The following is a 45,552-nucleotide window of genomic DNA, read 5'->3' as shown; positions in this document are numbered from 1 at the left end:
CGGTCCAAAGCCTGCGTGAGGGCACACCGAGCCTAAGCGAGGTGCCGAGTGGTGGGGCAAGAGCCTTTTGGTTACTTTTGGGCTCCTTTCAAAAGTGACCCGCTGTAAGAGCGGAACCAATACAAGCCATCACCCAAAAACGGATATGCCCCCAAAAAGAAGCATCACCCATTAGCCAGCTCTTCCAGATGATCCATCAACTCCTGCGGCTTAAGCACCAACACATCACTGTCCACCGCATCCAGCACCACCTCCGCCGTATTCCCGATCAACGCCCCGGAAATCCCGGTGCGCGCCACCGTACCAATGATGGTCACCGCCGCCTGCCACTTGTGCGCCGCGTGAGGAATCAACACATCCGCCGGCCCTTCCTCGATATGCAGATGAGTGTCGTCAATATCAAACTCCGCCTGGAACGCCTTGCACTGCTCACGATAGCGTGCCTCGATCGTCTCCTTGAGCTGAAATACCGGATCCGCCGCCGACAGCATCGGCGACGGATGCGCACTGATCACATGCAACTGCGCCTTCGCCAAACTCGCGATATCAAAACCATGATCAATGATCGAGTTATGCAGCGCCTGGTGCTCCGCATCAGAGTTCCCCACATCAATCGCCGCCAAAATCACCCCGCCAGCCCAAGGCCTGGACGTCTTCACCAGCAGCACCGGAGTCGGGCAGTAGCGCATCAACTTCCAGTCGGCAGGCGTCAACAGCGCCTTTTTCAGCGGGCTGTCAGCGAAATGCTGCTTGACCACCAACCCACAACCCTCCGCCTGCTGCACGTCGATGATGGTTTCATGCAGGCTGTCATTCCACGCCTGTTCAGTCGTGACGCTGTAGCCATCCTCCTGCAAACCGGCCTTCAGCAGGCTCAACATCGCAGAATGCTCGTGCTTCTTGTCACACACCAACAAATGCAAATGTGCCCCGGTGACGCCGGCAATCAGCTTGGCGCGCTTGAGGGCCAGGCTTTCCGAATGCTCGGGCTCGATGACCACCAGGATGCTACGGATGGCTTGCATGGTCGGGTTCTCCAAAAAAGGGTGGGCGTGGAACAACTATAGTTGCTGCCCGGCACACGTCATGTTGATGCACATCAAGCCCGGTAGCTGGCGGTCTGCGGCGCGGTCGGTATAATCGCCGGCCTTTTGTGAATCTTTGCCCGTGAGCCCGATGAACCTGCCAGAAATCCACGAATTCCTCGGTTGCCGCACCCCCGACGGCTGGGTCCAGGCCGCGTTGGCCGACCAGGAAACCCTGCTGATCGACCACAAGAACTGTGAATTCAAGGCCGCCAGCACCGCCTTGAGCCTGATCGCCAAGTACCATTCCCACGTCGACCTGATCAACCTGATGTCACGCCTGGCCCGGGAAGAACTGGTGCACCACGAGCAAGTCATGCGCCTGATGAAGAAGCGCAAGATCGAGCTGCGCCAACTGTCCGCCGGCCGCTACGCTTCGGGTTTGCGCAAGGTGGTGCGCAGCCATGAACCGGTCAAACTGGTGGATACCCTGGTGGTCGGCGCGTTTATCGAAGCCCGCAGTTGCGAGCGTTTCGAAGCACTGGTGCCGCATTTGGACGAAGAACTCGGCAAGTTCTATTTCGGCCTGCTGAAAAGCGAGGCCCGGCATTTCCAGGGTTACCTGAAACTGGCTTACCAGTACGGCGACGCCAAGGACATCGCCCAGGTCATCGACCGTGTACGCGCCGCCGAGCAGGAACTGATCGAGTCACCGGACGTCGAGTTCCGCTTTCACAGCGGCGTGCCAGCCTGACGCAACCGCTGCACCGAGCAACGCGGTGATCCCGGCGAGTATCAGGATCACCGCCTGCGTCCCCAGCGGCGCCGCCAGCAGTGCGATCAGCAAACCGGCCAGCGGCTGCGAGAGGTTGTTGAGCAAGGTCAGCACGCCCACCGTCTTGCCAAAGTCCCGGGCCGGGATTACCCGTTGTCGGACGCTGCGGATGTACACGTTGAACATCTTGTCGAAACCGGTCAGCAGCAGGAAACCCACGGCATAAGCCCACACATTCGGGCTGATGGCCGTGATCAACGCTCCCACGGCAATCATCGAATACGACAAACCGCCCAGCACCTTGAGCGGCAGGGAAGCGCGCGCCAGGAAAAACAGGATGGCGATGGTCACCAGCGCGCCGGCCGCCTGCAACCCGGCGTAGGTGTCCTTGCCGGCGGCGTATTGGCCAATGACCATCGCGGCGGAAGTGGCGAGGGTGACGCCGATGATCAGGTTCACACCCACCGCCAGGGCGATAATCCTTTTCAGCTCCGGCAGGTCGCGGATATGCCCGAAGGCAACGCGCAACGGTTGCAGCCAGATGTCGTTGTGCTGCTCGAAAGTTTCAAGATTGACCGTGGTGTGGCGTTGCCAGATGCGCATCGCCAGGTCCGCCAGCAGGAACAGCCCGGCAACCCCCAGCACGACCCAGTGCCAGGCCCAGACGCCCAACATCAGCGCCGCCACCAGCGGGCCCAGCACCAGCCCGGTCTGGTCGGCAATCTGCGAGTAGGACAAGGTCTTGGCGTAGGTGTAATGCTTGAAGATATGCGGCAGCAGCACCTCCCGGGCCATGATGCCCTGGGTGGTCAACACGCCGCACAGCGCCGAAAGCATGACAATCCAGTAAATCCCGTCGAACATTCCATACAGCAGCACCGCCGCCACACACGCCAGCGCCCGGTACACCTGGCTGATATGCAGGACGCGCACGGCGGGATATTTGTCGCACAACGCCCCGCACACCGGGAACGACAGGTACCGCGGCAAGGATTCGACAAAAAACGCCAGGCCCGCCCACGACACACTGTTGGTGGTCTGGAACACGATCAACGGCACGATGAACAACAGAATCTGGTCGGCCAGGCGTGACAGAAACAACGAAATGAAGAAAGCCAGGTAATCCTTGCGCATGGTGTGCTCGTGTCCGTGAGTCAAATCGTCGTCAGTAGCCGGAGCCGGATTTATCCGTGAGATTGTGGCGCTCGTCGCCCTTGAGCGGCGGGTTGAATACGCTGACCAGCACCAGGTCCTGCTCCTTTCCGCCTCTTAGATAATGGCAGTCGTGTTGGTCCAGCGCATAAATATCACCGGGGCGGATCGGGTAGACGTTACCGTCCATATCTTCGACTTCACCCTCACCGGCGATGCAGTAGCAAGCCTCCAGGTGATTACGGTATTGCAGCAGTGACTCGGTGCCGGCACGCACGACGGTGTGGCAGACGGTATAACCCATCCCGTCCTTTTCCGTCAGCAACCGATGGCTGGTGCCAGCGCCCCATTCGACAAAGTGCGCGGTGTTTTCTATGTCTGATTTGTGACGAACGAACATGGTTTTCTCCCGCTATGTAGGTAGAGGGCCATGATTCTCTTGTGTTTGTGGTGTTGTCATCAGCGACACTTCCGAAAAGCGTGTGGGGCGCATCTGGCGGACGGTACCGAGTTAAAGACTGCGGTGAAACTGTTAAAAACTCTTAAAAGCATGAAGCTTCGTCGGCCAGTGATGGCCAGCTGCTTTAGTCTGCCGGCTTGCCACCTATAATGCGCACACTTCAATCCGCGCGTGCACTGGAAATTTATGGATAACTTGGGTCTCGGCAAGGTCTTGCTCGTGGAGGACGATGAGAAGCTGGCAGGGCTGATCGCCCATTTCCTGTCCCAGCATGGCTTCGAGGTGCTGGCCGTGCACCGCGGCGACCTGGCGCTGGCGGCGTTCCTGGAGTTCAAGCCGAAGATCGTCGTGCTCGACCTGATGCTGCCCGGCCAGAGCGGCCTGCATGTGTGCCGTGAAATTCGCAACGTGTCCGACACGCCCATCGTGATCCTCACCGCCAAGGAAGACGACCTCGACCACATCCTCGGCCTGGAGTCCGGCGCCGATGATTATGTGATCAAGCCGATCAAGCCGCCTGTGCTGCTGGCTCGCCTGCGCGCCCTGCAACGTCGCCAGGCGCCGGAACCCACGGTGCGCGGCGCCCTTGAGTTCGGCCGCCTGGCCATCGACCGCAGTTGCCGGGTGGTGAGCCTGGGCGGGGAGAAGATCGACCTGACCACCATGGAATTCGAACTGCTGTGGTTGCTGGCCAGCGCCGCCGGGAAAATCCTCTCCCGCGATGACATTCTCAACCGCATGCGCGGTATTGCCTTTGACGGGCTCAACCGCAGCGTCGACGTGTACATCAGCAAACTGCGCGGCAAGCTCAATGACAACCCCCGGGAACCGGTGTGCATCAAGACCATCTGGGGCAAGGGCTACCTGTTCAATCCGTTCGCCTGGGAGGTCTAGATGTTAAGGCTGTTTCTGCGTCTGTATATCATCCTGGCCATTGGCTTGGCCGGGGCGATCTGGCTGGTGAACTATACCTTCGATGAGCTGTTGCCGGAGGCCAACGAAACCTACAACCGCGAAGCCCTGCGCGGCCCGGCGTATGGGGTGGTGGAACAATTGCGGCCGGTGACGGGGGAAGCGCGCGCCGCCCGCCTGGCCGAGTTGCAACCGCACTATGGGTTGCGCCTGGCGCTGGTGCAGCGGGACAGGCTGAAACTTACCGAGCGTGAACAGCAACTGCTGGCCAGTGGCGAGTTGGTGGTGCGTGGGGATTTCATGGAGTTCATCTCCAACATCGACGGCGGCCACCAACTGCTGGAAATCAAACTGCCGGAAGAGCCCAAGTGGCTGTACATGTGGGCCTATGGCTTCCTCGGGCTGTGCCTGGCGATTGTCCTGTACTTCTGGGTTCGGCCCCATTGGCGTGACCTGGAGCATATCCGCCTGGCCGCGCAACGTTTCGGTGACAACGATCTCGGCTCGCGCATCCTGCTGCCGCGCCGTTCTACCGTGCGCGAGCTGGCGGGGCACTTCAACCAGATGGCCGAGCGCATTGAAAGCCTGATCGCCAACCAGCGCGAGTTGACCAACGCCGTGTCTCACGAGCTGCGTACGCCGATTGCGCGGCTGTCGTTTGAGCTCGACCAGCTCAAGCAACAGGCCGATCCACGGGAGAGCCGCGCACTGATCGCCGACATGTATGCCGACCTCGGCGAGCTCGAAGAAATGGTCTCGGAACTGTTGACCTACGCCAGCCTGGAGCGCGGCGCCACGCAGATCACCCGGGAAAGCATCGAGGCCCACAGCTGGCTCGACAGTGTGATCGGCAGCGTCGCCCTGGAGGCCGAGGCGGCAGGCGTGCAGTTGCTGCTGCGCACCTGTGAAGTCGATTACATCCGTATCGAGCCGCGCTTTATGGCACGGGCGGTGATCAACCTGTTGCGCAATGCAATTCGCTATGCCGACCGGCGCGTGGAAGTGTCGCTGGTGAAGTTTGGCACCGGCTATGAAGTACGGGTCAATGACGACGGTCCCGGTGTGCCGGTGGAAGGGCGAGGGAAGATTTTCGAGCCGTTCCTGCGCCTGGACGCCAGCCGTGACCGCCGCACCGGTGGTTTCGGCCTCGGCCTGGCGCTGGTGCGGCGGGTGTGCCAATGGCATGGCGGGCAGGTTGAAGTGCTGGATTCGGAGTGGGGCGGGGCATCGTTCCGGATGACCTGGGCGTATGCCGAGTAATCATCCAGGAGCCATGGAGATCAAATGTGGGAGCGGGCTTGCTCGCGAAGGCGGTGAATCAGTCGTCGGATACATTGACTGAAACACCGTCTTCGCGAGCAAGCCCGCTCCCACATTTTGATTGGGTTACCAAAGTTAGAACGTGTACTCGACCATCCCCATCACCGACGTCTGCAAGCGTCTCTCCACAATCGGGCTTTGCCCGGCCTTGTCTGCCAGGTACTGCACATCCAACAGCGTCGAAAACTGTGTGTGTTCGCTGATCGGCAAGCTCCACACCAGATTCATCCCGTTGCTGATGTTGCCGCCGCTGGCCTTGTAGGCCTTGAAGCGACTCTGTGCGGCCTGGCCGGTGGTGACGCCGTACCAGGTCTGCAGGTAGTTGCTGTCGCCAAAATGGCTGCTGAGGCTGGCATCCAGCGAACCGTAGTCGCCGTCGTACAGGTTGGTGCCCAGGCTCAGTTCCAGGTGGGTGAACGCCTTGCCGGAATCCTTGTGATCATCTTCCTCAAGCGCATGCTCCAGGGTTGCGCCGAGAATCACCCCGCCCAGGTTATAGCTGCCACTGACACCCACTTGGGCGCGAGTCTTGATCTCGCCCATACCCTTGAGTTTCTTCGAGCCCGGGCGCCCGGTCTTGCTTTCGTCCTTGCGTGAGCCGCTGGCGCCGACGTAGGCGCTGAAGCTCGCACCGCCGCCGTCATAACCCCAGCCCAGGCCCTTGTCGGTGTCGACGAAAATCCCCCACGGGCTGACGATGGCCGCCCCCAGCACCGGCGCGGTGACTCGCTCGTCGCTGCCGCTGTAGCGGGGCAGGTTGGCCACGCCGGCCTTGAGGGTGTATTCCCAGTCGTCGGCCAGCAGGGTGTCGGCGCTGGCCAGCAGGCACAGCGACGTCAGGGACAGGCACAGGTGTTTTGAACGCATGATGGTCTTCATGTGAGGTCAGAGACTCAAGGGGTTGTGGGGAGAATCGGTACGTTTGAAGTGGTAGCCGGAGGCGCTCAGGCCGTTGACCTGGCGACTCACGGTATCGCCCAGGCCATAGCCGTTGCCGGCCAGCACCGCGTGGGCGTTGTCCACGGGCAGCAGGATGTAGTCGGTCAGCGGCTCGTCGTGCAGTTGGCCGCGGATCACCAGGAAGCCGTTCTCCAGGCGCACGCTGATGCCGCTCAGGGGCGCGTCGGGCTCATGGGTGTTGAGCACTTGATAGGTACCGATGGTGTCGGCCCAGGCATTGCTCAGCGGGGTCGGTTCGATGCGTTCGCCCACCGGGACGCGTTGGCCGTGGCTGCGGGCGGTGAGCATCTGGCGCCCTTGCACCGTTACCACATCCAGCTGCACACGGCCCAGTTCGCCGAGGTCCTTGAGCCAGAAGCCGAGGAATTTCTGTTGTGCCCGCAGCCAGCCCTGGCCGTCGCGCAGCAGTTCGAAACGGGTGTCGGCCAACTCGCCATACAGCTGGCCGTTTTCGTCCTTGATACGGAAGACACTCCAGGCCGTGGCGTAGAAACCCGCCAGGCGCCTGCGGTCGATCGCGGCGGGCACCTGGCGGATTTTCAGGCCGTGGGCGGGCGCCTGGCAGTTGTCGGCACACACCGGGTCGCCGGTCTGGGCCTGGAGCATCAGGCGCAGGGTGTCGGTGGTCAGGGACACCACCATCTCTTCGGCGTTGCTGTCGTTGGCCATCACGATCACGGCCAGTTGCTGGTCCGGCAGCATCGTCAGTTGCGCCGCGAAATCATCTCCGCCACCGCTGTGCTGGAAGGTGCGAATGCCGGGGCCCACCGGCTCATCGCCGCAAGGGGCGAGAAACCACCCCAGGCCCATCTGGCAGTCGAAGTCCAGGGCGTTGCCGGTGTTTTGCTGGCTGAACATCTCGTCAATCGACTGGCTGCCCAGTACCTGTCTGTCTTTATAGAGGCCCCGGGCGAAGAGCATGCGCACGTAGTGGCTGAGGTCCTTGGGGCTGCTCCACAAGCCACCGGCCGCAAGGTCGCGCACCTGGGCGTCGGCGCTGACGGTGCCGTCTGCATAACCCCGGGCGCGAAAGCCCGGTTGCGCGCCGGTGCCGACGAAGCTCGACTGGTTCATCTCCAGGGGCTTGAGCAGGCTGCTTTGCAGTCGGGTTTCGAAATCCTGCCGACTGCTGCGTTCGATGGCGGCGCCGACCAGGGCGTAGCCGAGGTTGGAATAGGCCACCTGGGTCCCCGGTGGCGTGCTCAGCCAAACCCCTGAAATACGCATTGGCATCTGGCCCATGGCGAAGGTGTTGCGCACGTCCCGCAGGTGTTCGCTGGGCAGGCCGGACTGGTGGCTGAGCAGGCGGCGCAGGGTGATGTCGCGGTCGGCGGCAGCCTGGTCGGAATGAAAGCGCGAGCGTACGTAGAACTCCCGCAGCGTGTCCTGGATCGGGGCGTCGAGGGCCAGGCGCTGTTGCTCCACCAGTTGCAGGGCGGCGGTGGCGGTCAGCAGTTTGGAGAGGGCGCCGGCGCGGAACGCGGTGTTGGGGGTGACGGGTTTGCCCAGGGCCTTGTCGGCCAGGCCAAAGCCCTGGGCCCAGATCAGTTCCTGGCCGTTGACCAGGGCGATGGACAGGCCGGGTATGTTTTGCCTGGCCATTTCGCTGGGAATGCGTTTTTGCAGGTAGCGGATAATTGCGCTGTAGTCGCCCTTGGGAATGGGCGGCGGGGCCGGCGGCTGGCCGTGGCAGCCGAGGCTGCCCAGCAGGCAACCCAGCAGCGGAATACTGCGCAATGTGCGAAACATGATGAGCACCCGAGGGGTGGTTTGGATGCTCGAATGCTAGGGGCGGGCCGTCGATGAGTCTTTGTGAGCTTTGTCGGGAAACTGTCAAAGACTGTTAATCGGCTGCCGGCCCAGGCCGGTTTATTTCAACGCCGGATCTCCTGGGTTGAGCTTCTTCCACGACTGCATCACCACCTGCGCCTTGGGCTCTTTTCCGTTTTCCAGGTAGTACTGGATCAACGACAGCCGCGCATTGCGGTTATACGGCTGCAATGCCAACAGCTTTTCCAGTTCTTCACAGGCCTGATCCACATGCCCGCTGTCATGCAGCGCCACCGCCAGTACATAGTTGTACTGCGGATTTGCGGGCTCCAGTCGCGCCGCTTCACGCAGGTGCGGCATGGCTTTGGCCGAATTCCCGGCGCGAATCAGCATCAACCCCTGGGTGTGCTGCAACAGTCCCGCATCGGGTTGCTGCTTGAGGTTGTCCGCCACCAGCGTCCGTGCCTCCTCGGCGCGACCGTTGGCCTCCAGCCATTGCGCCAGGGTCACCAGCGCCGGGAAGAAATCCGGATCCCGCAGCAACGCGGTGCGCAGCTGCGCTTCTACCTTGTCGCCGCGACTGCTGGCCTGGTACAGCATCGCCAGGTTGAGATTGGCTTCGGCCCGCTCCAGCAAGCTCGACTGTACATTTTCGTATTCGGCGATCGCCTTGTCCCAGTCCGGCCCAAGGCCCTGGCCCGAGGCGCTCAGCAGGTCACGGGCGGCAATGATCCGCACCGCCAGCACCGGGTCCCGCAGCAACGGCCCATACAACGCTACCCGCTCAGGCGGCGGCAGGAATGCACTGATCGCCCGCACTGCGCTCTCACGTACTTGCGGCGCCGGGTTGCCAAGGTCCCTGGTCGCCAGTTTCAACGCCTGTTCACTCGGGTAGTTCGGCAGTTCAGCCAGCAGCGTCGCGCGCTGGATTGCCGGCAGGTTGTTGCGTGCCAACTGGTCATACAGCGCTTGCGCCGCGCCTGGCTGGCCACCCCGGATCAGCAGCATACTTTCGGCGTAACGCGGTGCATGCTCGGGCTCGCTGGCACTCCAGAGCTTGAACTGTTCGCTGACCTTATCCCCGGGCCGGGGAATGCTGAAACTGTGGTCGTGCCGGAAGTCATTGCCCATGTAGAACTTGCCGGGCATGTGGCAATCGACGCAGAACGAACCGGGCTCGCCGGCCGCGTGGCGGGTATGTTCGGGGGAGTCGTAGTTCTTGGCCTGCAACCCGCGACCATCCACCGTGGCCACGGCGGTTTTGCCCGCAGTGTTGTGGCATTGCAGGCACAGGCCATTGCCCGGTGCTTTCAGTTCGGCGCTGTGGGGGTTGTGGCAGTCACTGCAGCGCACGCCCTTGTCGGCCATTTTGCTTTGGGCGAACGAGCCATGTTCGAACACTTCATCCTTGATCTTGCCGTCCAGCGCATACAGCTCGCGGGTCAGCACGCTGGGCAGGTAATCGTCCATCAGGCGTTTGCCGACGGTATAGCCGTCCCCCAGTGGCGCGCGGCGGGCGTGGCAGCGGGCGCAGGTTTCGATCTCGACGGTGGCGTCCTTGTCTTTCAAGTCCACGGCAAAGCCCGCGTGCAGCAGATCGCCTTTTTTCGCCGCCCACTCCACATGGTTCGACGCCGGGCCATGGCACGCCTGGCAGCCGACGCCCAGGCTGTTCCACTGGCTGTCGAAGCTGTTTTTGGCGGCATCGAAATTGCGCTTGTAGCCGGTGGTGTGGCACTCCACGCACATGAAGTTGGCGTTCTGGCTGGGCTTGCTCCAATGCAGCGGGTTCTTGAAGTTCACGCCCTGGCCGGGGTAGAGGTGAAACCAGCGGTTCTTTTGCGTATCCCACGCCACGCCCAGGGCCTGCAAGCGCCCCTCGCCAACCTCGATCAAATACTGCTGCAATGGCGCGATGCCGAAGGTATAGGCGACCTTGAAGTCCGCCGCCTTGCCGTCGGCGCCGGGCGTGTTGACCCAGAACTCATCGCCCCGGCGCGAGAACCGGGTGGTTTCACCCTCGCTGCTGAAGGACACATCGTTGAAGTCGGCCGGTACCGTCTCGGCGGTGGCGACTTGCATCGCCAGCTGGTGGTGCGAGCCTTGCCAGTCCTTAACCTGTGCCTGGTGACAACCCTGGCACTGCTGCTCATCGACCATTTTTGCTGGCGGCAGAACGGCCACCGGCTTGACCACGGGGGCAGGCGCCGCCACCCGCAGCCGGGGCGTGCCGGCCTGGAGGAAAAACCAGATTCCGGCCATGGCCAACAGCAGCAGGGCGATCAGTACGGGATACAGGTAACGACTGGGGGAATTACGGCGAGGTACGGCTTTATTGTCAGGCTTGGGCATTACGACTTCCGATGTCCGATGCATTGACGCTCTGGTGGCGCGCTTAAGCTCTGTGCAGCTTTGACGTTGGGCGCTTGCCTGTCAAATAGTCGCTGTGAAATACCCCACAACCTGTGTTGTCTGCCGGGTTATTTTCCCAGAGTTGGCTATACCTACAGCTCAACGTTCCTTCGATGACAGCCAGGGAGTTCGACGATGAAGCTAGGACTAATGATCGGCACGGTGTGCATTGCCTCGATCGGGGTGATGGGGTGTTCCAGCAAGGTGACGCAGCCGGACGAGTATTCCGGGTTTCTCTCCGACTACAGCAGCCTGAAGGAAGCCAAGTCCCCCTCGGGCGCTGACGTGATGCGCTGGGTGGACCCCAACCTGAACCTGAGCCGTTATACCGGCGTGTATATCGAGCCCACCCAGTTCTACCCCAAGCCACAAGCCACCACCAGGATTCCTGAAAGCACCTTGCAGGGCATCAACACCTACTACAACCAGGCGCTGAAGCGCGAGCTGGAAAAGTCCCTGCCACTGGCCAACGGGCCTGGCCCGGGCGTGATTGTAGTACGGGCGGCCATCACGGCCGTCAGCAGCAAGACCGAAAGCCTCAAGCCGTATGAGTACATTCCTGTCGCGCTGGTGGCCGCTGCGGTCAGCACCGGTACCGGGATTCGTGACCAGGAAACCACCCTGGGCACCGAGGCCCAATTCCTCGATGGCGACAGCGGCAAGGTAATCGCCCAGGTCGTGCGTAAAGGCACCGGCAAGCCGTTGTCGAACGACTCCCAGGTGATGAAGGCCGATGACGTGAAAAGCGTGATCGACGGTTGGGCGTCGGACCTGCACCAGTCGTATCTGAAGCTGAAACGCTGATGTGCCAGGCCCGGGGTTCGCGCCCCGGGCCGCATGAGCCCCCGACTACTGGCCGATGAACCAGCGGTAATAAGGGTTGGCGCTGTCTTGTTGCAACACCGCCTGGATATCCCGGCCCCAGGCGGTGCGATCGCCGTCATAGGCATGCAGGCTGGCGCGATAGAACTGCATCAGGCGCTGCTGTTCGCCGGCCAGGGTACGGGTGAACGCCGGGTCCGCATTCAGCAATGGCGCAGGCACCCGCAGATCCAGCAGCGCCGGGAGCACCCGGGCGATCTCTTTGCTGCGTACCCACGGTGCGTATTCGATACGCGGCTGGTCATCGGTGACCGGCAGCGCAGTGCCCGCAAAACGCTCCAGGCCCTGGCGATCGGTGACCCAGGTCGCGAGCAGGGTTGCCGCGGAATCTATGCCTACATCACTCAGGGCGCTGCTGACGGTCGGTTGCTCAAAGCGCTGGCGAATCCGCGTGGCGTCCAGTTCGATGGGCTCCATGGAGCCCACCAGCAGCATTTCGTGGAATTCGCTGGTCCACAGCGTCGCGTACGGAAACTCGTCGAGGAAGCTGCGCACCAGGGACTGTGAGTCCTCGATGTTTTGCGTCGGCAGGGGCAGCCATTGGGCCAGCAGGCCGTTTTTCTCCAGGCGCCGGGCAGCCAATTGGTAGAAGTCGCGGGAATACAGATTGACCACGCCAGCCGCCGACGGTGGCGGTGGTTCGAGGGTGATCAGGTCGTACGCCTGCGGGTTGCGCAGCAGTTCCTGGCGACCGTCCCGCAGACGCACGTCCACTCCCGGATCACTGGCAGCGTTGAAATTGCCCTTGAACAGCGGCGCCGCCTGGATCACCGATGGCAGCAACTCGGCGACTACCCGGTGCTCGAGCCCGGGATAACGCAGCAAGGCCCCGGCGGTAATCCCGGTGCCAAAGCCGATTACCAGCGCCGAGCGGGGCTCGCCGTTATGGATCAGCAGCGGCAGCAGTGCCTGGATCCGCATATAGCGCAGGGACGGCATGGCGTCGCCGGTGTTGGACACGCCCTGGATGTACAGGCGCTGAAAGCTGCGGGCGCCCTGGCCCTGGGTGACCACGGCGACCGTGGCGCCGCGACCTTCCTGGTAAAACGCCAGGCTCGCATTGCGTGCCCCGGGCAGCAGCTTGGCCAGGCGATCCACGGGCGTCAGTAAACCTACGGCCACAGACAGCAAACCGAGAGCGACTACTGCCTGGCGTCGGCCTTTTTTCACCCCGTGGCCACGACGCACGGCCATATAGCCCACGGCACCCGCGATCACCGCGAGCAAGCCCAGGGTACGCACCAGCCCAAGCCAGGGAATCAGCACAAAACCGCACAACATCACCCCGACAATCCCGCCGAGGGTATTGAATGCCACCACCGCGCCCACATCCCGGCCCACGTGCTCGCTGCCCACGCTCAAGCGCAGGGCCAGGGGAAAGGCTGCGCCAAGCAACAGGGTTGGCACAAACACGATGCACAGCGCGGCCACCGCAAAGCGTGCGCTCATGCCCGGCAGTTCGGCGCCGCCCAGGCTCAGCACCAGGGCTTCGGCCTGGGTTTGCAGCAGCACCAGCCAGCGGCCCAGCAGGGCGATCTCCAGCAAGGCCACCAACCCGGCACCGGCGATCAGCAGGCCGAAGATGCCCCATGGGTCGCGGACCCGCTCGACCCGCCGGGCCATCAACTGGCTGCCGATAAACAGCCCGGCCAGATACGTGGCGAGTACCACGGCAAACGCATAGGTGCGGGTGCTCATGAACGGCACGATGGACTGCGACCACACCACCTCGTAACCCAGGGCCACGCCACCGGCGACGGCGTACAGCACCAGGGCCAGGCGCGCCGGTTGCGCGCTGCGGGTGTGGCTGGTCGGCGCAGGCGTGTGATGCCGCACATACAACAGCGCGCCGACGGCGGCCAGCAGATTGAGCATCGCGGCCACCAGGGCACTGCCGCGCACGCCGAACGTGGCGATCAGCACGAAGGCGCTGAGCAAGGTGCCGGCAATTGCCCCGGCGGTGTTGGCCGCATACAAGCGGCCACCGGCCTGGCCCAGGGCCCTGGGGTCGATGTCCAGCGAGCGCACCAGCACCGGCAAGGTGCCGCCCATCAGCAGGGCCGGGATGCCCACCAGCACAAATGGCAGGACCCAGGCCAGCAGGCCGACCTGTTGTTCCAGCCAGGCAAACGGGCTGGCGGCCATGCTCAGGGCCACTGTGGCAGCCACGCCGAGCACGGCGACGAGAATTTCGAGGATTGCGTATAGCAGCAGCGGGCGTGACAGGCGATCGGCCCAGCGTCCGAACAGCCAGCCACCCAATGCCAGCCCGGCAAAAAATGCGCTGATGCCGGTGGTGATGGCGTACACCTCCACCCCCACGACCAGCGACAGTTGCTTGATCCACAACACCTGATACACGAGGGCAGCCATGCCGGAGATGAACAGCAGCAAGGCGGGAATCAGCGTGGTTGAGGTGTGAGCCAGTGCGGCAGGTTTGCTGGCGGTGCGTGACGACATTGCAGATAGCCTTATGGAAATACCGATCAAAGTGTGGCGAGGGAGCTTGCTCCCGCTGGGGTGCGAAGCGCCCCCAAAGCCAGACACCGCGACTTACCTGAAAAACCGCGCTGTCTGGATGGGGGCTGCTGCGCAGCCCAGCGGGAGCAAGCTCCCTCGCCACGGGTTGGGCGCCGCCCATAAGCGCGGCGCCGACGGCTATTGCGCCGGGTTAGCCTTCATTTTTTCCGCAATCTTCTTGTCCACGGCTTCGCGGATCTGGTCGATGCTGAAGCTGGCCGGTTTCTGGCTCGGCGGGTACTCGATGAACGTCTCGAGGAACTTCGCCGATTTGGTCACCGCCACCGCACCCAGGTAGATGTTTTTGGTGCTCCAGTCGTAATACTGGTCAGACACCACATCCGCGCGCTCATACGGGTCCATCCTCAGGTTGAAGATTTTCGGCACCCGCAGTTGCACGAACGGCTCGCTCCACACCCGGAAACCGCCCGGCTGGCGCTGTTCGGCAAACACCACCTTCCAGTTGTCGAACCGCACTGCCACCAGTGCACCGTCATCGTTGAAATAGAAGAACTCGTTACGCGCGCCTTTGGGTTGCTGGCCGGTCAGGTAGGGCAGTTGGTTGTAGCCGTCCAGGTGCACCTTGAAGTTGGTACCGCCCGCCGTCGGAGCCCAGCCCTTGAGCAGTTTGTCCTTGACGTCCGCATCGCCTGCGGCGGCCAGCAGGGTAGGGAACCAGTCCATGCCCGAGACCATTTCGTTGGAAACTTCACCAGGCTTGATCTTGCCCGGCCAGCGGATGATCGCCGGCACCCGGTAGGCGCCTTCCCAGTTGGAGTCTTTCTCGTTGCGGAACGGCGTGGTTGCCGCATCCGGCCACGAGAACTGGTTCGGCCCGTTGTCGGTGGTGTAGACCACAATGGTGTTGTCGGCGATCTTCAGGTCGTCGAGTGTTTGCAGGAGTTTGCCCACATCGCCGTCATGCTCCAGCATGCCGTCGGCGTACTCGTTGCCGGGCATGCCGCTCTGGCCCTTCATCGAGTCACGCACGTGGGTGAACACGTGCATGCGCGTGGTGTTCATCCACACGAAGAACGGCTTGTTGGCTTCGGCCTGTTTCTTGATGAACGCCTGGGCGGCGGCCGTGGTTTCGTCGTCGATGGTCTCCATGCGTTTGGTGGTCAGGGCGCCGGTGTCTTCGATCTTGCCGTCGGCAAAACTGTGGATCACCCCGCGCGGGGTGTTGGCCTTGACGAAGTCGGCATCGTCCTTGGGCCAGTACGGGCGCTCTGGCTCTTCTTCGGCGTTGAGGTGGTACAGGTTGCCGAAGAACTCATCGAAACCGTGGTTGGTGGGCAGGTATTCATCCCGGTCGCCCAAGTGGTTCTTGCCGAATTGCCCGGTGGAGTAGCCCAGGCCCTTGAGCGCCTGGGCAATGGTGATATCGCGTTTTTGCAGGCCCACCGGCGCACCGGGAATGCCCACCTTGGACAAGCCAGTGCGCAACGGCGTCTGGCCTGTGATAAAGGATGAGCGCCCGGCGGTGCAGCTGTTCTCCGCGTAATAGTCGGTGAACAGCATGCCTTCCTTGGCGATGCGGTCGATATTCGGGGTTTTGTAACCCACTACGCCCATGGAATAGGCGCTGATGTTGGTTTGCCCAATGTCATCGCCGAATATCACCAGGATATTCGGCTTGTCGGCGGCCCAGGCTGATGCCGAGACCCCCATCACCGATACCGCCACCAGGGCGAGTTTCGGCAGCCACTTGCGTAGGCGAGTCATATGACTTGCTCCTTTCTCGGCTTGAGTCGCATTGCCTGCGACCAACGTTTATTACAGTCCTTCGCGACGTCTTTTCTTATTGCACCTGCTGTTGCACAGCCGGCTCGAACGGGTAGATGCGCTTCCACTCGGTTGCCATGTCCACCACGGTCCAGCCTTTTGTCCTGGCTTCATCCAGCGCCTTGTCCAGGCGCCCGATGTGAGAGTTGCGGTCATAGGCCCACTCGCGCGTGGCGTCGGTGTGGTGCACCAGGCCCATGAAGCGTTTGCCCTGGCCGGCGGCTGTCCACTGGAGCATTTGCAGGTCGCCGTCGGAGTTGCCGAAGGCCAGGATCGGCCGGCGGCCAATGATCGAGTCGATGCTTTCCGGCTTGCCCGGGCCGTCATCGTTGTGGGCGAGCTTGGCGGTGCGCAGGACCTGCGGGGCGCCATCCTTGATCTGGAACGCGGTGACGAAGTTGGAGCCGATCACCTGTTCCGGCGGGACGCCGTAGACCACTTCGGTGAAGGCACGCATGAAGGCAGTATCCCCGCCGGAAACGATGTAGGTCTTGAATTGCTGGCTGCGCAGGTAGTCGAGCATCTCCAGCATCGGCTGGTAGATCATCTCGGTGTAGGGCTTGCCGGTTTTCGGGTGACGGGCCTGGGCGAGCCAGGTCTTGGCGTTGTCGATAAAGGCGTCGGTGGTGATCCCGGTATGGGTGGCGCCGATGATTTTCAGCAGGCCTTCCATGCCGCTTTGCGCCAGGGCCTGGTGATCGTTGTCGAGCACGGCCTTGAATGGCTGGGTGGTTTTCCACTCGGGATGCCGGGGGGCCAGGCGCTTGATTTCGTCGAAGGCAAACAGCACCTCGAAGTAGGCCGGCTGTTCGGTCCACAGGGTGCCGTCGTTATCGAATACGGCGATGCGTTCGGCGGGTTTTACATAGTCCCTGGAGCCTTCGGCGGTCACGGCCTGGACGAATTCGATGATGTGTTGTTTGTTCGCGCCTTCGCTCCACGAGGGCAGCGGATCGGCCGCCAGCGCAGGCAGGCTTATCAGCAGCAGAAGGGGCAAGACGCAACGCAGGGACGTCATGGGAAATCCTTTTCGCGACGGGGGTTCAGTGGTAGCAAGCGTAGTCGACGAAAGCGCCAGCGCAACGCCTCGCAGCCACGTCGCCACAGGGGTGGGGCTCGTGGCCATAGGCCATGCACGAGGTACGCGGCCAGTACCAGCACCACCAGGGCAGCGCTCCAGGCCATGCCGTGCCGTGACAGTTGCCAGCTGTGCTGGCCGAGTTGCTTGAGGTCCTCGGCGATGGAAAACGTCGGGGTGTAGGCAGTTGCGGCTTGCACCTCGATGCTGATCTCGGGCACCCGCGTGAGTTGCAGGCGATGGTTGCGGCTGTCCCACCATTTCACGCTGATCGCCGGCAGTTGGTAGTGACCGGGCTGTTCGACGCGGTACACCTGCCGGTCGATGCGTTGGCCGCCGGTGATGTTGCCGCGGCCATCATCCAGGTTGCCGATGACCGGCGACTGCGGGTAGCGACGCAGGCCTTTTACCTGGGCCTGGTCAGGTGGCGGCAGTGACAGGCCGGGGGTGTTGTCGGCTTGCAGGGTGAGGGTGCGGGTGAGGGTGTCGCCGACCTTGAGCGGTGTGGTGGTGACCGCCTGGGTCAGGCGCAAACCATCGGCCACCAGCACAGTTTCCCCGGGTTCGAAGCCGGGCGGCTGGGTCGCCTGGAATGACAGCGCCGCAGTTTGCGCACTCAACGGTGCGCTGGCCTGGCCGGGCTGGGCCTGCACCGTCAGGGCCGGGATGTTGAACGTCTGGGCCACGGACGGGGTGATGCGATAGCGGTAGCGCATGCCGTAGAAGGTCTTGCCCTCGAGCACCTGGTTGACGTGTTCGGATTCACTGTCCGGCGCCTGCACCCGCGCGCCGGGCAACTGCAGCGGCGGCAGGCTGGCGGCGGCGGTGAACCAGGTGTCGGTCAATACATCGACCTGCAATTGCACTTGTTCGCCCACCACCACGTTGTTGCCAGGCACCAGTTGCGCCTGCACCTTCAATTGCGGTTCGGCCGCCCACAACGGGCCAGCGATCAGCAGCAACAGCCAGCAGAGCCGGTTCATGGCTGGGCTCCCTGGTCCTGCAGGCTGAACTTGCGCCGCAGGAAGTTCGCCGGGGAAGTTGTCAGGTTCTGCAGCCACAGCGCGTCGTTGCTCGCCTGTTCGGTCTGGATAGTCTTGCTCTTGCCCTTGCCGGCGGCCTTGTCGAACTTGACCGCATCAGGCTTGACCTCGGGGGCGTTGTCCGAGGCGTTCTCGGTGTCTTTCTTCAGGGCCAACGCCAGCGCCAGGTTGGTGCTGGCTTCGGGGAACTGCGGTTGCTGCTGCAAGGCTTGTTGGTAGGCGGTGATCGCGTCGTCGAACTTGAAGCGGCGCACGTGGATATTGCCCCGGTAGAACGCGGCCTGTGCGGTGTCGAGTTGGGCGAAGGTCGCCAGGGCCAGGTCGTAGTCGGCGGCATTGTAGGCGGCGACGCCCTTCCAGTAGGGGTCGACAAACAGCGCGGCAGCGGCGGGGTAGTGATGGTGTTCGAAGGCCCAGCGGCCTTGCTGGTCGCGGGTGAAGAACGCGTCGGTCAGGGCATTGGCCTCGGCGGGCGCAGGTTGCAGGAACGCCCCCAGCACCAGCACCGCCATCCAGTTCAGGCTCCAGCCCCGGCGCACGCTGAACAACGCCAACAGCAGCAGCGGCCAGCACAGCCAGTAGCCAGCATCTTTCCATTGCAGGTTGCGCTGTTGTTCATCGGCGTTCTGGAAGTGCTGCTGGGCATGCAGTTCTACCCAGTCGAGGTCGTCATCGTTGAGGGTCAGGCTGCCCAGGGGCGCGTCGGTGGCCGCGGCCAGTTGCTTCAAGGCGTCGGCATCGAAGTTCACGCCGACCGCCAATACCAGCACCTGCAACGGGCTGTCCGCGAGGTGTTGTTTGAGCCGCGGCAGCTGCGCGAGGTCGGCGCCGTCGGTGATCAGCAACAGGCTGCCGGGGGCGTTTTCCGCCGCGAGCAAACGCTTGGACTGGTCGATCACTCCGGCCACATCCCGTCCGGGCTTGCTGATCAGGTCGGTGGCCAGGGCCTGGATAAAACTGTCGAGCAATGCCGGGTCGTCCGTCGGCGGCAATACCAGATGCGCGCTTCCGGCATACACCATCAACGCAGTACGCGCGCCCTGGCGGCGCTGCACCAGGTCCTGCAACTTGTGCTGGGCAGCTTGCAGCCGGGTAGGCGGCACGTCGGCGGTGTCCATCGACGGTGACAGGTCCAGGGCGATGATCAGCGGCGCGCGGTTTTCCAGGAAGTCGGGGCGGTCCTGTTCCCAGGTGGGGCCGGCACTGGCCAGTGCGCCGAAAATCAGCAGCGCGCTGACCAGATGCACCGGCCGCAGGCGATGGCGATCAGTCGGCGTCAACAGCAAATGTGGCAACAGGTGCGGCGCGATATTGCCCCGCAAGCGTCGTTGCAGGTCCTTGCTGCGGCGCCACAGCAGCGGCAGCAACAGGCCGAGCAACGCCAGCAGCAGCCAGCCCGGGCGCAGGAAGTGGAAGTCACTGAGGTTGAACGCCATCGCGGACCTCCCGATGGCGCAGTCCCAGATGCGGCCACAAAGCGGCGATCAGGTGATACAGCGCCAGCACGGCGATGGCTGCCGCGAGTGGGATCCAGAACAGATCACGCTTGGGCTGGTGGCTCAGGGTGTTCACCTGATGCGGGGTGATCTGGTCGAGGGTGGCGTAGACCTGGTCCAGGGTGTCGCGGTTTTCGGCGCGCAAATAGCGCCCGCCGGTGGCCTCGGCAATCTGTTGCAGGGCGCTCAGGTTGACCTTGGATTCGCCCGAGGCGCCCGGGTCGCCAATGCCGATGGTGTGAATCACCACGCCCTTGGCCGCCGCCATCGAGGCCGCGTGATCGGGCGGGATCGCGCTGCTGGTGTCGTTGCCGTCGGTGAGCAGGATCAGCACCTTCTCTTGCTCATGGGCCTGGTCCAGCAGTTTCAGGCTCAGGCCGATGGCATCGCCAATCGCGGTATTGGGCCCGGCCATGCCGATGCCGCTGTCATCCAGCAGCAGCGACAGGCTGGCGTGATCGAGGGTCAACGGCGCCTGGGGATAGGCACCGCTGCCAAACAGGATCAGGCCGATACGGTCGTCCTTGCGGCGTTGGATAAAGCCCTGCACCACCTGTTTGACGGCGGCCAGGCGGTTGATCTTCTGGCCATTGGCGTCGGTGAAGTCCTGGGTTTCCATGGACTGCGAGATGTCGATGGCCAGCATCAGGTCACGCACCGGCTGTTGGCGTTCGATGGGTTTTTCGATCCACACCGGGCGGGCAATGGCCAACACCAGCAGCGCCCACACCAGCAGGTTGAGCAGCAATTGCAGGCGATTGCTGCGGATGCCGCTGGCGGCGGGCGTCTGGCCCACGGCCCGGCTGAGGCTGGCAAAAAACGGCACGCGCACGGCGCTGCGGGCTTCGCGGTATTCCGGCAGGTAACGGTAGGCCAGCCACGGCAACGGCAGCAGGAGCAACAGCCAGGGGTAATCAAGCTGCCACATGGTGATGCTCCACCCAGGCTTTGCACCGGGCCAACAACTGTTCACGTTGCGCGCTGGACATATCGGCTGCCCCATACGCCAGGCTCGCCAGTTGAAGGCTGAAATCCTCCGGCAGCGGCGTACCGCCATGGCGCAGCAGGAACGCCTGCCAGTCGGCCCCGCTCAAGGTTGGCACGCGCTGGTGTTCTTCGGGCGCAAGGGGCATCGACAGGGCCACGCGCTTGAGCAGTTCCGGCAATTCGCGCAGGTCTTCGATCACGTTGAGGCGCGCCAGGGCTTCGCGGCGATAGGTATTGCGGCGCCAGCGCAACCAGGCGCGGACGCCCAGCACCAGCAGGGCAATCGCCAGCAAACCGAGCAGCACCCACCAGCCCCACGTCTGCGGCCAGTAGCTGACCGGCGCCGGCAGGCCCAGCTCCTTGAGTTGTTCGATGCTCGGCACATTGGCGTTCATCGCCGCGCTCCATTGCGCCGGCCCAGCTCATCGCGCAGTTGGTCAACTGCAGGCAGCGCCGTGCTGATCATCAACAGCGGCACCTGGCTGCGGCGCAGCAGGCTGGCGACGTCCCTTAGGCGCCCGCCAAGAAAGTCCCCCAGGGGTTGGCGCACCTGGCGTTTCTCTACGGCGAGTTCCACCTGCAACTGGCCCTGGGTGACCATCAGGTGCCCGCTATCCGGCACGTTCAACGCCAGCGGGTCATAGACTTGCAGGGCGATCACATCGTTGTGGGCCGACAGCTGCCGCATCAATTGCAGAGTGCGGTCACCGGCCCCGGCGAAGTCGCTGACGATGCAGATCAGGTGGTCATGCCCGGCCAGCGCCAGGCACCGTTGCAGCACCTTGTCGAGCTGGCCGTCGGCTTCATGGTCCGGGTTGCCGGCGCTCAACGCGGCGTTCTGCTGGACGATGCGGCTGCACAAGGCTTCGACGCGCTTGCGGCTGCGCAACGGCGCCACACTGTCGATGTGCTCATCGTTGAACACCAGCCCGCCCACCCGGTCACCGGCGTTGAACACCATCCATGCCGCCAGCGCGCCCAATTCGGCGGCGACGGCCGATTTGAAGCTGCGCACCGAACCGAAGAACATCGACATGCGCTGGTCGACCACGATGAGCGCTGGGCGGTCGCGCTCCTCGGTAAAGGTGCGGATCACCGGTTTGCCGGTACGCAGGGAGGCGCGCCAGTCCAGGTGACGCAGATCATCGCCGGGCTGGTAGCGACGCAGTTCATCGAAGTTCAAGCCGCGCCCGCGCAGCCGCGAGGCATGGTTGCCGGCGAGGATGCTGCCCTGGGGCTGGCGCGCGACGAAACTCAGGCCACGGGTCTGGAACTGCAGGGCCATCAACTGCCCCAGGGACACGTAGACCAGGCCGTCGGCGTTCATGCCGGGATCGCCACTTTATCCAGCAGGCGGTCCAGCACCTGGTCGGCCGTGACACCATCGGCCACCGCGTCGTAGCTCAATTGCAGGCGGTGACGCAGCACCGGGTGCGCCACCGTGCGCACGTTGTCCGGGGTGACGAAGGCCTGGCCGTGCAGCCAGGCGTCGGCACGGGCGGCGCGGTCCAGGCCAATGCCGCCACGGGGGCTGGCGCCGAGGCTGATCCAGCGCGCCAGGTCGGCGTCGTAGTCGGCGGGATGGCGGGTGGCGTTGACCAGGTCGATCAAGTAGCGGTCGATGGCGGGGGACACCTGGATCGCGCTGACCTCCTTGCGGGCAGCGAAGATCACTTCGGGGGCGAGGGTGAAGCCCCGGGTCGCCGCTGTGGCGGCATGCTGTTCTTCTTCACGCAGCAGGCGCAGCACCTGGCTTTCGTTGTCGGCGCTGGGGTAATCCAGCAGGACTTTCATCAGGAACCGGTCCATCTGCGCTTCCGGCAATGGGTAGGTGCCTTCCTGTTCGATGGGGTTTTGGGTGGCGACCACGATAAACAGCTCGGGCAGCGGATGGCTGGCGCCGGCTACGGTGATCTGGCGTTCTTCCATGGCTTCGAGCAAGGCCGCCTGGACCTTGGCCGGGGCGCGGTTGATTTCATCGGCGAGGATCAGGTTGCCGAACAACGGGCCTGGCTGGAAACGGATCTGGTTCTGGCCATCCACCTGGTGCAGCACCTCGGCGCCGGTGATGTCCGAGGGCAGCAGGTCGGGGGTGAACTGGATGCGACTCATCTTCGCATCCAGGTGCCGGGCCAGGGCCTTGACCGTGCGGGTCTTGGCCAGCCCCGGCAGGCTCTCCAGCAGCAAGTGACCATTGGCCAGCAGACCGATCAGGATCTGCCGGATGACCTGGTCCTGACCCAGCACGCTTTCGCCGATGCTGGCTTGCAGGGCGGTTAAATCGTTGAGCGTCGTCATCACAATCATCCTTGAAACGATGGGTCACCAGGGCGCGGCGACCACGATGTACTGCACGGAGCTGCCGACGTATTGCGGCTGGTACCACGTGGGCCCGCAGTGCTGGTAGGCCACGCCATTGGCGACCACCGAGACGCAATCCACCGGCACCGTGGTGACGCGCGTACCGATGGCGAGGAGGGTCGCCGTGGTCGCGCCGACCACCGCGGCGGTGGCCCATGGGTGGTACCAGTCATCGCCATGAGGGGGCGGCGGTGGGGGCGGAGGAGGCGGTGGCATCGGGTAAGGATGTGGCCCCGGTTGTGGCCCGGGCCCCGGATGCGGCCCCGGCTCAGGATGAGGTCCTGGCTGTGGATGGGGTTGCGGATGGGGCTCCGGGTGCGGTGGCATCGGCCGTGGTACAGGCATCGGGCGCGGCGCCGGCATGGGCGGGCGATAACCGCCACCGCCGCCATGGGGCACCACAAACGTGCGTGCGCCACCACCGCCGCGCAGTTGCCAGGCCTGGGCCGCCAGCGGATCGAACAGCGTCAGCAGCAAAGTCGCGGTCAGCACCGCCGCCATGCTTTTCATGGCTGTTCTCCCTGAGGCTCCAACTGTTGCAGGGGCACCGCGCGGGCGCCGGCCGGTGGGGTGAACTCAAAGTCGGCAGGCTTGGGCGGGCTGTTGAGCTGCCACAGGTAGTTGACGCTGTGCCGAGGGTGTTCGGCGGTGTCGCGGCGGCTGATCACCAGTCGGCAGGGCAGCGGTTGCGCGCCCTGGCGAATCCACAATTGCCAGTCGATGTCCGGCTGGCGGTAGGCGTAGTGGGTGCAGGTCTGGCCGTCGATGGTTTCACTGCCGATCAGCACGGCGTTGCTGATGCCCACCTCCTTGGCGGTGCCGGGATGCCAGCGGAACAGGTCGGCCAGGGGCAGCTCGATGCCATAACGTTCACTCAGCTGGTCGAGCAACCCGCCGATATTCGCCGGTGCCGCCTGGTTGGCGAAGTAACCGCTGCGGCTGTCGTACAGGGTAAAGCGCTGGCCGTTGTAGAACAGGCTGCGGCGCTCACCGTCGCTTTCCACCGAGACGTGCAGCTTGTCCGGCTGCATCGCTGCAAGGCGGGTCTGGTGACTGAACTCGATGGTCTGGCCGTTCTCCAGCACCTGGTCGGTGTGGCTGTGGGCGTCGATGCGAAACTGCTGCAGGCTGCGCAGGTAGCCACCCATCTGCTCCAGGGCGGTGAGTGCCTTGGGTTCCAGCTCGTCGGCCAAAACGGTGTGAGGGGTGAGCAGCAAGCCTGCCAGCAATAGACGCGCGAGATGAATACGGGACATGGCGCACTCCGTTCATTCCGTGAAGGTGGCTCTCACCAGACGTACTGCAGGCGGAAGGTCCAGGTGTTCACATCGGGTGAACCGGTGCGCTCGGAGACCGTGTCGTTATAGGCGATCAGGCCGCCAAACTGGGGTGACAACATAAAACCCAGGCTGGCGCCCAGCAGGCCGTTTTCCTGTTTGTTGTCTTGCCAGTCGCCGTCGATCCTGCTTTCGCCGCCGCGGTTGTAGGTGGCGTCCAGCGACACCCAGAGTGCGCGGTTGATGGTGTAGCTGTAGTGACCCTCGATGGCATACAGCGGCTTTTGTTCCAGCTTGCTGTCGCCGTGGTAATCCTTGTTGTCGCCAAACAGCGAGACGTAGGTGTTGATTTCGAGCCAGGTCGGGCCAATCGGGGTGCCGAAGCCCAGTTCGGGCTTGAACACCCAGCGGTTGGAGCCGATGTTGATGATGCGGTCTTTATCGTAGTCGCCGGTGGGCATGGTCATCCACAGCGCACCGGTGAGGAACGTCTCGGGCTTCCAACTGGCGAATTCCTCGGCGGTCAGTGCCGGGCCACCGAAGATGTTATGGGCGAACACAATCTGCGTGTCGCCCATGCCACCGTTGCGCTTGGTCCCACTGAAAAACTGGGCGTTGTCGAACGACGCCGAAACGTCGGCGTACGGCTGGATAAACTGGATGGCGCTGTTGCGCCCGTCGATGCCGAATGAACGGGCGTAGCGGAACAGGTAGAGGTCGGCGTTCAACGACAGGCCGTTGATGGGCAATGTCGTGTCGATCGGGGTGTTGGTGTCGACCCGGTTGTAGTAGCCGAACACCATGTTCAGATCCGTCGGGGTGTTCTGCCAATCCCTGGCATTGTCGGCAAACCCTATCCCTGGCATCAGTGCCAGCGTGGCGGCGGTAAACGCACTCAATTGACTACGTGAAACCATGGCTCTACTCCTTGTAAATGCCTGATGTCAGGGTGCAGCGGTACTACGTGACCAGGCGCTATTTGATCGGTGTGAGCGGTGGCAGCTTCCATTGGCCGTTGCCCACTTCAGGCTTGGGCAGGTAAATGCGCAATACCGCGTAGAACGGGCCGGGCGGTGCTGGCAGCCAGTTGCTTTGTTCGGCTTTCGGTGGCTCGTGGTGGGCCACCAGCAGCGTCAGGCCGCCATCGGCATCGAGCTTGAAGTTGGGCAGCATCCGCGAGTTGAGCAGGTAGCGTTTCTTCAGGTTCGGCACCAGCAGCTTGGTCTTGGCGTCGTACATGGTCAGCGACCAGAACGCATCGGAGGGTGGCAACTGGCCCTTGTCGAAATGCAGGGTGTAGCTGTGGCGTGCGCCGTTGGCCGGTTTGCCCTCACTGTCGACGAAGTAGCTCAGGTAGGCGGCTTCGTCGGTGGAGTTGCCGAAGATGCCCATGTTGGCGCCGGCGTAGCGGTACAGGTAATTGTTCTGCAGGTGATCGCGGCTGCCGAACAGGTCACCGCTGGTAACCTGGTGCGTATCGACCTTGTCTTTTTTGAACGCCGCAAACTCGGCCTTGCCGTCGGCTATGCCGTCTTCCAGGGCCTTGCGTTGCTCGACGGTGAGGGCCTTGAGGTCAAACGGCTTGCCGGCTTCGACGCCGATCCTGGCAAAACGCGCCAGCACGTCTTTCTCGCTGTCCTGAGGCGCCGCATAGCCCAGCATGAAGTTCAGGTAGCGGAACAGGTGCACGCTGTCGCTCATGTTCGGGGTGGGCTTGGGCCAGGCGATTTTCGGCGGCTTGGTCGGTTTCGGCTGGTTCACATAGTTGCTGAGGGTCTGGACCTTGTAGCCGCCCTGGATCTGCTTGACCTTGGCCAGGTCCTTGTCATCGAACAATTGCGTGCGGTACAGCGCGTAGGCGATGTTGCTTTCGCTGTACACGACGCGGTCGATATTGGTGGGCTGCTGACCTTTCCAGCCGGGGCCGGCGATCATGTAGTGGCCACCGTTGTTGCCGGTGCTGCGGGTGCCCAGGTAGCCGAAGTTCTGGGTGTAGAGGTCGATCAACTGCACCGAGTAGTAGCGGTTGTCCTCGATCTTCGGCAGGCTCAGCACCACCGGCTCGGCGCGCAGGTCGAGCCAGACGAAGGAGTAGGGCGTGTCCGAATTCGGTGTAACGAACGCAGTGTCCTTGGGCGTGAACACCTGCGCGGTGTTGCCGATATGGTTGAACGGCGCCTTGTAGTTCGGCCCGGTCTTGTCGACGGCCTGGGTGTAGAGGGTCTTGTACATCTCCACCACGGGGAAGCCATAAAGGTAGGCTTCCTTGGCGATGGCCCTGGCTTCACTCGGCGTAGCGGTGAAATCGGCCCAGGCGCCGGTGCTCATGAGAATCGAGAGGCTCGCCAACAGCAGGCGCGTCGGTTTTCGAATCATGTTGTTGCGTCCTTACTGAATCAGTCGGATATCGTCGAGTTTCCAGCTTTTATCGAAGTAGGCTTCAGTCGGCGCGTACAGTCGGAAATAGCTGAACCAGTGTTTGCCGGGCAGAGTTTGCACCCAGTTGCTCTCGAAGTCTTTTGGCGCGTGCGGTCCGAAGTAAAGATCTATCGATCCGTCGGCATTTTTCTTCAAATCCTGGCGTGAAGACAGGTCCGCTTTACGCTGTGGGTTGTCGATCAGGCAGCGGCTGTCGATGTCATACACGGTCATCGACCAGAACTGTTTGGCCGGCGGGTTGGCGCCGACATGCAGGGTGTAGGCCTTGCCGCCGTCGAGCCATTGGCCCTTGTTGTCGGTATAGGCGCCGAGGTACGTCTGGCCCAGGCCGGGGGTCTTGGAAACCATGCCTTTGGTGTTGGTGACCGCTTCATAGAACCAGGCGCTGCGTTCCCAGAGCTGGTCATAGTAGGTAACGCGCTGGGACGGTTCGGCGATATTGAGCACGGTGTCCCACTGCCGGTCTTTCCAGTACTGGGCCTGGGGGAAGCGTTTGGCGAAGGCATTGGCCTTGGCAATCAACTCGCCCATTTGTGCGCCTTGCTCCAGGGCCTGGCGTTGGCGTTCGTTGGGGTTAAAGGGTTTGTCCTTTTCGATGCCCAGGCTGGACAGCATGGCCATATAGAAGCGGTCACGCTCGTTGACCGGTTCTTTCTGGATAATCCCGTGCAGCCGTTCCCAGTAGGCCATGCCGCGCGGCTGGGTGCCGGACCAGGGCTTGCCGCCGGGAGACAGTAAGCGGGTTTTCGCCGGGTTGGCGCGCTGGGCGTAGGGGTACATCCTGAATTGCTCAACCAGCGCCTTGCCCTTGGCCGGGTCGGGGTCGAGTACGCGAAAACCCACCAGCACGTTCATGGTTTCCGATTTGGCCAGGTAATACTTGCCGGCATCGGCGGGTGGCTCCTGGCCGGGTGGCAACACCAGGTACTTGCCGCCCTTGCCCAGGTCGGGGCCGGTCTGGCCCATGTCGATGATCGCCCGTTGCCAGAAGTCGCCAATCCCGCCGGCCGTGGGGCCTGGCGGCAGTTCGATCACCAGCGGGCCGGTCTCGTTGAGGTCGACGAAGCCGAGGATATACGGTGTGGTGGCGTTGGCCGTGATCACGCCGAGCTTGTCTTCGTAGGTGGTCAGTACCATCAAATCGCCGCTGCGTGCGCCAAGCTTGGTGCTGAATTCGTCCTGCCATTGGGCGTAGGACACCAGCGGCAGGGCCCAGAGAAAACTCTGGGTAGCCTGCTGGAAATCCAGCTCGCCATACAGTTTGGCGATTTCGCTGTGGGCCGGCAGTTCACCTTCCATGGTGATCGGGCCGATGCGGGTGTCCAGGGTCTGTGCCTGTACAGCGGCGGTCAGGGTTAACAGGCAGAACCCGGCACTACGAATCAGAACACGCATAAAATATCCTTATTTCCCGAACGTGACGTTGATCCCGGCAAACAGGGTGAACTGCGGCAGGCCATCGCCTTTGCGGGCCACGGTCCATTGCGGTTCGAGGTAGGCGTTGAGGATGTTGCTGCCGGATTTCCAGGCTTTGCCGGCACCGAACCCGATAGGGATGTAATGGGTGTCGTTTTTCAGGTCGAACGTCCAGGTGCCGGTAGAGCGCAGGTACCAGCCCTTGGGCAGGTTGTGAATGATGAACGGCTGGAAGGTCGCGCTTTCGACATGGGCGCGGTCACTGTCCCCGGCAAACGAGCTTTGGTATTGCACCAGTGCGCCGAGCAAGCCGCGGGGCGAGGCGTCGATGGCCACCGCCGCCAGTCCGGCCTGCCACTTGCCGGTGCCCAATTCATCGTGCTCGGCGGTAGGTGCGGTGATTTGCGGGCCGATGCCCAACTGCACGCCATCGGTCTTGAGCAGGAAGATATCGAACAGGTTCAGGTCGCCGATCCCGGTGGTGTAGCCACTGTGGGGGTCGGGGCGCGTACTGATGGGCAGGGTGGCACGTAGTAACTGAGGGACACCGATGAAATCCGATGGCGCAATCGGCAATGTGCCGCGCAGCAGCGTGTCATTGGTGTGGGCGTTGCTGTCGAACAGCCTGGGCGTGTAGTAATCCTGCAGGTTCGCTCCCGGCGCGAGGTTCAGCGGGTTGTTACTCTTGTTGGCGGTGTCGGCGTTGTCGGCCTGGGCCGAAATCACAGGCAACACCGAAGCCACCAGCACAACTGCTGGAAAATACGATGACTTGAGCATGACCACTCCCCAATTCCCTGGTGATGTTCCCGATAGCGCGTTTGCGAAGGCTAGGGGGCTGTCCTTATTCACTATTACGTGTAGGACATGTCGTTTGACGCTAGCAGTAAATTCCGCACTCGCTAGTCAATCGAAAGAATTAGTTGTTTGCTGTGGTCGCGATCACGGAGGCGTCCGCTGGGCGCAGACTGCATTGGAATGCCGTCACTGTGTAACGGCATTGGGGAATAGGGGGGCTCAGCAGACGGGCAGTATGGATTTGACCTTGTCACGCAACTGATCAATCGAGAACGGCTTGCCGATCACCTGCATGTCGGCTGGCGAATCGATATTTTCGGCATAACCGCTGGCGAACAGGATGGGCAGGGCGGGGCGTATTTCACGGGCCTTGAGGGCCAGTTGCTTGCCGTCCATGTCCGGCAGGCCGACGTCGGTCATCATCAGGTCGATGGTCTGGTCGGTGTCTTGAACAATTTTCAAGGCTTCTTCGGCATCGGCCGCTTCAAGCACTTGGTACTCCAGCTCTTCGAGGACATCGACGATCAACATGCGCACGATGGCGTCGTCTTCGACTACAAGGATGGTGGAGGGGGCGGCTGACATAGTGGAGGTTCCCGAACAGTGGAAGGGGCAGGTCTTGGGCAATGGGAAGACCGTTTTCATCCTGAGTATTGTCGGTCCCGGCAAGTTCCCCAGATAAGCAAAACATTGTGCCGATAACGGCTACAAATGTCGCGTATCACCGCCACTCAATTGCCAGGGGCTTGCTGGAACAACCAGCAAGCCCCTGGCATGGTCTCAAGCTGCCGGTTTTATCGGTTAAAGGGATCCGTACACCAACCCATGGACCCGGCTCTGGTTCTCGCTTGCCTTGAAGGTGCTGACCGTATATTCCGGGTTTGTCGGCGTCCCAAACGCTCCCGGGATGAGCGGCGTCTTACTGTTGGCCAGCGATTCCTTCATTCCTTTTTTCATGGCGTCCTCGGTCGGAAAATTGACCAATCCGAAATTGGGGTCGAAATAGAACCATTTTCGCGTGCCGCCTTCCACGATCACTCCCGCTGTCATCGCGTGGACGGGCGTGGCGATGATGAGTGTCTTGGACGTCGTCGCGTTGGCCAGGTCATCGATGATGGCCTGATAGGACTTTTGCGTGACGACTTCAGCCGAGTGCGGTCGCTTTCTGAAGTGATCCTGGGCTTCGCTCATGTCCTTGATGAACCTCGCCGATTTTGGGTTGGTTTCCTTGGTTGCCGCTGCAATGAAAAGCTTGTCGATGTACTCGTCCTGTTTTCCAACGGACACGGCGTAGGCCATTGCGTTGGCTAACACGCCACATTCGCCTCCGGTCACCGTGTCCACCTGGCTCAAATAGAAATTCTGGGGCATGCCCCGGAGCTTGATGCCGGGGATGCGCTCAATTTCGGCTTTGTAGAACTCATAGTTTTTAAGGCCGACTTCTGATCGCTTTTTGCCTATTGACTGTGCCAGGGCGCCGATTTCTTCGGGGCTTCGATTCGGCTTAAGTGCCAGTTCCATGAGCTCTGCGATATCCATGGAGCCCGAGTAGCCCGGGATGTCATCCACTACCCCGTTGTTATAGCCACGCATATACGCATCGTGGCTCGTTGTTCTGGCGTGTTCCTGCGTAGCCTTGAATGAGTTGGATAATTGCTTGGAGGGTGTGTTTTGCGCCTTGGTGGCCGGCCCTCCGACAAAGTACTCCCAGAAGCTTTCAACGTTGTCCTGGACCGACACGGTCTGTGGCGTGAACCCCTTCAGCGGTGGGCCATAGGGTTGTTTCTTGAGGGCGTCGTACGCGTACCATTCGCCCTTGTTCAATACAGCGGAGGCTTCGACGGTTTGATCCGCCAGCTTGATGGTGCCGATTGCCGCGACGCCATGTTCCTTGCCGGCGGCTTTCAACAGGTCATGGCTGCCGGCTGCCCCCTTGAGTTTGTTTAGCCCGTTAATGCTTTTTTCGACTACAAACTTGCCGCCCCGGTTAATCAGTCCTGCGCCTCCCAGAAGCAAATCGCCCAAGCCGCCCACCGGGTTCAAGGCGCCGATGGTGGCGACACCGATCTTTTTGGCAACATTCAGCGCCTTGGCGCCTGCACTGAGGGCTTTTGTGCCCGCCTGTGCCGCTTTGGACGAACCCAGGCTGACAAAGCCCAGCAGGTCCAGCTGGAGGTCAATCGCCCCCTCCAGGTAATTACCCTTGGTAAAGTTGGCAATCGCTGACTTGAAGGGAATGAGGTCGAGGAAGAAATGGGTCACCTTCAACTCGGTTTCCATTTGCTTGTCGTAGGTCGTGGCGCCTTTGGCTTGCTTGAAGACATCCTCGTTGCCCAGGTCGAGGTTTTCGACAAATGCATCCGCGATGTACTGGGTACGGGCGGTGGCAAAGCTGTTGGGAGGCAGTGGGTTCGTGTCTGTACTGGCTGAGCGCTCGGGCTCACTGGCCTCTGATGCGTCGAATTTTTTTATTCTGTTTTCCTCGATCGCCAGTTCCCAGGTACTCGCAGAGAAATCCTGGGGCGTTACTTTTTTGATGCTGCCGTTTTTTATGTCCAGCCTATAGGAAACAGGTTCCGTGCCACCCTCTACCTGTATCAGCAGCTCATTTTTAATCGGTTTGAAAAGCGAGGTGACCAGGTTTGGGCCCAATTGATAAACAGAGGGCTGGTAAAAAGTGAGGTTGCCCTGCTCGATGTTTTTTCGATCTTCCAGCGGCAGGCTGGCGATCAGGTGCTTTACGGTGGTGGCAACCCCGTCGTTCAGCGACTTGATCGACGCTTCAAACTGCTTTTGAAATGTCGCGTTTACGTCGAACTTGAGCGACTGGCCTTTTAGTGCCTGGGTGATGTCTGGATCCTTGGATTCCCAGGTGTAATCGCCCAAGCCACTCATGGCGATGTCCAGCAACGAATGCAGGCCCGCAGGTGCGCGGTTTGGGTCGTAGAGCGGTACGCCAAACTGTTGTTGGCGGGTGTCCTTCACCGTCAGGGCCTTTTTTTCAAACGGCACATCCTCGCCAAATCGCTCTTTGAGCTGGGCCAGTGCAATGGCCTTGCGGCTCGGGATATCGGTCTCCAGCAGGGTGGAGGCCTTCATGCGTTCATCCACCTGCTGAGTGAACTCGACGCGTATCGCTTCCAGCTGGTCGGGGCTGTAGGCATCGTTGGGTTGTTTGCTGATAACGCCGTTGGCCACGGCCCAATCAATCAGCGCTGCCCTCTGTGCGCTTTGGGTCACGGCGGGCTCGGCGAGTGCAGCGCTTTCGGCCTTGAGCATCACTTGGGCGAAAGTCATGTTCGGTACCGAGCCCGGCGACTGCGCTTCAATCGACGCCGCCGCAACCGCCAGGTTGACCCAGGCCGGGCTGCCATAGGTCACGCTGGCCGGGATGTCTTTGATCAGGAACTCCGGGGCTGTTCTTGCCAGCAATACGTAAGCACCCGCCTGGGCCATCTCGGGGCTCGTTCTGCCCTCGCTCGACAGGTGTGCGCTCAGCCCGTTGACGATGGCAGAGGCCGGCTTGCCCCAATGTTCTTCACTGGCCACGTCGAAACCGGCCAGTTTGTTCCGTTGAGGCGCCTGGACTGACTCGGGATCCATCTGTGCACTGATGGCGGCCAGCAGGTAGTCGTAATGGCTGTTCTTGGTCTCGATACCATTGAGCCCGCGCTGCAGGGCCTGGCCCATCAGTTGGCCTTCGGGCGAGCTTAAAAGAAACTCGAGGATCTTCGCCGGGTCGTTCAAGGCGGCCACAGGAATGGGATTCTGGTACGCGAGAAAGTCCAGGACGCTCTTTGTCTGCGTGACTTGCGGCTGATCGCCGAGGTGGTGGGCGTGGTTCATCGCAAGCAGGCGCAACTGAGTTTGCTGGTTCTGGTCCAGCGGTGCAGGCCAGGACAAGGCACCGCCCAGGTCACCGAAAGGGTGGGCGGCGATCCTGACGATCGCTTCCAGTTTCAGCTTGAGCAACTCGGCCTTGGAGGTTGGCAGAGGCACCCCGTTGGCATTCAGGAATGCCTCCAGGCTTTGGTTGACCCTGGTCCCCATGTCCAGGGTGTTGTGATGGGACGAGTCAGGATGAATGGCCATTTGTGTGAGTTTCAGGACGGACTGTACATAGGGGGCGGTGTCGTAGTCTTGCAGGGCCGGGGCAGCGAGGTTGATGGCGTCCAGCAGGTTCTGCCAGTTCTGCCGGTCGGCCATGGGCTGTTTCAGCACATCGGAGCGGCTGGCGGCTGATGCTGGCGCTGCTGCAACGGCAGGGGGCGTGGCTGGCAGGGGGCTCAGGGACGATGCCCCGGAAGCAGGGGAGGAAAAGAATTGGGGCGCAGGCTGTTGCACGGAGAGGCTGCTGACATTTTGCATCGGTGGGTACCTGTTTTATTAGGAGATACGCGCCTTTTCCGAGGAGGTTCCCTGTTCCCCACGGCACCCCTTTGGGTGGGGCGGCCCACACACAACGTTCCAGGCTCACTTCGGTTCCCATGTAAGAAGGAAAGTCAATTGCCGAGTGTTAAAAACACATCCATTCGTCTATTTATCAATGGGTTATGTAATCCATGTCGCTACGGGTAGCAGAAAAATAGCGCTCAGGCGCAACTTTGGGGCAAACTCCTCGTTTTTCCGTATTGGCCAAGGCATGCCCATGACTCCCGCGTCGTCTGTCGATGAGAAAAGCTTCCGTAAATTGCTGGGCCGCAACGTGGCACTGCCGTTGGGCGTTGGCGTGCTCAGCGCGGTGTTTTTCGTCGTTCTGATCACCTACCTGTTGTCGGTGATCCAGTGGGTCGAACACACCGACCGGGTAATCAACAATCTCAACGAAACCTCGAAACTGACCGTGGACCTGGAAACCGGCATGCGGGGCTTCCTGATTACCGGTGACGAGCATTTCCTCGACCCGTACGAAGTGGCCAAGCCGCGGATCATTTCCGACTTGCGCAACTTGCAGGCACTGGTGGCGGACAATCCGGAGCAGGTGGACCGGCTCAAGCGTCTGGAGTCGTTGCAACAGGCGTGGAACACCTACGCCCAGTCGATGATTGACATGCAGCGGCAAAACGGCGATTACCGCACCGCCGTGAAAGCCGGGCGTGGCAAGAGCCTGACGGACGAGATTCGCAAGGAGTACGACCGGGCGGTGGCGATGGAGCAACAGTTCCGCATCACCCGCAATGAAGACGTTACCCGCACCACGATCATCAGCGTCACCTTGTACCTGGTGTTTGTGCTCGGCCTGAGTGGCTTCCTGGCGTATGTCGGCCGAAAGAATCTTCTAGAACTTTCAAACAGTTACAGCGAAAACCTGATGTCGCAGCAGAGGATCGCCAAGCGCCTCGAGCAGCAAGCCTGGTTGCGCAACGGCCAGACCGAGCTGGCCGAGCAGGTCCTTGGCCAACTGACGCTGAACCTGCTGGGGCGCAACATTTTGCAGTTCTTTGCCCAGTACATGGGCTCGGCGGTGGCGGCGTTGTACGTGCGTGAAGAGCACGGCGGCCTCACACGCGTGGCTACCTATGGCTTCTCCCGCGAGCAGGAGCAGCAGGAACAGTCGATCTACAACGACGAAGGCATCGTCGGCCAATCGGCCCGGCAGGACCGCCTGATTCGCCTGGACGATGTGCCGGTGGATTACTTCAAGGTCAGTTCCGGCCTCGGCGAAGGTGCGACCCGCAGCGTGCTGGTGGTACCGACCAGCGATGATGGCCGGGTCAACGGGGTGATCGAACTGGGTTTCCTGCGTGCACTCGATGACCGTGATGTCGAACTGCTGGAGTTGATTGCCGACAACATCGGCACCTCCATCGAAGCCGCGCGTTATCGCCAGCGCCTGCAAGAAGTGCTGGCCGAAACCCAGCAGCTCAATGAAGAGCTGCAAGTGCAGCAGGAAGAGCTCAAGACGGCCAACGAAGAGCTGGAAGAACAGTCGCGCATCCTCAAGGAGTCCCAGGCCCACCTGGAAACCCAACAGGCGGAGCTGGAACAGACCAACGAACAATTGGCCGAACAGACCCAGACCCTGGCCGAGCAGCGCGATGCCATGGACCAGAAGAACGTCCAGCTCAACCGCGTACAGATCGAGCTGGAAGAGCGTGCCGACGAGTTGCAGCGCTCCAGCAAGTACAAGTCCGAATTCCTCGCCAACATGTCCCACGAGCTGCGCACGCCGCTGAACAGCTCGTTGATCCTCGCCAAGTTGCTGGCGGAGAACCCCCAGGAAAACCTCAGCGCCGAACAGGTCAAGTTCGCCGAGTCGATCTACTCGGCCGGCAACGACTTGCTCAACCTGATCAATGACATCCTCGATATCTCCAAGGTCGAAGCCGGTAAGCTGGAAATGCGCCCGGAGAACACCAGCGTTGCGCGCCTGGTCGATGGCCTGCGCGGCATGTTCGAGCCGCTGGCGGCCGACCGCAAGCTCGGGTTCCAGGTGGAGGTGCAGGAAGGCTCGCCACACATGCTGTTCACCGACCGCCAGCGCCTGGAGCAGATTCTGAAGAACCTGCTGTCCAACGCCATCAAGTTCACCGAGAAAGGTGAGGTCAGCCTGTCGGTATCCCGGGCACCGGGGGAGGGCATCGCCTTTACCGTACGCGACTCGGGGATTGGCATCGCCCCGGACCAGCAGGAAAGCATCTTCGAGGCCTTCCGCCAGGCCGATGGCACCACCAACCGTCGTTACGGCGGCACCGGCCTGGGCCTGTCGATTTCCCGGGACCTGGCGAACCTGCTGGGCGGCTATATCAGCGTCACCAGCGAACCTGGCCAGGGCAGTATCTTTACCCTGGTGGTGCCCGAGCACTATGTAGAGCGTGACGAAGACACCCCGGCGCTGGAACAGCCGCGCGCGGTAGTCCCTGTGCCTGCACCGGCGCCGATCAAGGTGTCGCCGATGCCGATCGCCCACGAAGCGCAGATCCCGCGCTTTATCGATGACCGCGACAAGGCTCCGTTCGCCACGCGTTGCATCCTGGTGGTGGAAGATGAGCCCAACTTTGCCCGCATCCTCTTCGACCTCGCCCATGAACTGGGTTACCACTGCCTGGTGGCCCATGGCGCAGACGAAGGCTACGCCCTGGCGGAACAGTACATTCCCGACGCGATCCTGCTGGACATGCGCCTGCCGGACCATTCCGGCCTGACCGTGCTGCAACGGCTCAAGGAACATGCCGGGACCCGCCATATCCCGGTGCACGTGATTTCCGTGGAGGACCGCGTCGAAGCCGCCATGCACATGGGCGCCGTGGGCTATGCAGTCAAGCCGACCACCCGCGAAGAGCTCAAGGATGTGTTCGCCCGCCTGGAAGCCAAGCTGACGCAGAAGGTCAAGCGTGTGCTGCTGGTGGAAGACGATGATCTTCAGCGAGACAGCATTGCCCGCCTGATCGGCGACGATGATATCGAGATCACCGCCGTAGGCTTCGCCCAGGAGGCCCTGGACCTGCTGCGCACCCACATCTACGACTGCATGATCATCGACCTCAAGCTGCCGGACATGCTCGGCAACGAGCTGCTCAAGCGCATGTCCATCGAGGACATCTGCTCGTTCCCGCCGGTGATCGTCTACACCGGGCGCAACCTGACCCGCGATGAAGAGGCCGAACTGCGCAAGTATTCGCGCTCGATCATCATCAAGGGCGCGCGTTCCCCCGAGCGCCTGCTGGACGAGGTGACACTCTTTCTGCACAAAGTCGAATCGCAGTTGTCCCATGAACGCCAGACAATGCTCAGGACTGCCCGCAGCCGCGACAAGGTGTTCGAGGGCCGCAAGATCCTGCTGGTGGATGACGATGTACGCAATATCTTCGCCCTGACCAGTGCCCTGGAGCACAAGGGCGCGATTGTCGTGATCGGCCGTAATGGCCGCGAGGCGATCGAGAAACTCAATGAAGTCGATGACATCGACCTGGTACTGATGGACGTGATGATGCCGGAGATGGACGGGTACGAGGCCACCGCCTTGATCCGCCAGGACCCGCGCTGGCGCAAGCTGCCGATCATCGCGGTGACGGCCAAGGCCATGAAGGACGATCAGGAGCGCTGCCTGGCGGCAGGCTCCAACGATTACCTGGCCAAGCCCATCGACCTGGACCGGTTGTTTTCATTGATTCGCGTGTGGCTACCCAAGATGGAACGGATTTAATTGGAACGAAGCACTGACATCGAACTGCGCTTGTTGATTGAGGCGATTTACCTCAAGTACAGCTACGACTTTCGCGACTACTCCGGCGCTTCGGTCAAGCGCCGCGTGGCTCATGCGTTGCGTCAGTTCGACTGCGCCACCATCTCGGCCTTGCAGGAACGGGTGCTGCATGACCCGACGGCGTTCATGCAGTTGCTGCAGTTCCTGACGATTCCGGTCAGCGAAATGTTTCGCGACCCCTCGCACTTCCTGGCGATTCGCAAGGAAGTGGTGCCGCTGCTCAAGACCTACCCGTCGATCAAGATCTGGATCGCGGGCTGCAGTACCGGGGAGGAGGTGTATTCCATGGCCATCCTGTTGCGTGAGGAAGGCCTGCTGGAACGCACCATCATCTACGCCACCGACATCAATCCCCGGTCCCTGGAAAAAGCCAAGCAGGGGATTTTTTCCCTCGAGAACATCCGCGCCTACACCCACAACTACCAACAGGCCGGTGGCCAGCGTTCGTTTGCCGATTACTACACGGCGGCTTACGATCATGCGATCTTCGACAAGACCCTGCGGGAGAACGTGACGTTTGCCGATCACAGCCTGGCGACCGACAGCGTATTCTCCGAAACTCAATTAATTTCATGTCGCAACGTATTGATTTACTTCAATAAAAAGTTGCAGGATCGAGCGTTTGGATTGTTCCATGAGTCGCTGTGTCATCGCGGCTTCCTGGTGCTGGGCAGCAAGGAAACCCTGGATTTTTCCGCCTACAGCAAACAGTTCGACCCCCTGGTCAAGCAAGAACGGATCTACCGAAAATTATGAATGAAGCTACTGCCAGCCCGGTATCCGGGATCGAGGCCATTGTGATCGGTGCTTCCGCAGGCGGTGTCGAGGCATTGCTGAGCATTTTTGGCGAGCTGCCGGCGAGCTTCGGCCTGCCGATCATTACCGTGCTGCATTTGCCGGACGAGCGCCGCAGCCAGTTGGCGGAAGTGTTTGACCGACGCGTATCGATGAAGGTAGTGGAGGCCCGCGACAAGGAAGTGATCCAGCCCGGCACCCTGTATTTTGCCGGCCCCGGTTATCACCTGTCGGTGGAGCACGACCGCAGCCTGTCACTGAGCCAGGAGGACCGCGTGCACCATTCCCGCCCGGCAATCGACTACCTGTTTGATTCAGCCGCCGATGTCTACGGCAAGGGGTTGCTGGCGATTTTGCTGACGGGGGCCAACCAGGACGGCGCCCGGGGCCTGGCCCACGTCAAGCAGAGCGGCGGTACCACGGTGGTGCAGGACCCTTTGGAGGCCCGCGTCGCCGTGATGCCCCGGGCCGCCCTGGCGCTGCATGAACCTGACCATATCCTCACCTTGAGCCGCATCGGCACCTTGCTGGCTTCCCTGGAATCCTCCCCATGTTAAGTACTGTCCAGGCCAAACTGCTGATCGTCGACGATCTGCCGGAAAACCTGCTGGCCCTTGAAGCGCTGATCAAGCGCGAGGACCGCCAGGTCTATAAGGCATTGAGCGCCGACGAGGCCTTGTCGTTGCTGCTGGAGCACGAGTTCGCCATGGCCATTCTCGACGTGCAGATGCCGGGCATGAACGGCTTCGAGCTGGCCGAGCTGATGCGCGGCACCGAAAAGACCAAGAACATTCCCATCGTGTTTGTCAGCGCTGCCGGCCGTGAGCTCAACTATGCGTTCAAGGGCTACGAAAGCGGCGCCGTGGATTTCCTGCACAAGCCGCTGGATATCCACGCGGTCAAGAGCAAGGTCAACGTATTCGTTGACCTGTACCGCCAGAGCAAGGCGATGAAGCAGCAGGTTGAAGCCCTGGAGCAAAGCCGGCGCGAGCAGGAAGCCTTGCTCACGCGCTTGCAGGCCACCCAGGCCGAACTGGAGCAGGCCGTGCGCATGCGCGATGACTTCATGTCGATCGTCGCCCACGAAGTGCGCACGCCCCTCAACGGGCTGATCCTGGAAACCCAGCTGCGCAAGATGCACCTTGCCCGGGACAACGCCGCAGCGTTTACCCTGGACAAGATGCATGCCATGGTCGACCGCGATGAGCGACAGATCCAGAGCCTGATCCGCCTGATCGAAGACATGCTCGACGTGTCGCGCATTCGCACGGGCAAGCTGTCGATCCGCCCCGGTCGCTTTGACCTCACGCAACTGGTGCACAACCTGCTGGAAAATTTTGCGCCGCAGGTGGCGGCGGCGGAGTCTTCGGTGGCCTGGGTCCAGGAAGGGCCGGTGGTAGGCAACTGGGATGAATTCCGTATCGAGCAGGTGGTGTCCAACCTGTTGACCAACGCCTTGCGCTACGGGGCCAAGAGCCCGGTGGAAGTGCGGGTGTACGCCGAGCATGGCGAAGCGCGGGTAGAAGTACGTGACCACGGGATCGGCATCAGCGAAGACAACCAGAAGCGTATTTTCCAACAGTTCGAGCGCGTGTCGGCCAACCATGCCGTGGCGGGCCTGGGCCTGGGGTTGTTTATCTCCGAGCAGATTATCGCGGCCCACGGCGGGACCATTGAAGTGGAAAGCCGGATAGGCGAGGGCGCGCTGTTCCGCGTCTGCCTGCCCCTGGAGGCCGGGGCATGAAATCAATCGCAAATCCGACGCAACCTCTGCGTGACCCCATGGTCGTATCAGCAGCAATTGACCGGACAAAGGCTTCCCATGAGTGAAGATGCACAAGATGTTGTACTGATCGTCGAAGATGACGAATCGATTATGTTTGTGTTGGGCGAGTACCTGGCGGGCCTGGGGTATCGGGTGTTGAAGGCGATTGACGGTGAGCAGGCATTTGAAATCCTGGCCACCAAGCCGCACCTGGACCTGATGGTGACCGACTACCGCCTGCCTGGCGGAATTTCCGGGGTGCAGATCGCCGAGCCTGCGATCAAGCTGCGACCGGAATTGAAAGTGATCTTCATCAGCGGTTACCCGCAGGAGATTCTCGACTGCAACAGCCCGATCACGCGCAATGCGCCGATCCTGGCCAAACCGTTTGACCTGGATACGTTGCAGGAACATATCCAGCGGCTGTTGGCTTAACGTCTTGAGAAGAGGGAGCACACTCCCTCTTCAAGCCTTGATCATCTCCCTCACCTTTGCCGTCAACAGATCAAAGGTGAACGGCTTGGTGATCATCTGCATGCCCGGGTCCAGAAAACCGCCCCGTACAGCCGCATGCTCTGCATAGCCGGTAATAAACAACACCTTCAACTCGGGCCGCACCTGCCGGCCGATCTCCGCCAGTTGCCGGCCGTTCATGCCGGGCAGGCCAACGTCGCTGATCAGCAGGTCAATGCGCTGGCTGGACTCGATGATCGGCATGGCACTGTCGGCATCACCGGCTTCGACGAAGGCATAGCCCAGTTCACTCAGCACGGCGCTGACCAGCACCCGCACGGCCGGGTCGTCCTCGACGATCAGCACGGTCTCGCCGGCATTGGCGAACGGCAGCAATGCCGGGTTGAGCGGTTCATCTGCAATGACCTCGCCGACATACCTCGGCAGGAACAGGCTGACGGTGGTGCCTTGGCCCACCACACTGTGGATCGACACATGCCCGTGGGATTGGCGCGCAAACCCGTAGATCATCGACAACCCCAGCCCGGTGCCCTGGCCGATGGGTTTGGTGGTGAAGAACGGGTCAAATGCACGGTTGATCACGCTCTCGGGCATGCCGCAGCCGGTGTCGCTGACGCTCAGTTCCACATAGTCGCCAGGGGTGAGGGTGCCGTAGGCTGCGGTAAACACACTGTCCAAGTGGCGGTTGGTGGTTTCCACCACCAATTTGCCGCCGTTGGGCATCGCATCCCGGGCATTGATGGCGAGGTTGAGCAGGGCGCTTTCCAGCTGGTTGGGGTCGGCTTCGGCGGTCCAGAGTTGCTCGGTCAGGCGGATATCCAGGGCAATGCTTTCATTCAGGCTGCGTTGCAGCAGCTCACCCATCGAACTCACCAATTGATTGATCTGTACCGGTTTTGAATCCAGCGACTGGCGACGGGAAAACGCCAGCAAGCGGTGGGTCAGGGCGGCCGCGCGGTTGGCTGAAGTGACACCCAGGTCGATCAGGCTGTCGAGGTCTTCGGTGCGGCCCCGAGCCACGCGCCTGCGCAGCAGTTCCAGGCTGCCGATGATGCCGGTCAGCATGTTGTTGAAGTCATGGGCGATGCCGCCGGTCAATTGGCCGACGGCTTCCATTTTCTGCGATTGGCGCAACGCTTCTTCGTTATTGCGCAGCTGCGCCGTGCGTTCTTCCACCTGTTGCTCAAGGGTTTCCAGGGTGCTTTGCAGGCGCTGTTCGCTCTGGCTCAGGTCGATCAGCCGGTCGCGGGCCTCGTATTGCCGACGACGTCCGCGCAGCGCCGTGGTCACGAGGCTGATCAGGGTGATCGGGTGGAACGGGCGCTCCAGGAACGTCACGTTGCCCAGCAAGGTGCTCAGGTGCGACGAGCCATTCTGTTCGCTGCCGCCGTGGTGCGTCATCAGCACAATCGGCAGGTCTGACCACGCCGGTTGTTGATGCAGGTGCGTGAGCAGGGGTTCCAGGTCGATGCCGCGCAGGGCTTCGGCAGCAATGACCAGCAAGCCGGCACCGTGCTCCAGCTCCTCGCAGAGCATCTGCAAATGGCTGGCGATGATGCCGTTGAAACCAGCCTCATTGAGCATCATCAACGCCAGGGAGCTGTCGCGACCCAGGGGCGCCAGAATGATCGCCCGTTCGAAAATGGCCGGCAGGCCACTCATGAACTTTCATCCTTGAGCAGCGGGTTGTCGGTGCCCATGTAGGTCGGTACGCCGCGCAATACACCCTGGAACGCATCAAGCGGTTCGCCGATGGTCATGCCACGACTGCCGATGCGGTATTCGCGAATGGTCGATTCGTGGCTGCCGGTGCGTTTCTTGATGATCGAAATAGCGCGCCGCACCTTGCCCAGCGCTTCGAAGTAACGCAGCAGGATCACGGTGTCGGCCAGATAGGTAATGTCCACCGGCGCCTGCATGTCCCCCACCAGCCCGTGCTGGGCGACGGTCATGAAAGTCGCAGCGCCACGGCGGTTGAGGTACAGCAGCAGTTCGTGCATGTGCAGGATCAACGCGTTCTCTTCCGGCATCGCGGCCTGATAGCCATTGACGCTGTCGATCACCACGGTCTTGATCCCGCGTTCATCCACACAGCGGCGCACCCGATGGGAGAACTCGCCGGGGGACAACTCGGCGGCGTCCACCTGTTCGATCAGCAGGTTGCCGGTGCCTTGCAGGGCCTCCAGGTCGATGCCCATGTTCTTCATGCGCTCGAACAGCAGGCCCAGCTCTTCGTCAAAAATGAACAGCGCGGCTTTTTCGCCCCGGGAGACGGCCGCCGCGGCAAAGATCATCGATATCAGCGATTTGCCGGTACCGGCCGGGCCCAGGATCAAGGTGCTGGAACCTGTCTCGATCCCGCCGCCCAACAGGGCGTCCATCTCGCGGATGCCGCTGGTGAGGGTCTGGCGGTTGTAGCCGCCACGGTGCTCGGCTGCCACCAGGCGCGGGAACACATGTACGCCGTCTTCCATGATGGTGAAGTCGTGAAAACCGCCGCGGTATTTCTGGCCACGGTACTTCACGATCCGCACGCGGCGGCGCTCGGCGCCGTAGTTGGGGGTCAGTTCTTCGAGACGAATCACGCCGTGGGCCACGCTGTGTACGGTCTTGTCGAGAGACTCGGTGGTCAGGTCGTCCAGCAGCAGCACGGTGGCGTCGTAGCGCACGAAGTAGTGCTTGATCGCCAGGATCTGCCGGCGATAGCGCAGGGAGCTTTGCGCCAGCAGGCGGATTTCCGAAAGGCTGTCGATCACGACGCGGGTAGGCTTGACCCGTTCCACCACTTCGAAGATCTGCCGGGTGGCTTCGCCCAGCTCAAGGTCCGAGGAATACAGGAGGCTTTGCTGGTGCTCGGCATTGAGCAGGCTTTCGGGGGGAGTCAGTTCAAAGATGTGAATGTGTTCGTCCAGGTCCCAACCATGGGACTTGGCACCCTGGCGCAACTCGCGCTCGGTTTCCGACAGGGTGATGTACAGCGATCGTTCGCCGTTTTTTGCGCCGGCCTGGAGGAAATGCAGGGCCACGGTGGTTTTACCGGTGCCGGGTTCACCTTCCAGCAGGAACAAATGGCTACGGGAAAGCCCTCCGGCAAGAATGTCGTCCAGACCTTCAATACCGGTGGCCGCCTTTGCTGTGAACAGCTCTTTGGATGTAGACAAGAAGTGCCCTCGGGTCACAAATAAGTAGTCGGCAGCGCCGTCTGGGGCGCGCCATATTTACTTGACCTTGGCGCCGTGTGGCGGTTCAACGTTTTGTATCAAATACCGCTTTTACAGGCCCTGTTGCAGCGCCGGGTCGTCCGGATTCTGCTGTTCAAGCTGTGCCAGCAGCACCTGCACATTCTGCAACTGGCCGGTTTCCTTCCAGTAATTGACCAGCAGCACCCTGGCTTTGCGATTGGCCGGGTTGCGCTGGATGATTTCTTCCAGCTGGCGCTGGGCGGCCTCCAGTTCCTGCTGGGCGTGCAGGGTGGTGGCCAGGTCGTAGCGGTAATCCTGGTTGTTCGGTTCGAGCTCCACCGCCCGGGACAGGCTGAGCAGGGCAAAGGCGCGCTCGCCATGGTGCAGCAGCCACATGCCCAGGGCATGTTGCAGGTAGGCCGAATCGGGGTGGGCCTGCAACTGTTTGGCCAGGAGTTGGCGGGACTCGTCGACCTTGCCCTGCTTGTCCAGCAGTTCAATTTGCGCGACCACGGCTTGCAGGTTGTCCGGTTGCAGGCGCATCGCCTGCTCCAGGGCGTTTTGTGCGTCGGGCAGCAGCGCGCTGTGAATGTACAGGCGTGCCAGCTGGATCCAGCCTTCGGGGCTTTCGGGTTGGCCCTTGAGCAGCTTTACGTATTCGTCGAGCACTTGCTGCAACGGGCCGAAGTACAGGCCCAGGGTATCCGGGGACAGCCCGAGCAAGGCATTGGCCGCGGCAAACCTGACGCTTTGCTCCGGGTCATCCAGCAGTGGCCCGAGCAACAGCGTGCGCTGGCCGCTGGGCACCAGGCCGACAATGCTGTGAATCGCCGCCTCGCGCACCATCGGTGCGTCGTTGGCCAGGTCCTTGTCCGCCAGCTTGAGGGCCTGGGGGCTGGGGTAGTTGGGCAGCTCGGCATGCAGGGCGGCGCGGCGCACGTCGGAAAGGTCCGGGCGGCCCAGCTGTTGATACAGCACACGGGCGGCGCCGGGTTCACCGTTATGCGCCTGCTTCAAGGCCTTGGCGTAACCATGGGCGATGGCCGGGGGCACGACCACCGGCGTGGTGCGGGTGAAATACCAGGTGATCAGCACAATAAACAACAGGGCGCACAGGCCGACGATGGAGTAACGGCGTGACTTTGACATGCAGGCGTCCGAAAGCTGGGCAGCTAGTGCAAAGCCATCAGCTTCGGTCAGGTTATCGCGAGTGTCAAACCCGCATCACGTCAGCACGAACTCAATCGGCTCAAGGGCCGGCGGCAGCGTGGTTTCGCCGAGGGCGGCGAGAATCTCGCGCTCCAGGGTGCGCACGATGGCGTTGCAGGGCAGGTCGTTTTCGTCGAAGCCGAACGGGTCTTCGAGGTCGTCGCCGATTTCGTCCAGGCCGAAGAAGGTGTAGCTGACGATGGCGGTGAACACCGGGGTCAGCCAGCCCAGCGGCTCGGCCATGGCGAAGGGCAGCAGGATACAGAACAGGTAGATGGTGCGGTGCAGCAGCAAGGTGTAGGGGAAGGGCAGCGGGGTGTGTTTGATCCGCTCGCAGGAGGCCTGGACCTGGCTCAGGCCGTACAGCCGGGTTTCCAGTTGGGTGTAGCGCCAGTCGCTGATGTGGCCCTGTTCGGCGAGGTTCGAGCAGCGGGCGCCGAGGTCTTGCAGGATGCCGTCGGGCAGGTTCGGGTGGCCGGGTTCTGGGTTGGCCCACGGTTTGATCGCCTGGCTTTCGTCTTCCAGGCGCAGGCGGGCGATCAGGCCATGGGCGAAACCGCACAGGCTGCGCAGGACGTGTTTGCGTTCGGCAGGGTTGAGGACCTGGGTTTCGCGGATCAGTGAGCGGATCTCGATGATCATCTGGCCCAGTTGTTTGCGGCCTTCCCACCAGCGGTCGTAGCAGGCGTTGTTGCGAAAGCTCATGAAGATGGACAGTGACAGCCCCAGCAGTGTGAAGGGTGTGGCGTTGACCTTGGAAAAGTAGGCCGGGTGCAGGGTTTCTACCAGCACGATGACTGAGGCCAGGAGGGTGACCAGCAGGCTGCGCAGCGCAATGCGTTTGGCGATCGAGCCCTTGAGGGAGAACAGGATGCCGAGCAGGTTGGGTTTGGGACGGACGATCATGGGCGGGCTTCTTGGGTGGCGCAGGCTGTCAGGTTAGAAGCATGTTTGCGTTGCGTCCAATTGCTTGGGCTGACTGGGTGATTGGTGGGGTCTATCGGGATTGAGTACATATCCGTTTTTTCGGTGACCAGAGCGAAAGCAGATCTG

The 45,552-nt window shown here is 61.9% G+C and carries 36 protein-coding genes; 9 read left to right on the top strand and 27 right to left on the bottom strand.

Annotation, left to right across the window (positions count from 1 at the left end):
* Positions 1-164: 164 nt before the first annotated feature.
* Positions 165-1,025: a universal stress protein gene (locus tag HX839_RS24200; RefSeq protein ID WP_010171159.1), complete on the bottom strand. Its 861-nt coding sequence runs from the start codon at positions 1,023-1,025 to the stop codon at positions 165-167.
* A 151-nt stretch (positions 1,026-1,176) separates the two neighbouring features.
* On the opposite strand from HX839_RS24200, the gene HX839_RS24195 reads away from it, so the two are divergent.
* Positions 1,177-1,779 (top strand): tRNA-(ms[2]io[6]A)-hydroxylase, encoded by a 603-nt coding sequence (locus HX839_RS24195; protein WP_008431008.1) that lies wholly within the window; start codon positions 1,177-1,179, stop codon positions 1,777-1,779.
* Here the strand turns inward: HX839_RS24195 and HX839_RS24190 are convergent.
* Positions 1,735-2,934: an MFS transporter gene (locus tag HX839_RS24190; protein WP_087693019.1), complete on the bottom strand. Its 1,200-nt coding sequence runs from the start codon at positions 2,932-2,934 to the stop codon at positions 1,735-1,737. The two genes, HX839_RS24195 and HX839_RS24190, sit on opposite strands and share 45 nt — an antisense overlap.
* Before the next feature lie 31 nt (positions 2,935-2,965).
* Positions 2,966-3,352, bottom strand: coding sequence for an ectoine synthase (locus tag HX839_RS24185; protein WP_003217559.1), 387 nt, complete (start codon positions 3,350-3,352; stop codon positions 2,966-2,968).
* A gap of 246 nt (positions 3,353-3,598) precedes the next feature.
* On the opposite strand from HX839_RS24185, the gene HX839_RS24180 reads away from it, so the two are divergent.
* Positions 3,599-4,306, top strand: a complete 708-nt coding sequence (locus HX839_RS24180) for a winged helix-turn-helix domain-containing protein (RefSeq protein WP_003217561.1) — start codon at positions 3,599-3,601, stop codon at positions 4,304-4,306.
* Complete coding sequence (locus HX839_RS24175) at positions 4,307-5,584, top strand: ATP-binding protein (protein ID WP_087693018.1); 1,278 nt, start codon at positions 4,307-4,309, stop codon at positions 5,582-5,584.
* A 135-nt stretch (positions 5,585-5,719) separates the two neighbouring features.
* Here HX839_RS24175 and HX839_RS24170 read toward each other — a convergent pair whose 3' ends face one another.
* The 3 genes from HX839_RS24170 to HX839_RS24160 form a co-directional block, all read right to left on the bottom strand.
* Positions 5,720-6,523, bottom strand: coding sequence for a MipA/OmpV family protein (locus HX839_RS24170; RefSeq protein WP_177067792.1), 804 nt, complete (start codon positions 6,521-6,523; stop codon positions 5,720-5,722).
* A gap of 6 nt (positions 6,524-6,529) precedes the next feature.
* Positions 6,530-8,353, bottom strand: coding sequence for a serine hydrolase (locus HX839_RS24165; protein WP_177067791.1), 1,824 nt, complete (start codon positions 8,351-8,353; stop codon positions 6,530-6,532).
* 120 nt (positions 8,354-8,473) lie between these two features.
* Positions 8,474-10,726, bottom strand: coding sequence for a tetratricopeptide repeat protein (locus tag HX839_RS24160; protein ID WP_177067790.1), 2,253 nt, complete (start codon positions 10,724-10,726; stop codon positions 8,474-8,476).
* A gap of 195 nt (positions 10,727-10,921) precedes the next feature.
* Here HX839_RS24160 and HX839_RS24155 point away from each other — a divergent pair, with 195 nt between their 5' ends.
* Complete coding sequence (locus HX839_RS24155; protein WP_177067789.1) at positions 10,922-11,590, top strand: DUF3313 domain-containing protein; 669 nt, start codon at positions 10,922-10,924, stop codon at positions 11,588-11,590.
* A 45-nt stretch (positions 11,591-11,635) separates the two neighbouring features.
* On the opposite strand, the gene HX839_RS24150 is transcribed toward HX839_RS24155, so the two are convergent.
* From HX839_RS24150 to HX839_RS24070, 17 genes are all read right to left on the bottom strand, one after another.
* Complete coding sequence (locus HX839_RS24150; RefSeq protein WP_177067788.1) at positions 11,636-14,128, bottom strand: fused MFS/spermidine synthase; 2,493 nt, start codon at positions 14,126-14,128, stop codon at positions 11,636-11,638.
* Positions 14,129-14,326: 198 nt separating this feature from the next.
* The gene (locus HX839_RS24145; protein WP_177042128.1) at positions 14,327-15,913 is read right to left on the bottom strand and encodes an arylsulfatase; all 1,587 of its coding nucleotides are present in this window, start codon (positions 15,911-15,913) and stop codon (positions 14,327-14,329) included.
* Positions 15,914-15,989: 76 nt separating this feature from the next.
* Positions 15,990-16,991, bottom strand: coding sequence for an HAD family phosphatase (locus tag HX839_RS24140; protein ID WP_177067787.1), 1,002 nt, complete (start codon positions 16,989-16,991; stop codon positions 15,990-15,992).
* Positions 16,988-18,034 carry a BatD family protein gene (locus HX839_RS24135; protein ID WP_177067786.1) on the bottom strand — a complete coding sequence of 349 codons (1,047 nt, stop codon included), beginning with the start codon at positions 18,032-18,034 and terminating at the stop codon, positions 16,988-16,990. The genes HX839_RS24140 and HX839_RS24135 overlap by 4 nt, the downstream gene beginning before the upstream one ends.
* Positions 18,031-19,530: a VWA domain-containing protein gene (locus tag HX839_RS24130; RefSeq protein ID WP_177067785.1), complete on the bottom strand. Its 1,500-nt coding sequence runs from the start codon at positions 19,528-19,530 to the stop codon at positions 18,031-18,033. The genes HX839_RS24135 and HX839_RS24130 overlap by 4 nt, the downstream gene beginning before the upstream one ends.
* Complete coding sequence (locus tag HX839_RS24125) at positions 19,511-20,518, bottom strand: VWA domain-containing protein (RefSeq protein ID WP_177067784.1); 1,008 nt, start codon at positions 20,516-20,518, stop codon at positions 19,511-19,513. Before HX839_RS24125 ends, HX839_RS24130 begins: the two co-directional genes overlap by 20 nt.
* On the bottom strand, positions 20,505-20,972 hold the full coding sequence (locus tag HX839_RS24120; RefSeq protein ID WP_177042118.1) for a DUF4381 domain-containing protein: 468 nt from the start codon (positions 20,970-20,972) through the stop codon (positions 20,505-20,507). The genes HX839_RS24125 and HX839_RS24120 overlap by 14 nt, the downstream gene beginning before the upstream one ends.
* A complete protein-coding gene (locus HX839_RS24115; RefSeq protein ID WP_177067783.1) occupies positions 20,969-21,904 on the bottom strand; it encodes a DUF58 domain-containing protein in 936 nt (311 codons plus the stop codon). Before HX839_RS24115 ends, HX839_RS24120 begins: the two co-directional genes overlap by 4 nt.
* Positions 21,901-22,875: a MoxR family ATPase gene (locus HX839_RS24110; RefSeq protein ID WP_177067782.1), complete on the bottom strand. Its 975-nt coding sequence runs from the start codon at positions 22,873-22,875 to the stop codon at positions 21,901-21,903. Before HX839_RS24110 ends, HX839_RS24115 begins: the two co-directional genes overlap by 4 nt.
* A gap of 24 nt (positions 22,876-22,899) precedes the next feature.
* Positions 22,900-23,448, bottom strand: a complete 549-nt coding sequence (locus tag HX839_RS24105) for a hypothetical protein (protein WP_177067781.1) — start codon at positions 23,446-23,448, stop codon at positions 22,900-22,902.
* Positions 23,445-24,194 (bottom strand): DUF2092 domain-containing protein, encoded by a 750-nt coding sequence (locus HX839_RS24100; protein ID WP_177067780.1) that lies wholly within the window; start codon positions 24,192-24,194, stop codon positions 23,445-23,447. Before HX839_RS24100 ends, HX839_RS24105 begins: the two co-directional genes overlap by 4 nt.
* Before the next feature lie 32 nt (positions 24,195-24,226).
* Positions 24,227-25,132, bottom strand: coding sequence for a transporter (locus HX839_RS24095; protein ID WP_177042108.1), 906 nt, complete (start codon positions 25,130-25,132; stop codon positions 24,227-24,229).
* Positions 25,133-25,190: 58 nt separating this feature from the next.
* Positions 25,191-26,591, bottom strand: coding sequence for a DUF1254 domain-containing protein (locus HX839_RS24090; RefSeq protein WP_177067779.1), 1,401 nt, complete (start codon positions 26,589-26,591; stop codon positions 25,191-25,193).
* 12 nt (positions 26,592-26,603) lie between these two features.
* On the bottom strand, positions 26,604-28,049 hold the full coding sequence (locus HX839_RS24085) for a DUF1254 domain-containing protein (protein ID WP_177067778.1): 1,446 nt from the start codon (positions 28,047-28,049) through the stop codon (positions 26,604-26,606).
* 9 nt (positions 28,050-28,058) lie between these two features.
* Entirely contained in the window at positions 28,059-28,850 is a 792-nt protein-coding gene (locus HX839_RS24080; RefSeq protein WP_177067777.1) for a hypothetical protein, read from the bottom strand.
* 237 nt (positions 28,851-29,087) lie between these two features.
* The gene (locus HX839_RS24075; RefSeq protein ID WP_177042100.1) at positions 29,088-29,453 is read right to left on the bottom strand and encodes a response regulator; all 366 of its coding nucleotides are present in this window, start codon (positions 29,451-29,453) and stop codon (positions 29,088-29,090) included.
* A 216-nt stretch (positions 29,454-29,669) separates the two neighbouring features.
* A complete protein-coding gene (locus HX839_RS24070; protein ID WP_256344744.1) occupies positions 29,670-33,236 on the bottom strand; it encodes a hypothetical protein in 3,567 nt (1,188 codons plus the stop codon).
* Between the two features lie 280 nt (positions 33,237-33,516).
* Here HX839_RS24070 and HX839_RS24065 point away from each other — a divergent pair, with 280 nt between their 5' ends.
* The 5 genes from HX839_RS24065 (at position 33,517) to HX839_RS24045 (ending at position 40,069) form a co-directional block, all read left to right on the top strand.
* Complete coding sequence (locus tag HX839_RS24065) at positions 33,517-37,014, top strand: response regulator (RefSeq protein WP_008431024.1); 3,498 nt, start codon at positions 33,517-33,519, stop codon at positions 37,012-37,014.
* Positions 37,015-37,830, top strand: coding sequence for a protein-glutamate O-methyltransferase CheR (locus tag HX839_RS24060; RefSeq protein ID WP_177067776.1), 816 nt, complete (start codon positions 37,015-37,017; stop codon positions 37,828-37,830). It abuts the gene before it with no gap.
* Positions 37,827-38,426 carry a chemotaxis protein CheB gene (locus HX839_RS24055; RefSeq protein ID WP_008431027.1) on the top strand — a complete coding sequence of 200 codons (600 nt, stop codon included), beginning with the start codon at positions 37,827-37,829 and terminating at the stop codon, positions 38,424-38,426. The genes HX839_RS24060 and HX839_RS24055 overlap by 4 nt, the downstream gene beginning before the upstream one ends.
* The gene (locus tag HX839_RS24050) at positions 38,420-39,613 is read left to right on the top strand and encodes a hybrid sensor histidine kinase/response regulator (RefSeq protein WP_003217587.1); all 1,194 of its coding nucleotides are present in this window, start codon (positions 38,420-38,422) and stop codon (positions 39,611-39,613) included. The genes HX839_RS24055 and HX839_RS24050 overlap by 7 nt, the downstream gene beginning before the upstream one ends.
* Before the next feature lie 78 nt (positions 39,614-39,691).
* Positions 39,692-40,069, top strand: a complete 378-nt coding sequence (locus HX839_RS24045) for a response regulator (protein ID WP_003217591.1) — start codon at positions 39,692-39,694, stop codon at positions 40,067-40,069.
* A gap of 30 nt (positions 40,070-40,099) precedes the next feature.
* Here the strand turns inward: HX839_RS24045 and HX839_RS24040 are convergent, their stop codons facing one another.
* The 4 genes from HX839_RS24040 to HX839_RS24025 all read right to left on the bottom strand — a co-directional run bounded on the left by HX839_RS24040 (position 40,100) and on the right by HX839_RS24025 (position 45,405).
* Positions 40,100-41,770 carry a response regulator gene (locus HX839_RS24040; protein WP_177067775.1) on the bottom strand — a complete coding sequence of 557 codons (1,671 nt, stop codon included), beginning with the start codon at positions 41,768-41,770 and terminating at the stop codon, positions 40,100-40,102.
* On the bottom strand, positions 41,767-43,269 hold the full coding sequence (locus tag HX839_RS24035; RefSeq protein ID WP_023658825.1) for an ATPase domain-containing protein: 1,503 nt from the start codon (positions 43,267-43,269) through the stop codon (positions 41,767-41,769). Before HX839_RS24035 ends, HX839_RS24040 begins: the two co-directional genes overlap by 4 nt.
* Before the next feature lie 111 nt (positions 43,270-43,380).
* Complete coding sequence (locus HX839_RS24030) at positions 43,381-44,439, bottom strand: lipopolysaccharide assembly protein LapB (RefSeq protein ID WP_102369052.1); 1,059 nt, start codon at positions 44,437-44,439, stop codon at positions 43,381-43,383.
* Between the two features lie 75 nt (positions 44,440-44,514).
* Entirely contained in the window at positions 44,515-45,405 is an 891-nt protein-coding gene (locus tag HX839_RS24025; RefSeq protein ID WP_177067774.1) for a bestrophin family protein, read from the bottom strand.
* Between the last annotated feature and the right edge of the window lie 147 nt (positions 45,406-45,552).

It is taken from the genome of Pseudomonas sp. I8001 (genome assembly GCF_013385345.1).
Classification (GTDB): domain Bacteria; phylum Pseudomonadota; class Gammaproteobacteria; order Pseudomonadales; family Pseudomonadaceae; genus Aquipseudomonas.
This window is presented reverse-complemented; position numbering and strand designations above follow the sequence as displayed.

Coding starts and splice junctions, on each gene's coding strand:
- HX839_RS24145 (WP_177042128.1), bottom strand. CDS start 15,913: ATGACTCGCCTACGCAAGTGGCTGCCGAAACTCGCCCTGGTGGCGGTA.
- HX839_RS24155 (WP_177067789.1), top strand. CDS start 10,922: ATGAAGCTAGGACTAATGATCGGCACGGTGTGCATTGCCTCGATCGGG.
- HX839_RS24190 (WP_087693019.1), bottom strand. CDS start 2,934: ATGCGCAAGGATTACCTGGCTTTCTTCATTTCGTTGTTTCTGTCACGC.
- HX839_RS24045 (WP_003217591.1), top strand. CDS start 39,692: ATGAGTGAAGATGCACAAGATGTTGTACTGATCGTCGAAGATGACGAA.
- HX839_RS24080 (WP_177067777.1), bottom strand. CDS start 28,850: ATGCTCAAGTCATCGTATTTTCCAGCAGTTGTGCTGGTGGCTTCGGTG.
- HX839_RS24160 (WP_177067790.1), bottom strand. CDS start 10,726: ATGCCCAAGCCTGACAATAAAGCCGTACCTCGCCGTAATTCCCCCAGT.
- HX839_RS24170 (WP_177067792.1), bottom strand. CDS start 6,523: ATGAAGACCATCATGCGTTCAAAACACCTGTGCCTGTCCCTGACGTCG.
- HX839_RS24065 (WP_008431024.1), top strand. CDS start 33,517: ATGACTCCCGCGTCGTCTGTCGATGAGAAAAGCTTCCGTAAATTGCTG.
- HX839_RS24110 (WP_177067782.1), bottom strand. CDS start 22,875: ATGACGACGCTCAACGATTTAACCGCCCTGCAAGCCAGCATCGGCGAA.
- HX839_RS24165 (WP_177067791.1), bottom strand. CDS start 8,353: ATGTTTCGCACATTGCGCAGTATTCCGCTGCTGGGTTGCCTGCTGGGC.
- HX839_RS24090 (WP_177067779.1), bottom strand. CDS start 26,591: ATGATTCGAAAACCGACGCGCCTGCTGTTGGCGAGCCTCTCGATTCTC.
- HX839_RS24135 (WP_177067786.1), bottom strand. CDS start 18,034: ATGAACCGGCTCTGCTGGCTGTTGCTGCTGATCGCTGGCCCGTTGTGG.
- HX839_RS24055 (WP_008431027.1), top strand. CDS start 37,827: ATGAATGAAGCTACTGCCAGCCCGGTATCCGGGATCGAGGCCATTGTG.
- HX839_RS24140 (WP_177067787.1), bottom strand. CDS start 16,991: ATGACGTCCCTGCGTTGCGTCTTGCCCCTTCTGCTGCTGATAAGCCTG.
- HX839_RS24085 (WP_177067778.1), bottom strand. CDS start 28,049: ATGCGTGTTCTGATTCGTAGTGCCGGGTTCTGCCTGTTAACCCTGACC.
- HX839_RS24150 (WP_177067788.1), bottom strand. CDS start 14,128: ATGTCGTCACGCACCGCCAGCAAACCTGCCGCACTGGCTCACACCTCA.
- HX839_RS24025 (WP_177067774.1), bottom strand. CDS start 45,405: ATGATCGTCCGTCCCAAACCCAACCTGCTCGGCATCCTGTTCTCCCTC.
- HX839_RS24075 (WP_177042100.1), bottom strand. CDS start 29,453: ATGTCAGCCGCCCCCTCCACCATCCTTGTAGTCGAAGACGACGCCATC.
- HX839_RS24200 (WP_010171159.1), bottom strand. CDS start 1,025: ATGCAAGCCATCCGTAGCATCCTGGTGGTCATCGAGCCCGAGCATTCG.
- HX839_RS24175 (WP_087693018.1), top strand. CDS start 4,307: ATGTTAAGGCTGTTTCTGCGTCTGTATATCATCCTGGCCATTGGCTTG.
- HX839_RS24030 (WP_102369052.1), bottom strand. CDS start 44,439: ATGTCAAAGTCACGCCGTTACTCCATCGTCGGCCTGTGCGCCCTGTTG.
- HX839_RS24195 (WP_008431008.1), top strand. CDS start 1,177: ATGAACCTGCCAGAAATCCACGAATTCCTCGGTTGCCGCACCCCCGAC.
- HX839_RS24115 (WP_177067783.1), bottom strand. CDS start 21,904: ATGAACGCCGACGGCCTGGTCTACGTGTCCCTGGGGCAGTTGATGGCC.
- HX839_RS24120 (WP_177042118.1), bottom strand. CDS start 20,972: ATGAACGCCAATGTGCCGAGCATCGAACAACTCAAGGAGCTGGGCCTG.
- HX839_RS24185 (WP_003217559.1), bottom strand. CDS start 3,352: ATGTTCGTTCGTCACAAATCAGACATAGAAAACACCGCGCACTTTGTC.
- HX839_RS24040 (WP_177067775.1), bottom strand. CDS start 41,770: ATGAGTGGCCTGCCGGCCATTTTCGAACGGGCGATCATTCTGGCGCCC.
- HX839_RS24095 (WP_177042108.1), bottom strand. CDS start 25,132: ATGGTTTCACGTAGTCAATTGAGTGCGTTTACCGCCGCCACGCTGGCA.
- HX839_RS24130 (WP_177067785.1), bottom strand. CDS start 19,530: ATGGCGTTCAACCTCAGTGACTTCCACTTCCTGCGCCCGGGCTGGCTG.
- HX839_RS24105 (WP_177067781.1), bottom strand. CDS start 23,448: ATGAAAAGCATGGCGGCGGTGCTGACCGCGACTTTGCTGCTGACGCTG.
- HX839_RS24180 (WP_003217561.1), top strand. CDS start 3,599: ATGGATAACTTGGGTCTCGGCAAGGTCTTGCTCGTGGAGGACGATGAG.
- HX839_RS24125 (WP_177067784.1), bottom strand. CDS start 20,518: ATGTGGCAGCTTGATTACCCCTGGCTGTTGCTCCTGCTGCCGTTGCCG.
- HX839_RS24100 (WP_177067780.1), bottom strand. CDS start 24,194: ATGTCCCGTATTCATCTCGCGCGTCTATTGCTGGCAGGCTTGCTGCTC.
- HX839_RS24050 (WP_003217587.1), top strand. CDS start 38,420: ATGTTAAGTACTGTCCAGGCCAAACTGCTGATCGTCGACGATCTGCCG.
- HX839_RS24070 (WP_256344744.1), bottom strand. CDS start 33,236: ATGCAAAATGTCAGCAGCCTCTCCGTGCAACAGCCTGCGCCCCAATTC.